47 protein-coding genes and 1 pseudogene (2 of these 48 running past the window's edge) are annotated in these 57,671 nt (G+C 66.7%); 22 read left to right on the forward strand and 26 right to left on the reverse strand.

Features of this window, described 5'->3' with window-relative positions; translation table 11 throughout:
* The 7 genes from OEJ37_RS13530 to OEJ37_RS13560 form a co-directional block, all read right to left on the reverse strand.
* Positions 1-277, reverse strand: the 5' portion of a protein-coding gene (locus OEJ37_RS13530) for a Biofilm PGA synthesis auxiliary protein PgaD (protein WP_263344537.1). The gene continues 212 nt to the left of window position 1, outside the view; 277 of the gene's 489 nt are visible here — the first part of the coding sequence; it begins with the start codon at positions 275-277; its stop codon lies off the left edge, out of view.
* A complete protein-coding gene (gene pgaC, locus OEJ37_RS13535; RefSeq protein WP_175917795.1) occupies positions 255-1,526 on the reverse strand; it encodes a poly-beta-1,6-N-acetyl-D-glucosamine synthase in 1,272 nt (423 codons plus the stop codon). Before pgaC ends, OEJ37_RS13530 begins: the two co-directional genes overlap by 23 nt.
* Positions 1,523-3,613 carry a poly-beta-1,6-N-acetyl-D-glucosamine N-deacetylase PgaB gene (gene pgaB, locus OEJ37_RS13540; RefSeq protein ID WP_175917796.1) on the reverse strand — a complete coding sequence of 697 codons (2,091 nt, stop codon included), beginning with the start codon at positions 3,611-3,613 and terminating at the stop codon, positions 1,523-1,525. The genes pgaC and pgaB overlap by 4 nt, the downstream gene beginning before the upstream one ends.
* A 15-nt stretch (positions 3,614-3,628) precedes the next feature.
* Positions 3,629-5,956, reverse strand: coding sequence for a poly-beta-1,6 N-acetyl-D-glucosamine export porin PgaA (gene pgaA / locus OEJ37_RS13545; protein ID WP_263344540.1), 2,328 nt, complete (start codon positions 5,954-5,956; stop codon positions 3,629-3,631).
* Between the two features lie 102 nt (positions 5,957-6,058).
* Complete coding sequence (locus OEJ37_RS13550) at positions 6,059-6,844, reverse strand: hypothetical protein (RefSeq protein ID WP_263344541.1); 786 nt, start codon at positions 6,842-6,844, stop codon at positions 6,059-6,061.
* 63 nt (positions 6,845-6,907) lie between these two features.
* Positions 6,908-7,318 carry a hypothetical protein gene (locus OEJ37_RS13555; protein ID WP_152864998.1) on the reverse strand — a complete coding sequence of 137 codons (411 nt, stop codon included), beginning with the start codon at positions 7,316-7,318 and terminating at the stop codon, positions 6,908-6,910.
* 720 nt (positions 7,319-8,038) lie between these two features.
* Positions 8,039-9,034 (reverse strand): LysR substrate-binding domain-containing protein, encoded by a 996-nt coding sequence (locus OEJ37_RS13560; RefSeq protein WP_174420995.1) that lies wholly within the window; start codon positions 9,032-9,034, stop codon positions 8,039-8,041.
* A 601-nt stretch (positions 9,035-9,635) separates the two neighbouring features.
* Between OEJ37_RS13560 and OEJ37_RS13565 the strand changes: the two genes are divergently transcribed.
* The 7 genes from OEJ37_RS13565 to OEJ37_RS13595 all read left to right on the forward strand — a co-directional run bounded on the left by OEJ37_RS13565 (position 9,636) and on the right by OEJ37_RS13595 (position 20,898).
* Positions 9,636-11,051, forward strand: a complete 1,416-nt coding sequence (locus OEJ37_RS13565) for a circularly permuted type 2 ATP-grasp protein (protein WP_174420994.1) — start codon at positions 9,636-9,638, stop codon at positions 11,049-11,051.
* 64 nt (positions 11,052-11,115) lie between these two features.
* Positions 11,116-12,057 carry an alpha-E domain-containing protein gene (locus OEJ37_RS13570; RefSeq protein ID WP_174420993.1) on the forward strand — a complete coding sequence of 314 codons (942 nt, stop codon included), beginning with the start codon at positions 11,116-11,118 and terminating at the stop codon, positions 12,055-12,057.
* An 8-nt stretch (positions 12,058-12,065) separates the two neighbouring features.
* Complete coding sequence (locus tag OEJ37_RS13575; protein ID WP_263344542.1) at positions 12,066-13,067, forward strand: transglutaminase family protein; 1,002 nt, start codon at positions 12,066-12,068, stop codon at positions 13,065-13,067.
* A 93-nt stretch (positions 13,068-13,160) separates the two neighbouring features.
* Positions 13,161-16,583 carry a DUF2126 domain-containing protein gene (locus tag OEJ37_RS13580; RefSeq protein ID WP_263344543.1) on the forward strand — a complete coding sequence of 1,141 codons (3,423 nt, stop codon included), beginning with the start codon at positions 13,161-13,163 and terminating at the stop codon, positions 16,581-16,583.
* 214 nt (positions 16,584-16,797) lie between these two features.
* The gene (locus OEJ37_RS13585; RefSeq protein WP_174421009.1) at positions 16,798-19,404 is read left to right on the forward strand and encodes a circularly permuted type 2 ATP-grasp protein; all 2,607 of its coding nucleotides are present in this window, start codon (positions 16,798-16,800) and stop codon (positions 19,402-19,404) included.
* On the forward strand, positions 19,398-20,441 hold the full coding sequence (locus tag OEJ37_RS13590) for a transglutaminase family protein (RefSeq protein WP_263344544.1): 1,044 nt from the start codon (positions 19,398-19,400) through the stop codon (positions 20,439-20,441). The genes OEJ37_RS13585 and OEJ37_RS13590 overlap by 7 nt, the downstream gene beginning before the upstream one ends.
* A gap of 184 nt (positions 20,442-20,625) precedes the next feature.
* Positions 20,626-20,898: a hypothetical protein gene (locus tag OEJ37_RS13595; protein WP_174420989.1), complete on the forward strand. Its 273-nt coding sequence runs from the start codon at positions 20,626-20,628 to the stop codon at positions 20,896-20,898.
* A 70-nt stretch (positions 20,899-20,968) separates the two neighbouring features.
* Here the strand turns inward: OEJ37_RS13595 and pip are convergent, their stop codons facing one another.
* A complete protein-coding gene (gene pip / locus OEJ37_RS13600; RefSeq protein WP_263344545.1) occupies positions 20,969-21,901 on the reverse strand; it encodes a prolyl aminopeptidase in 933 nt (310 codons plus the stop codon).
* A gap of 330 nt (positions 21,902-22,231) precedes the next feature.
* On the opposite strand from pip, the gene OEJ37_RS13605 reads away from it, so the two are divergent.
* On the forward strand, positions 22,232-23,383 hold the full coding sequence (locus OEJ37_RS13605) for an acyltransferase family protein (RefSeq protein WP_263344546.1): 1,152 nt from the start codon (positions 22,232-22,234) through the stop codon (positions 23,381-23,383).
* Between the two features lie 27 nt (positions 23,384-23,410).
* Here the strand turns inward: OEJ37_RS13605 and OEJ37_RS13610 are convergent, their stop codons facing one another.
* Positions 23,411-24,229, reverse strand: coding sequence for a multidrug ABC transporter ATPase (locus OEJ37_RS13610; RefSeq protein ID WP_263344638.1), 819 nt, complete (start codon positions 24,227-24,229; stop codon positions 23,411-23,413).
* Between the two features lie 490 nt (positions 24,230-24,719).
* Complete coding sequence (locus OEJ37_RS13615) at positions 24,720-25,106, reverse strand: hypothetical protein (RefSeq protein ID WP_124904063.1); 387 nt, start codon at positions 25,104-25,106, stop codon at positions 24,720-24,722.
* A 165-nt stretch (positions 25,107-25,271) separates the two neighbouring features.
* On the opposite strand from OEJ37_RS13615, the pseudogene OEJ37_RS13620 reads away from it, so the two are divergent.
* The 6 genes and pseudogenes from OEJ37_RS13620 to OEJ37_RS13645 form a co-directional block, all read left to right on the forward strand.
* Positions 25,272-25,445 (forward strand): annotated as a pseudogene (locus OEJ37_RS13620) (integrase); the annotation flags it as partial.
* A gap of 116 nt (positions 25,446-25,561) precedes the next feature.
* Positions 25,562-26,473: a hypothetical protein gene (locus tag OEJ37_RS13625; RefSeq protein ID WP_263344547.1), complete on the forward strand. Its 912-nt coding sequence runs from the start codon at positions 25,562-25,564 to the stop codon at positions 26,471-26,473.
* Positions 26,474-26,795: 322 nt separating this feature from the next.
* Positions 26,796-27,230: a lysozyme inhibitor LprI family protein gene (locus OEJ37_RS13630; RefSeq protein WP_263344548.1), complete on the forward strand. Its 435-nt coding sequence runs from the start codon at positions 26,796-26,798 to the stop codon at positions 27,228-27,230.
* 150 nt (positions 27,231-27,380) lie between these two features.
* Complete coding sequence (locus OEJ37_RS13635) at positions 27,381-27,530, forward strand: hypothetical protein (RefSeq protein ID WP_263344549.1); 150 nt, start codon at positions 27,381-27,383, stop codon at positions 27,528-27,530.
* A 370-nt stretch (positions 27,531-27,900) separates the two neighbouring features.
* Entirely contained in the window at positions 27,901-28,104 is a 204-nt protein-coding gene (locus OEJ37_RS13640) for a hypothetical protein (RefSeq protein ID WP_263344550.1), read from the forward strand.
* Between the two features lie 406 nt (positions 28,105-28,510).
* Positions 28,511-30,337 (forward strand): ATP-dependent nuclease, encoded by a 1,827-nt coding sequence (locus OEJ37_RS13645; protein ID WP_263344551.1) that lies wholly within the window; start codon positions 28,511-28,513, stop codon positions 30,335-30,337.
* Positions 30,338-30,614: 277 nt separating this feature from the next.
* Here the strand turns inward: OEJ37_RS13645 and OEJ37_RS13650 are convergent, their stop codons facing one another.
* The 8 genes from OEJ37_RS13650 to OEJ37_RS13685 are packed head-to-tail and all read right to left on the reverse strand — an operon-like array spanning position 30,615 to position 38,308.
* Entirely contained in the window at positions 30,615-31,679 is a 1,065-nt protein-coding gene (locus tag OEJ37_RS13650) for a 2-aminoethylphosphonate aminotransferase (RefSeq protein WP_263344552.1), read from the reverse strand.
* Positions 31,679-32,860 carry a phosphonopyruvate decarboxylase gene (gene aepY / locus OEJ37_RS13655; protein WP_175917810.1) on the reverse strand — a complete coding sequence of 394 codons (1,182 nt, stop codon included), beginning with the start codon at positions 32,858-32,860 and terminating at the stop codon, positions 31,679-31,681. Before aepY ends, OEJ37_RS13650 begins: the two co-directional genes overlap by 1 nt.
* Positions 32,857-34,545: a phosphoenolpyruvate mutase gene (aepX, locus tag OEJ37_RS13660; RefSeq protein ID WP_174420981.1), complete on the reverse strand. Its 1,689-nt coding sequence runs from the start codon at positions 34,543-34,545 to the stop codon at positions 32,857-32,859. The genes aepY and aepX overlap by 4 nt, the downstream gene beginning before the upstream one ends.
* A complete protein-coding gene (locus OEJ37_RS13665; protein WP_263344553.1) occupies positions 34,542-35,309 on the reverse strand; it encodes a phosphocholine cytidylyltransferase family protein in 768 nt (255 codons plus the stop codon). The genes aepX and OEJ37_RS13665 overlap by 4 nt, the downstream gene beginning before the upstream one ends.
* Before the next feature lie 36 nt (positions 35,310-35,345).
* The gene (locus OEJ37_RS13670; RefSeq protein WP_111018262.1) at positions 35,346-36,347 is read right to left on the reverse strand and encodes an HpnL family protein; all 1,002 of its coding nucleotides are present in this window, start codon (positions 36,345-36,347) and stop codon (positions 35,346-35,348) included.
* Positions 36,344-37,153: a 2OG-Fe(II) oxygenase gene (locus OEJ37_RS13675; RefSeq protein ID WP_175941864.1), complete on the reverse strand. Its 810-nt coding sequence runs from the start codon at positions 37,151-37,153 to the stop codon at positions 36,344-36,346. The genes OEJ37_RS13670 and OEJ37_RS13675 overlap by 4 nt, the downstream gene beginning before the upstream one ends.
* Positions 37,150-37,908 (reverse strand): CDP-alcohol phosphatidyltransferase family protein, encoded by a 759-nt coding sequence (locus OEJ37_RS13680; RefSeq protein WP_174420977.1) that lies wholly within the window; start codon positions 37,906-37,908, stop codon positions 37,150-37,152. The genes OEJ37_RS13675 and OEJ37_RS13680 overlap by 4 nt, the downstream gene beginning before the upstream one ends.
* A 40-nt stretch (positions 37,909-37,948) precedes the next feature.
* Positions 37,949-38,308, reverse strand: a complete 360-nt coding sequence (locus tag OEJ37_RS13685) for a hypothetical protein (protein ID WP_263344556.1) — start codon at positions 38,306-38,308, stop codon at positions 37,949-37,951.
* Positions 38,309-38,562: 254 nt separating this feature from the next.
* On the opposite strand from OEJ37_RS13685, the gene OEJ37_RS13690 reads away from it, so the two are divergent.
* Positions 38,563-40,077 carry an acetyl-CoA hydrolase/transferase family protein gene (locus OEJ37_RS13690; RefSeq protein ID WP_174420976.1) on the forward strand — a complete coding sequence of 505 codons (1,515 nt, stop codon included), beginning with the start codon at positions 38,563-38,565 and terminating at the stop codon, positions 40,075-40,077.
* A gap of 375 nt (positions 40,078-40,452) precedes the next feature.
* Positions 40,453-40,878: a helix-turn-helix domain-containing protein gene (locus tag OEJ37_RS13695; protein WP_174420975.1), complete on the forward strand. Its 426-nt coding sequence runs from the start codon at positions 40,453-40,455 to the stop codon at positions 40,876-40,878.
* A 139-nt stretch (positions 40,879-41,017) separates the two neighbouring features.
* Here the strand turns inward: OEJ37_RS13695 and OEJ37_RS13700 are convergent, their stop codons facing one another.
* On the reverse strand, positions 41,018-41,899 hold the full coding sequence (locus OEJ37_RS13700) for a helix-hairpin-helix domain-containing protein (protein WP_174420974.1): 882 nt from the start codon (positions 41,897-41,899) through the stop codon (positions 41,018-41,020).
* Between the two features lie 181 nt (positions 41,900-42,080).
* On the reverse strand, positions 42,081-43,616 hold the full coding sequence (locus OEJ37_RS13705; protein ID WP_174420973.1) for a sigma-70 family RNA polymerase sigma factor: 1,536 nt from the start codon (positions 43,614-43,616) through the stop codon (positions 42,081-42,083).
* A 297-nt stretch (positions 43,617-43,913) separates the two neighbouring features.
* Here OEJ37_RS13705 and OEJ37_RS13710 point away from each other — a divergent pair, with 297 nt between their 5' ends.
* Positions 43,914-44,336 (forward strand): hypothetical protein, encoded by a 423-nt coding sequence (locus OEJ37_RS13710; protein ID WP_263344557.1) that lies wholly within the window; start codon positions 43,914-43,916, stop codon positions 44,334-44,336.
* Positions 44,337-44,369: 33 nt separating this feature from the next.
* Positions 44,370-45,188: an SH3 domain-containing protein gene (locus OEJ37_RS13715; RefSeq protein WP_174420971.1), complete on the forward strand. Its 819-nt coding sequence runs from the start codon at positions 44,370-44,372 to the stop codon at positions 45,186-45,188.
* Between the two features lie 158 nt (positions 45,189-45,346).
* Here the strand turns inward: OEJ37_RS13715 and ilvD are convergent, their stop codons facing one another.
* The 5 genes from ilvD to OEJ37_RS13740 form a co-directional block, all read right to left on the reverse strand.
* Complete coding sequence (ilvD, locus tag OEJ37_RS13720) at positions 45,347-47,206, reverse strand: dihydroxy-acid dehydratase (RefSeq protein ID WP_175917815.1); 1,860 nt, start codon at positions 47,204-47,206, stop codon at positions 45,347-45,349.
* 287 nt (positions 47,207-47,493) lie between these two features.
* Positions 47,494-48,516, reverse strand: coding sequence for an Ldh family oxidoreductase (locus OEJ37_RS13725; protein WP_174420969.1), 1,023 nt, complete (start codon positions 48,514-48,516; stop codon positions 47,494-47,496).
* Complete coding sequence (locus OEJ37_RS13730; RefSeq protein WP_263344558.1) at positions 48,509-50,101, reverse strand: aldehyde dehydrogenase (NADP(+)); 1,593 nt, start codon at positions 50,099-50,101, stop codon at positions 48,509-48,511. The genes OEJ37_RS13725 and OEJ37_RS13730 overlap by 8 nt, the downstream gene beginning before the upstream one ends.
* Before the next feature lie 75 nt (positions 50,102-50,176).
* Positions 50,177-51,802, reverse strand: a complete 1,626-nt coding sequence (locus OEJ37_RS13735) for an APC family permease (RefSeq protein WP_175917817.1) — start codon at positions 51,800-51,802, stop codon at positions 50,177-50,179.
* Positions 51,803-52,036: 234 nt separating this feature from the next.
* Positions 52,037-52,957: a dihydrodipicolinate synthase family protein gene (locus OEJ37_RS13740; protein WP_059591384.1), complete on the reverse strand. Its 921-nt coding sequence runs from the start codon at positions 52,955-52,957 to the stop codon at positions 52,037-52,039.
* A gap of 251 nt (positions 52,958-53,208) precedes the next feature.
* Between OEJ37_RS13740 and OEJ37_RS13745 the strand changes: the two genes are divergently transcribed.
* From OEJ37_RS13745 to OEJ37_RS13760, 4 genes are read left to right on the forward strand one after another with little or no spacing between them, the layout of a single operon-like run.
* Positions 53,209-54,141 (forward strand): 4-hydroxyproline epimerase, encoded by a 933-nt coding sequence (locus tag OEJ37_RS13745; RefSeq protein ID WP_263344639.1) that lies wholly within the window; start codon positions 53,209-53,211, stop codon positions 54,139-54,141.
* Positions 54,138-55,265, forward strand: a complete 1,128-nt coding sequence (locus tag OEJ37_RS13750; protein ID WP_263344559.1) for an NAD(P)/FAD-dependent oxidoreductase — start codon at positions 54,138-54,140, stop codon at positions 55,263-55,265. The genes OEJ37_RS13745 and OEJ37_RS13750 overlap by 4 nt, the downstream gene beginning before the upstream one ends.
* Complete coding sequence (locus OEJ37_RS13755) at positions 55,262-55,495, forward strand: 2Fe-2S iron-sulfur cluster-binding protein (protein ID WP_012338331.1); 234 nt, start codon at positions 55,262-55,264, stop codon at positions 55,493-55,495. Before OEJ37_RS13750 ends, OEJ37_RS13755 begins: the two co-directional genes overlap by 4 nt.
* On the forward strand, positions 55,492-56,760 hold the full coding sequence (locus OEJ37_RS13760) for an FAD/NAD(P)-binding oxidoreductase (protein ID WP_263344560.1): 1,269 nt from the start codon (positions 55,492-55,494) through the stop codon (positions 56,758-56,760). The genes OEJ37_RS13755 and OEJ37_RS13760 overlap by 4 nt, the downstream gene beginning before the upstream one ends.
* A 43-nt stretch (positions 56,761-56,803) precedes the next feature.
* On the opposite strand, the gene OEJ37_RS13765 is transcribed toward OEJ37_RS13760, so the two are convergent.
* Positions 56,804-57,671 carry the 3' portion of a LysR family transcriptional regulator gene (locus OEJ37_RS13765; RefSeq protein WP_175941884.1) on the reverse strand. The gene runs 77 nt beyond the window's last position, so only the last 868 of its 945 coding nucleotides appear in the window; the start codon falls outside the window, past its right edge — the gene reads right to left on this strand; it ends in the stop codon at positions 56,804-56,806.

A 57,671-nucleotide genomic window follows, 5' to 3' on the forward strand; every position in this document is an offset into this window, starting at 1 on the left:
CGACGCGCCCCGCGATCAGCCATGTGACGGTCGTGCCGGCGATGGTCGCGATGCACGTCGCGTAGAACACCATCTGCTCGATCGGCATCTCGGCCTGGTTGAACGGCAGCAGGTAGCGGTACGTGTAGATGCAGATCGATGCCCACACGGCGCCCACCAGCGCGGGTCGCACGAGGCGAAACCAGACGACCAGCACGAGCCCGGCGATGCGGCCGCGCTCGACGATCATTTCGCGCGGCGTGCGCAGGGAAAGGTCAATAATCGGTGCGTTCTTCATGTTGAATGCCTCGGTCGGGGCTGACCCATACGGCCCGCTTGCCGCGGCCCCGCAATACGACGGCGGGCAGGGCGACGACGGTGGTGATCATGCTGATCAGCCAGAAGGCCACGGGATACCAGACGGTGTCCAGGAAATACATCAGGAGTTTTTCGTCGTAACGACGATCGATCATGCTGCCGATGATCAGCTGCAGGATGCAGGTGGCGACCAGCAGCATCCCGTGCCAGTGCGGCACGACCGATACGTGCCAGTCCAGCGGCAGCGGATGCACGACGTCGACGAGCGCGAGCAGCAGGATGAACGACATCGAGTAGGCCCACGCGATGCCGATCAGGTATTCGACGAACAGCGGCCACATCATCATCTGCGTCGGCCGTGCGAGCGTGCCCGCATACTTCATCAGCACCTGGATGCCGCCTTTCGCCCAGCGCAGCCGCTGCCGGTACAGCCCCTTCACCGTTTCGGGCATCAGGATCCAGCTCAGCGCGTGCGGCTCGTACACGACGCGCCAGTCGCGGCACTGCAGCTTCCAGCTGATGTCGATGTCCTCGGTCAGCATGTCCGAGCTCCAGTAGCCGACGTCGGCGAGCGCGGTCTTGCGGAACATCGTGATGACGCCCGACACCGTGAAGATGCGGCCGTACACCTGCTGCGTGCGCTTGATCAGACCGACGATCGACGAGAATTCGCCAACCTGCATGCGGCCGAGCAGCGACGTGCGCGTGCGGATGCGCGGGTTGCCGGTCACGGCGCCGACACCCGGGTCGGTCAGGAAATGCTCGAGCATCCAGCCGATCGCGTCGTGCGCAAGCAGCGAATCGCCGTCGATGCACAGCAGGTATTCCGCGTTCGATACGGCGGCCGCGGTCGTGAGCCCGACCGCCTTGCCTTCGTTGCGCGCGTGATGGATCACGAGCAGCCGCGGGATCTCCTCGGCCAGCTCGTTGAGGATCTCGCCGGTGCGATCCTTGCTGCCGTCGTTGACCGCGATGATGTCGTAGTTCGGGTACTGCATCGCGTTCAGGTGGCCGATCACGGCGCGCGCGTTCGCGGCTTCGTTGAAGCAGGGCACGACGATCGAGATCTTCGGGATGCCGCTCGACGCGATCGTCCGGGTCGACAACACGCGGCCCTCCTCGAGCAGGAAGTAGTGCACGACGCCGCCGATCATCCACAGATACGACATGAAGAACGGGTAGTAGAAGACGAAATCCTGCAGGCGCTGGATGATGCCGTGGGTCGTCATGGTGTCTTCGTCCCCTGCGGATGCTGCCTCTGCATCAGCGCGTTGATCGACGTCGGATCGAGACGCGACTTCAGCGACATCACGTCGCGCATCGTGTCGAGATCCGGCTGGTTGTTCAGGAAGTTGTCCGGGTAATAGCCGAAGTTCACCGCGCCCTTGCTGCGCAGCCGCCGCATCTGCGCGAGCAGCGCGTTGCCGGTAATGTCCTTGCGCGCACGCCAGTCGTACGACTGCAGCTCGAACACGGTGCGCGCGAGGCCGCGCTGTTTCGCACGCACGGCGTCGACGAGCCGGTCCATCCAGCGCTGCGGGTCCGGCGCCTGTTCCATGTACGGCATCGCCATCAGCGCGACGAAGTCGTAGGCGGCGAGGAAATCGTCGTAGTTCTGCGCGTACCACGCTTCGGACTCGGGCTTCAGAACCGGCAGCGCGAAGATGTTGCGCGCGGTCAGCACGTCGCCCGCATTCTGGTTCGCGAGCACGATCTGTTCGAGTTGGCGCGTCAGGTCGATCAGGTAGCGCGACTTCTGCCGCGTCCAGCGGCTCATCAGGTCCGGCGTCGCGCGGATCTTGCCGATGTCGGCCGGCAGCCCCCACTGCGAATACGTGCTCAATGCATGCCGGCCCGCATCCTCGTAATCGTCGAGCACGGCGTCGTCGCTGAACAGGATGCCGCTGAACGACGCGTACTTGCCGAGATCCTCGTAGATCTGCTCGATCATCAGCCGCGCCTGCGGGTCGAACGGGCTCAGCCGGTACACGCGCGAGCCGTTTTCGCGCGCGGGCGCGCCGCCATACGCGCTGACGGCCTCGAGCCCGCGATGCTTGTCGGCCGGCGGGCGGAACGCGAGTACCGGCATCCACGCGTACACCTGCACGTTCGAGCGCGTGTTGAGCTGCCATGCCGCGCGCGAGAACAGGTCGGCGCGCATCGGCAGGTGCCGGTTCGGGAAGTACAGCGATTCCGCGACGCCGGTGCCCTTCGGATCGGCGAACGCCTGCAGGTACACCGATTTCGGCTGCATTCGGTAGATGCGCTCGACGAGCTTGCCGAGATTCGTTTCCTGCCGCGCCGGATCGGGATCGTAGACCTGGTCGAGATCGACCTGCACGACGCGCTCGGGGATATCGACGTCGCCGCGGTTGGTCGCCGGCTCGCGCATTGATCGCTCGAACCCGCCGATGTCGACGTCGTACATCATCAGGATCCGCCGCAGCCGGTCGAGCGGCACGTCCGGCGTATTCGGGCCGGCATCGAGGCTGAACTGGATGTCCATGCCGAGCGACGTCGAGATCTTGCGCACCGGCTGGTTTTCCGCGCCGTATGGCCAGACCATCGAGCGTGCAACGATGCCGGTGCGTTCGCGTATCTGCCGCACGCATGTCTGCAGGTCGTCGTGCACGCGGGCTTCGAACTCCGCGTCGGTTTCATAGCGCTTCTCGTTTTCGAGGTACAGGTGCGAGGTGGTGGCCGGCAACTCGTTGCCCTGCGGATTCGCGACCGCGCCGTGATGGAGGTTGTGCGTGTGGCACGCGAGCTCGACCAGATCCGACCGGCCGACCTTCTGCACCTCGTCCCACGACATGAAGTAGTCGCGCGGCATCTGGATCCTGTCGCTGATCCTGATCGGCGCATCGGGCGGCGCGTCGATCCACGCGGTGACGATGCCCATCACGGCCGGATACTTGAAGCGCTCGAGCAGCGGCAGGACTTTCGTGTAGTGGCTGCGGTAGCCGTCGTCGAACGTGAGCAGCACCGCGCGCGGCGGCAGCGGCTTGCCGCCGTGCCGCGACGCCTCGATCTGCTTGACCGTGATGGTGTGATAGTTGTTGGTCTGCAGCCACGAGAAGATGGCGGTCAGCGTGCCGGTATCGACCGCGTACGGATCGACCATCGTCGACGTGGCGAACGTCGACAGCAGGTTGTCGCGCACGTCATGCAGGCAGATCACGCGGAACGTCTTGCCGTCGGCAGGATCGGACGGCGGCAGCAGGTCGATCATCCGCGCGTTCGTCACGCCCGGGAACAACGAACAGGCCGCAAACGTGCCGAGGCATCCGCACATGAAGATCCGTCTGGATTGCATTGTTCGAGCTCCTTGCTAAAACGGCAGGTTGAGCGACAGGAAGCCGGTTTCGGAACGCTCGCGCTGGCCGTCGTACGCATGGCTGCTGACCTCGACGCCGTAGGTCAGCGTGATGTCGTGCTTGAACGTCCATGCGTGCTCGAGGCGGGCGCTCCACAGCGGGCTGGTGCCGAAGCCGCGCTCGTTGTACACGCCGCCGGACGCCGACAGGCGCTGCTGCAACGACATGTCGCCCTTCTTCCACAGCGTCAACTGATGCATGACGGTCGCCGCGGCCGCATAGTCGCGGCCCGGGCTGAAGTAGGGCGCGTCCTGCCGCGTGTTGCTGTCGGTGCCGAGATTCAGCGACACGTTGACGAGCTGGTTCGCGGACGTGTACACGCGCTGCGTGCCGGTCGCGGATATTTCCTGGTGCAGGTTCGAATCGCTGTAGCGGCTTACGCCGTAGCTCAGCTTGACTTCGCGGCGGTCGTTCTGGCGATACACCACCTCGACGTTCGCGGAGCGGCCCCAGATGTGCGCGACATATGCCTTCCACGGCAACGTGTTGTCGTTGGAGTCGAGCGCGCCGCTGACCGTCCAGTAATCGTTGAGGTTGTACGTGATGGAGCCGCGGCCGCCGGTTCGCCCGTCGCTGCCGAGCGAGCGCGTGACTTCGCCCAGGATCGTCAGCGGCCCGTGCCGGTAGTCGCCGCCGACACCCGTGCGCGTGCGGCTGATGCTGCCGGCGTCGGTTTGCGCATGGCCGAAGAACGTGTGGGCAAACACGCGCCAGTTGTCGCCGAACGGTGGCGAATACACATAGCTGTCCGACGAGAAGCTGTTGTCGGCCAATGCGCTGTTGCCGTGCTCGAAGCTCAGGTCGGTCGTGAACACGGGGCTGCGGTACGCGTTGTAGTCGCGCTTGAACGTGCGCACGGCGCCGCTGTCCGGGAACGTGTTGTCGACGGTCTGGTCGACGCTTTTCGCGGTCGCGTAGTCGTCGGCCGTCAGCGCAGCGCGTCCGAGCCCGGCGAGCATTTCCACGCTGTCCGGGTGGTCGGTCAGCGACGCGCGATACATCGCGATCGCCTGGCGCGGATGCGACTGGCCCGACACGGCGTCGGCGTGCGCGGCGCGGACCTCGGCATTGAACGGCACTTCCTTCTCGAGCTTTTCCAGCGCCGCGATCCCTTCGTCCACCCGGCCCGTGTAGATCAGGTATTGCGCCTGTAGCCGGTAGTAGCGCAGGTAGTCGTCGTTTTCCGGGCCCCACGATCGCACCTGATTGGCCGGCGGCAGCGATTTGCCGATTTCGTCGAGCACCTGGCTCGCGTCCGCCGCGCGTCCCTGGTCGACGTACGACCAGAACAGTCCCTCGCGCAATTCGATCGGACGCGTGCGCGCGCCGTACTGGAAGCCGCGCGTCGCGCTGTCCGTCGGCGATGCGGTTGCCTGCTTCAGTGCGCGCTGGTACACGGCGTTGGCCTTGCCCGGTTCGCTCAGGTACAGGTATGCGTCGCCGACGGCCGCCAGCGCGTCGATCGAGATTTCGCCGTCAGGCGGAATCGTCTCGAACGTCGCGACGGCCGTCTTCATGTTGCCGCGCGCCGCGTAGGCGATCGTCCGGTCGCCGGCGAGCGCCGTCCTGACCGGCGAATACTCGGGCGTGACCGGCATTCGCTTGTCGAGGTCGTCCGCGGCGCGCAATGCGTTGTCGAGCCCGTCGAAGCGGTCGGCGCTCGTCATCGAGCGCGACTTGTCGCGTCCGCCGCGTACCTGCTGGCGAATCGACAGTTCCTCGAGCCGCGCGAGATCGACGGCGGAGAACACGTCGGGGCGCGCTTTCGCTTCCTCCAGCGCCTTGATCGCGCCGCCGCTCGACGCGAGCCCGAACACGTCGTTGCGGACGGTGGCCGGGTCGGCGGTGCGGAGGTCGGGCATCTGCGCGTTCGGGGTCTCGGCGTCGGGCATCTGGGCGTCTGGAGGTTGGGCGCCCGGCGCTTGCGTATTCGGCATCGGCGCATTCGGCATCGGCGCGCCGGGTGTCTGCGGTGTCGGCGCCTGGGCAGCGGGTGCCTGCGCATTCGGCGTCTGGGCACTCGCGGCCTGCGCGATCAGGGTCGGCACATTCGGCGGTGATGCGTCCGGCACGAGCGCGCCCGGTGTCGGTGCGCCCGGCGGCTTCAGGTCCGGCGCACCGTTGGTGCCGGCGATTTCGCCGACGCCGCCCGGTTCCGTGTCGCCTTCGGCGGAGAAGCAGGGGCCGGATGCGACGAGCAACAACACGAGCGGCGCATGCAGGAGGATCCGCCGGCTGGACGGAGCGACGGTGGTGCATTGTTGTTTACGATTGTTGGCCACGGTATGTCCTCACTTCGAAACAATCACATCGGTTGCCCCGACGATGCACGCCGCCGCTCGCCGTGCGGCCGGGCAGCGAAGGCCCGGCCATGCGGAACCGGCTCACAGACGGTTGCGGATTGCCTGCCCGAGCAGCGAGCGCGATTCGCTGTTGGTCGGGTCGATCGCGAGCGCGCGGCTCGCGTTTTGTTCCACACAGTTCCATTCGTCGATCTGCGCGCACCAGCGCGCCTTTGCCAGCGCGCGGGCGCCTTCCAGTTCCGCGTGTGTGACGCTTGCCGTCTGCATGTGCACCGTGCCGGGGCTGTACGACTGCGACTTCGGCGCGAGGTCCATGCGCTTTCTCGTGCCCGCCAGTGTCTCGGTTCGCGGTGCGCGATGCGTATCGCCGAGCCGTGCGTTGGCGCGACCGTGGGCTGGCGCGGAATGCGTATTGGCCGCGAGTTTCACGGGCGGCGCGTGCGACGGTTGCCGGTGTTTTGCGGCGGTGCGGGGCGCTGCCGGTGGCGGGGCTTCCGGTTCGGCCGCGAGCGTGACGGGCGGCACCGTCGACACCTCGGGCGTTGCCGATGCGGATGGTTCGGACGGCACCGGCGGCGCGGCTTGTGCGATCGCCGGCGCCGGCGCGGCCGATGTTCCGGACGCACCGGTTGCGCGGGATGTCGCGGCCACGATCGCGTTGCGGTATTTCCCGACGGCGGTTCCGATCACGCCGGAGATGTCGTGCGTCACGCTGGCATGGCCGACCACCGTGTCCCGCTCGGCATACGCGAAGATGCCGAAGATCGTGGCAAACGCGACGAAGCTGAGTGCCGCGCTCTTTCCAGGACCCCACGAGGGTTTCGGGTGGCTGGCGGGCGGGTCGTCCGGTCGTTCTGCACGAGTCATTCAATGCTCCTCGATTCGATACGTTGTGGGGACTGACGCAATCGGAGCGGGTTCAGGCGGCGCTCACCATCGCAACTGCGTGGTGAGTACACCCGTTTCGACGATCGCGAACTGCGTGGAGCCCTGATAGGTGCCTTCGACCCGGTAGCTCGCTTCGGGCACGCTGAACAGGCAGCGCGACCCCGATGCGTTGAATTCCACGAGCACGCGGCCGTGCCGTCTCAGGCGCACCTGGACGTTGGCAAGCGGTTGCCCGGTCCGGGCCGACGCGAACGACACGCCGAGGTTGTACGGGCGGCCGTCGGGGGGAAGCGGCGCCGTACCGTCGATTTGTGCATCGCCGCAAATATACGAAATCACGTAGCGGCCTGCGCCGGGACCGGACGCTGGCGTCTGGGCCGTGGCATTCAGGCAGAGCGCGGATACAACGACGCTCAGGAAAGGGCGAGCATGTTGTCGAAACGAGGAAGACATTGCAACCTCCCGTCCGGAATCAATGGCGGCGCATTTATTCCGGGTCTCCGAGTCAAGTTTGCCAACGTTCTTTTTGCGACACGCTATTGATACACGATGGATTTTGAATCAACAACTGCGTGTGGTTTGAATGGAACGGCGCAGAAAGATACTATTTAAATAGGATTGCCGCGGATTTGTGTGATCTGCTTGCCGCTGAGGAAAGTCGATATTGCCAGATATGAATATTGATTTCGGTAGAGATGATCGAGCACGCATTGAATCAAGTCGGAGGTATCGAAATTCGTACCGAAAAATAACGACTGATAAAAGAAATTTTTTCGTCTGTGTTCAAGGCGAGTCGATCAATTTCAGACACAGATTGCGCGATTTTAAATGGGGCGAGACGTCTTTTTTGATATTCGTTTAGTTACATGCAAATGGAAACTTTTTATTTGTTCTGTAACGGGGTATTTCTGATATTAAAATAAGAAGAGATATTCAGTCGCGACACGACTGGATTAAAAGAATCCATTTCGAATCGCAAACGTTTGCATTTTCCTCGGTATCGATTCCGGGCCCGAAAAGTGATTTTGCGGGCTGCGGCGGGGTTGCCGATTGCTGCAGGAAAGAAGGGCGCGTTCGATATGAAGCGGCGCGACGCGCAGGCATGCGAATGCCGTATTGCCCGGGATCGCTCCCGCGTTCGCGCCGTGGGCGGGCACGGCGCGAACGCGAATGTCAGCGGCTGCCGCCCGCGCTTCGCCGTGCGATGCGCATCGCCGGCGCGGCCGCGTGCTCGGCGCCGCTCGCGCCTTCGATCGCCGGGCGCGGCCGGTTCATGATGTAGGTCCACAGCTGCTCGGCCGCGAGCCCGCGCTTGCGCGCCGACCGGTACAGGCGGATTTCCAGTTCGGTGATCCAGTCCCCGGAACCGGCGCACACGAGCGTGCCCTCCGCGAGTTCCTTCGCGACGCAGCTTTCGGGCAGCCAGCCGATCCCGTGCCCGGCCACGACCATGCCCTTCAGTGCCTCGGACATGTGCGTCTCGAAGCACCGGTGCAGCGCATACGGCTCGGTCGCATTCAGCAGCAGCATCTCGACGATGTTGCCGAGAAACGCGCCTGACGAATACGCGAGCAGCGGCAGCGGCGCATCCGGCGTGCCCGGCAACTGGAACACGGGCTTGCCGCGCGCGTCGGGCGTCGATACGGGCAGGATCCGCTCGACACCGAGGGTGACGAACGGGAAGTGGTTCGGGTCGAGCACGATCGGCAACTGCGGATGGTGATAGCCGAGCAGCAGGTCGCATTCACCTTCGACGAGCTGCTGCACGCCTTCCGGCACGTTCACCGCGTTCACGCGCGCGGTCACGTGGCCGACCTCGCCGTTGAGCTGCTTGAGCCATTCGGGAAACAGCGTGAAGACGAGCGTATGCGCGACGGCGAAGCGCACGACCTGGTCGCTGGCCGCGAACTGGTCGTAGCCGTTCACGAGATTGCGCGCCGCATACATGCTGCGCAGGATGTCCGCGGCCAGGCCGCGGAACATCTGGCCGGCCGGCGTCAGCGTGATCGGGTTGATGCTCCGGTCGACCAGCTTCGCATCCATCCAGGTTTCGAGCGCGGCGATTCGTCTGCTGAATGCCGACTGCGTCAGGTGCCGGTTACGCGCGGCACGGGAAAAGCTCTTGGTATCCGCAAGGCTCAGGAAATCTTCCAGCCACTTTGCTTCCATTTCGATCTTCGCTTTTTATAGTCGGGCGCCGGGAGGGCGGCGGCGCCGCTTCGCTGCACGAACCTTCTAGCGTACCGCGCCTCATGCCGGTCGGGCCGATGTTTTTTTTCGATGGGTGTCAGTCGAAATATGCATGGGCGTTGTCGGCGGGATTACGGCTGCATAGCGTTGAGGTGCCGGACCCGGCTAACCGGTTGGTTCATCGCGTCGAACTGCCGGGGCGCCGCAGACGGTACTTCCCCAGGGCCCGGCACGCGCGGTGTGCGTGCCGGCCCGCCTTTCCATCCTTTGGTTCCGGCGGGCGATCCGGCGGCCGGCGCTTCAGGCGGGCCGCTTTTTTGTGCAGTGCAGATTGCACATTCGTGACACGCGGGAGAACTATGTTCGTTAGACGCGGCGCAGCATCGGCCGTGCGCGATCGCGGCGCATCGATGCCGCCATCGGCGTCGCGTTCCGCACCGTAATGGTGCGGTTTGCCGCGCGGGCATGCCCGGCGCGGCGCAAAAAGGGGGGTATCGCAAGGCACGGTCCTTGCAGAGTAGTCGTTACGCCGGTCCGGCATGCGCAATGCCGGGGAAAACGATCGATGGAGAAAAGATCGATGAAGCCATTCGATGAAATGCTGCAATCCGGCGACATGGTAAGGGCGCCTTACGCGCGCCTGAAGCAATGGCTCGACACGCAGAATCCCTCGAGCCTCGCCCAGAAAGCCCACGACGCGGAGGGTGTGTTCCGCAAGACGGGCATCACGTTTGCCGTTTACGGCGACGCGGAGGCCGCCGAGCGGCTGATTCCGTTCGATATCGTCCCGCGCATCATCTCGGGTTCGGAATGGAGCCGGCTGTCGCTCGGCATCGAGCAGCGCGTGATGGCGCTCAACGCGTTCCTCGACGACATCTACCACCGCCAGGAGATCGTGCGCGCGGGCATCGTGCCGAAGCACCTGATCGCGCACAACGAGGCGTTCATTCCGGAGATGATCGATTTCCGGCCGCCCGGCAACGTTTACACGCACATCATCGGCGTCGACATCGTGCGCACCGGCGAGAACGAGTTCTACGTGCTGGAGGACAACGCGCGCACGCCGTCCGGCGTGTCGTACATGCTGGAAAACCGCGAGACGATGATGCAGCTCTTCCCGGAGCTGTTCCAGCAGGTGAAGGTGCGCCCGGTCGAGACCTATCCGCAGATGCTGCGCCAGTCGCTCGCGGCCGTGTGCCCGCCGGGCGGCAACGCCGACAACCCGACCATCGCCGTGCTGACGCCCGGCATCCACAATTCCGCGTACTACGAACATTCGTTCCTCGCCGACCAGATGGGCGTGCACCTCGTCGAGGGCAGCGACCTGCAGGTGATCGACGGCCGCGTCGCGATGCGCACGACCGAAGGCTTCCAGCCGATCGACGTGCTGTACCGGCGTGTCGACGACGCATTCCTCGATCCGCTCACGTTCCGCCCCGATTCGGTGCTCGGCGTCGCGGGGATCATGGACGTGTACCGCGCGGGCAACATCACGATCGCGAACGCGCCCGGCACCGGCATCGCCGACGACAAGGCGATCTACTCGTACATGCCGGAGATCGTCGAGTTCTACACCGGCCGCAAGGCGCTGCTGGAGAACGTGCCGACCTGGCGCTGCGGCGACGCGGACAGCCTGAAATACGTGCTCGAGCATCTGGACGAACTGGTCGTGAAGGAAGTGCACGGCTCGGGCGGCTACGGGATGCTCGTCGGGCCGTGCGCGTCGAAGGCCGAGATCGAGGCGTTCGCCGCGAAGCTGCGCGCGCGGCCCGCGAACTACATCGCGCAACCGACGCTGGCGCTGTCCACGACGCCGATCCTGACCGAAGCCGGCCTCGCGCCGCGCCACGTCGACCTGCGGCCGTTCGTGCTGGTGTCGGACCGGATCCGCATCACGCCGGGCGGGCTCACGCGCGTCGCGCTGAAGGAAGGATCGCTCGTCGTCAACTCGAGCCAGGGCGGCGGCACCAAGGACACCTGGGTGCTGGCTGACTGAGCCGGACGCGACCGCGCGCGCCGGAGCCGGCGCGCGAACCGAACGAAGACGGAGTGGACACGAGATGCTTCTGGGACGTACTGCAAGCGGTCTCTACTGGATGTACCGCTATATCGAGCGCGCGGAAAACATCGCGCGCATCGTCGATGCCGGGCTGCGGATGGCGCTCACGCGCACGTCCGACGCGCCGGCCGAATGGTCGTCGGTGCTCGTCAGCTCGGGCGCCGACGAAGGCTACCGGCAGAAATACGATGCGTATGCGGCCGATACCGTGACCGACTACCTGCTGCGCGACCGCGACAACCCGTCGAGCGTGCTGTCGTGCATCGAGGCCGCGCGCTCGAACGCGCGGATGGTGCGCACGGCGCTCACGCGCGAGGCGTGGGAAAGCGTGAACGGCGCGTGGCTCGCGCTGCGCCGCGCGCTCGCGCGGCCGGTGCCGGAAAGCGAGCTGCCGGCGGTGCTTGACGAAGTGAAGCGCGAAACCGCGCTGATCCTCGGCAGCTTCTACAGCACCATGCTGCGCAACGAGATCTTCGATTTCGCGCAGATCGGCGCGTTCGTCGAGCGCGCGGACAACACCGCGCGGATCATCGACGTGAAATACCACCTGCTGCTGCCGTCGGTGTCGCACGTGGGCACGATCCTCGACAACTACCAGTGGGAGACGATCCTGCGCTGCGTGGCCGCGCACCGTTCGTACCGCTGGGTGTACGACGTGCAGTACAAGCCGATGAACATCGCCGACTACCTGATCCTGAACGGCCGCATGCCGCGTTCGCTGCGCTATTGCTACGGGCGCGTCGTGTCGAGCCTGAACCTGCTCGCGAAGGATTACGGCGTGACACACCCGTGTCACGACACGGCCACGAAGATCCTGCAGATGCTGTCCGATACCTCGGTCGAGCGGATCTTCAAGAGCGGCCTGCACGAGTTCCTGACCGACTTCATCGGCCGCAACAACAGCCTCGGGCTCGAAATCGCCCAGGCCTACAACTTCGACTGAGACTTGCCATGCGACTCGCCATCCGACACATCTCGCGTTATCAGTTCGACGATCAAGCCACCCATGCGCTGCAACGGCTGCGGCTGCGCCCGCAGTCGGGGCCCGGGCAGACGGTGCGCGCGTGGCAGGTCACGATCGACGGCGTCGAGCCGACGCTGTCGTACGCCGACGGGCTCGGCAACCGGATCGACCTCGTGCGTCACGACCGCGGCGCGAAGGCCGAGATCGTCGTCGTCGCGGCCGGCGTCGTCGAGACGCAGGACCGCGCGGGCATTCTCGGCAATCCGGAAGGTTATGCGCCGCCGTGGATCTTCGAGCGCGAGACCGCGCTCACGAAGGCCGGCGACACCGTGCGCGCGCTCGCGCAGGCGCTGCCGATCGAGCCGCGCGGCCTCGACGCGTTGCACTGGCTGATGACGGAAGTGCACGGCCGCATCGCGTACGCGCCGAACCTGGCCGCCGACGCGCCCGTCGATGCGGAAACCGCGCTGCAAAACGGCGAGGGCACGAGCCGCGATCATGCACACGCGTTCATCGCGGCCGCACGCTCGCTGAAGATTCCCGCGCGCTATATCTCGGGCTACGTGCTCGCCGACAGCGCGATGCAACGCATCGCCGACGCGAAGCAGAACGTGGGCGACGACGAAGACGAGGAAGCGCTCGCGTTGCAGAGCGGCGAGGGCATGCAGCAGGCGCTCGGCGCGTCGCATGCCGCGCAGTCGCAGTCTCAGTCGCAGACTCAGTCCCAGGGGCAGTCGCAAGCGGCGCTCGGCGCGCAGCCGCAAGCCGCCGCGCTGATGCAGCAGCCGGCCGGCCATGCGTGGGCCGAGGCCTATGTCGAAGGGCTCGGCTGGGTCGGGTTCGATCCGTTCATGAACCGTTGCCCGGACGAGCGCTACGTGCGCATCGCGGTCGGCCTCGACTATCGCGACGCGCAGCCGGTGACGGGGCTCGGCGCGACGGCCGTCGGCGTCGAGATCAGCGTCGTGCAGACGCCCGAACTCGTCTGACCCGACGCGCGCTTTCGCCGAATCCGCCATGCCGGGCCGCCGCGTCGAGAGCGACGCGGCGTGCGCGGCCGGCCCAACCCGAATCGAGCTCCCATGTCCATCCACGTCGCGCTGCATCACACCACCCGCTATCGTTACGACCGGCTCGTCAATCTCGGCCCGCAGGTCGTGCGGCTGCGGCCCGCGCCGCACTGCCGGACGCCGATCCTCGCGTATTCGATGACGGTCGAGCCCGCGCAGCATTTCGTCAACTGGCAGCAGGACCCGTTCTCGAACTATCTCGCGCGGCTCGTGTTTCCGGAGCGCACCGAATACTTCGAGATCACGATCGATCTCGTCGCCGAGATGTCGGTGTACAACCCGTTCGACTTCTTCCTGGAAGCGAGCGCGGAGCAATATCCGTTCAACTATGACGACGCGCTGAAGACCGAGCTCGCGCCGTATCTCGCATGCGATCCGCAGACGAGTGCATCGCCGCTGTTCCGCGCGTATGTCGACGGTGTCGACCGCACGCCGGCCGGCACCGTGAACTTCCTCGTCGCGCTGAACCAGCAGCTTCAGCACGACATCGGCTACCTCGTCCGGATGGAGCCGGGCGTACAGACGCCCGAACAGACGCTGAAACTCGCATCCGGCTCATGCCGCGACAGCGCGTGGCTGCTCGTGCAGCTTTGCCGCCATCTCGGCATCGCCGCGCGCTTCGTGTCGGGCTACCTGATCCAGCTCACGCCCGACGTGAAGTCGCTCGACGGCCCGAGCGGCACGTCGGTCGACTTCACCGACCTGCATGCGTGGTGCGAGGTCTACCTGCCGGGCGCCGGCTGGATCGGCTTCGATCCGACGTCGGGCCTGCTCGCCGGCGAAGGGCATATCCCGCTCGCGTGCACGCCGCAGCCGACGAGCGCCGCGCCGGTCGAGGGGCTGATCGACGAGTGCGAGGTGTCGTTCGAGCACGAGATGGCGGTGACGCGCGTGTACGAATCGCCGCGCGTGACGAAGCCGTATACGGAGTCGCAATGGGAGGCCGTGCGCACGCTCGGCACGCAGGTCGACGGCGCGCTGGCGGCCGGCGACGTGCGGCTCACGCAGGGCGGCGAGCCGACCTTCGTGTCGATCGACGATCGCGACGGCGCCGAGTGGAACACCGATGCGCTCGGCCCGACCAAGCGCGGTTATGCGACCGAGCTCGTGCAGCGGCTGCGCGCCGAATACGGCGACGGCGGCTTCCTGCATTTCGGGCAGGGCAAGTGGTATCCGGGCGAGCAACTGCCGCGCTGGGCGCTGTCGATCTTCTGGCGCGCGGACGGCCAGCCTGTGTGGCACGATCCGTCGCTGTTCGCCGACGAGCGCGAGCCGTCCGCATACACGACTGACGACGCGAAGCGCTTCATCGACGCGCTGGCCGCGCGCTTGAACCTGACCGGCGAATTCATCCTGCCCGGCTACGAGGACGTCTGGTACTACCTGTGGCGCGAGCGCCGGCTGCCGGTCAACGTCGATCCGTTCGACTCGCGCCTCGACGACGCGCTCGAACGCGCGCGGCTGCGCAAGGTGTTCGAGCAGCAGCTCGACAGCGTGGTCGGCTACGTGCTGCCGGTCAAGCGTACGGACGAGGACGACGCGCCGGGCCTCGACGGGCCTCGCTGGCAGACGGGCCCGTGGTTCTTCCGCGACGAGCGGATGTACCTCGTGCCCGGCGATTCGCCGATGGGCTATCGGTTGCCGCTCGATTCGCTGCCGTGGGCCGCCCGCGCCGACCATCCGTACCTGGTCGAGCGCGATCCGTTCGCGCCGCGCGCCGCGCTGCCGGAAGCCGCCGCCATCCGCGCGCGTTATACCGGCCCGGCCGACGCGCCGCGCTACCTGTCCGGCGTGCATCGCGAAGCGTTCGCGCAGACCGTGATGCAGTGGCGCAACGACGACGCGGCCAGCGGGCGGCATGCCGCGCAAGCGCACGACCCGCAGCGCCGGCCCGAGCGCTTCGAATCGGCCGCATGGATCACGCGCACCGCGCTGTGCGTCGAGGTGCGCAACGGAATCCTGTACCTGTTCATGCCGCCGCTCGCCGCGCTCGAGGATTATCTCGACCTGCTCGGCGCGATCGAGCTGACCGCGCACGCGCTCGGCGTGAAGCTCGTGCTCGAAGGCTATCCGCCCCCGCGCGACGCACGGCTGAAGCTGCTGCAGGTGACGCCCGATCCCGGCGTGATCGAGGTGAACATCCATCCGGCCGCGAGCTTCGACGAGCTCGTCGATCACACCGAATTCCTGTACGACGCCGCATGGCAGTCGCGGCTGTGCAGCGAGAAGTTCATGGTCGACGGCCGCCACGTCGGCACGGGCGGCGGCAACCACTTCGTGCTCGGCGGCGCGACGCCGGCCGACAGCCCGTTCCTGCGCCGCCCGGACCTGCTCGCGAGCCTGATCGCGTACTGGCACAACCATCCGTCGCTGTCGTACCTGTTCTCCGGGCTGTTCATCGGGCCGACGAGCCAGGCGCCGCGCGTCGACGAGGCGCGCAACGACCAGCTCTACGAACTCGACATCGCATTCGCGGAGATCCAGCGCAACAAGCTGCTGTACGGGCAGGACATGCCGCCGTGGCTCGTCGACCGCGTGCTGCGCAACCTGCTGATCGACGTCACGGGCAACACGCACCGCAGCGAGTTCTGCATCGACAAGCTGTATTCGCCCGATTCGTCGACCGGCCGGCTCGGGCTGCTCGAACTGCGCGCGTTCGAGATGCCGCCGCATGCGCGGATGAGCATCGTGCAGCAATTGCTGCTGCGCGCACTGGTCGCGCGTTTCTGGGCCGCGCCGTACACGACGCCGCTCACGCGCTGGGGCACCGCGCTGCACGACCGCTTCATGCTGCCCGCCTTCCTTCAGATGGATTTCGACGACGTGCTGGCCGAACTGCGCGACGCCGGTTTCGCGTTCGATCCGGCATGGTTCGCGCCGCACTTCGAATTCCGCTTCCCGCTGTTCGGCCAGATCGCGGTGAACGGGATGCAGCTGTCGCTGCGCGGCGCGCTGGAGCCGTGGCACGTGATGGGCGAGGAGGGCGCGCCCGGCGGCACGGTGCGCTACGTGGATTCGTCGGTCGAACGGCTCGAAGTGCGCGTGACGGGGCTCAACGACAACCGGCATGTCGTGACGGTCAACGGCCGTGCGCTGCCGCTGCAGCCGACCGGCACCGTCGGCGAATACGTTGCGGGCGTGCGCTACAAGGCGTGGGCGCCGCCGTCGGCGCTGCATCCGACCATCGGCGTGCATGCACCGCTCACGTTCGACATCGTCGATACGTGGCTGCAGCGCTCGCTCGGCGGCTGCCGCTATCACGTCGCGCATCCGGGCGGGCGCAACTACGCGACGTTCCCCGTCAATGCGTACGAGGCCGAGAGCCGCCGGCTCGCGCGCTTCGTCGAGATGGGGCACACGCCGGGGCGGATGGGCGTGTCGGCTGCCGCGCCGAGCCGCGAATTCCCGTTCACGCTCGACCTGCGGCGGCCGTGACGGGCCGATGAAGGGGCGGACGACGATGCGCGGTTCGCGACCTCCCGGCGCGCCGGCCGATCGCGGCCCTGCCGGAATGCTAGGATGCGGGCAGATTGCGGCCGCGCGCCGCGGCCCGCCGCCCGTGCGGCGGCGTGCATGCGCGCCCGCGCCCTGACGACGAAACGACACCGTGCAGCCCATTCACTCCGACCATCTCGCCGACCCGGACGCGATGCCCACGCTATTCGATACCGGCGCGCAGCCGGACGCCGCGGAACTGGCCGCCGCGCTCGCGGCGCCGGCGGCCGCTGGCCGTTACGACGAACTGCGCGGCAGCGCGGCCGGCCTGAACGCGCCTGCGCTCGCGCCCGCATGGCGCAGTTTCTTCACATCGATCGGCAGCGACGGCGTGGCCGACCTCGATCGCCGCGCCGATGCGCTGCACCGGCGCATGCGCGAGAACGGCCTGTTCTACCAGCTGCACGAGCAGCGTGCCGGCGACGGCGCGGCCGGCCCGTGGTCGCTCGACCTGCTGCCGCTGATCGTCACGCCGGAGGACTGGGTCGCGATCGAACGCGGCGTGCTGCAGCGCGTGCGGCTGCTCAACGCGACGATGGCCGACCTGTACGGGCCGCAGACGATCCTGCAGCGCGGGCTGCTGCCGCCCGCGCTCGTGACCGGCCATCCGGGCTACCTGCGTGCGATGCGCGGCGCGCGCGTGCCGGGCGACACGTGGCTGCACGTCGTCGCGTTCGATCTCGCGCGCGGCCCGGACGGGCAGTGGCGGATCGTTGCGCAGCACACGCAGGGCGCGGCCGGTCTCGGCTACCTGCTCGAAAACCGGCTGATCGTGTCGCGGCTCTTTCCGCGCGGGTTTCGCGGGCTGCGCGTGCAGCGGCTCGCGTCCGCATACCGCGCGCTGCTGCAGAGCATGCAGGCGCTCAGCCCGGCCCGCAAGAATTCGCGGATCGTGCTGCTGACGCCGGGGCCGCACAGCGCGACGTATTTCGAGCATGCGTATCTCGCGCGTTACCTCGGCCTCACGCTCGTCGAGGGCGGCGACCTGACCGCGCGCGACAACCGCGTGTTCCTGAAGACGCTGCGCGGGCTCGAACCCGTGCACGGCATCCTGCGGCGCGTCGACGATGCGTGGCTCGATCCGCTCGAACTGAGGCCCGATTCGATGCTCGGCGTGCCGGGGCTGTTGCAGGCCGTGCGCGCGGGCAACGTGCTGCTCGCGAACGCGCCGGGCTCGGGCTTCCTCGAATCGCCGGCCATGCTCGGCTTCATGCCGCGTCTCGCGGAAGGCTTGCTCGGCGAAACGCTGACGCTGCCGGCCGTGCATTCGTGGTGGTGCGGCGAGGCCGCCGCGTGCGACGACGCGCTGCCGCAACTGGCACGCGGCATCGTGAAGGCGTCGTATCCGGCCGACGTGCAGGCCGGCGGCCCGTTCGACCCGGTGATCGGCGCGCGGCTCACGCAGGCGCAGCTTGCCGACTGGCGTGCGCGGATACTCGCGCGGCCCGAACACTACACGGTGCAGGCCGACCTGCCGCTGTCGCAGGCGCCGACCTGGCCGGGGCACGGCACGTCCGACGGCAACGGCGGCGCGCGCATCGTGCCGAAGCCGCTGCTGCTGCGCGTGTTCGCGCTCGCCGACGGCGCGCAGCGCTGGCGGCTCCTGCCGGGCGGGCTGTCGCGGGTCGGCACGCGCGACACGCTGTTCAACGCGCCGATGCCGCGCGGCGGCAGCACCGTCGATACGTGGGTGATGACCGAAGGCATCGTCGATTCGACGACGCTGCTGCAGACGCACCTCGGCCCCGACGATCTCGTCGAGCGGCCGCGCGCGATCGCGAGCCGCGCGGCCGAGAACCTGTTCTGGCTCGGCCGCTACACCGAGCGCGCCACCAACCTGATGCGCCTCGCACGCGCCGCGCTCGAACGGCTGCGCGGCGAGGACGACGTCGACAGTCCCGCGCATCTGGAGCTGCTCGACACGCTGTGCCGCGACACGGGCCTGATCGCGGCCGATACGCCGAACGCCGTCGATGCGCCGCGCGCGTTCCAGCACGCGCTCGCGACGTCGTTGACGCGCGGCGCGGATCGCACATCGGGAATCGCGTCGTGCCTGTTCGGGATGCGCGGCGCCGCCGCCGCGATCCGCGAACGGCTGTCGAGCGATCAGTGGCGGCTGATCGACGACGCGACACAACTGTTCGCGGACAGCGCCGACCATCCGGAAGCCGACGAGCAGATCGGCAACGAGGCGCTGCAACTGCTGGAACGCCTCGGCCTGCTGCTCGGCGCGATCACGGGCGCGCAGACTGACCACATGACGCGCGACGACGGCTGGCGGCTGCTGTCGATCGGCCGGCAGATCGACCGGCTGGACTTCCTGTGCAGCGTGCTGAAGTTTGCGTTCGACGAAGGCGCCGTGTACCGGCAGGACGGCTTCGAGCTCGTGCTGGAGCTGTTCGACAGCACGATCACGTTCCGTTCGCGGTTCCAGCGCGGCTTCGACGTCGCGCCGCTGCTGTCGCTCGTCGTGCTCGATACCGACAACCCGCGCTCGCTCGGCTGGGTCGTGCAGGCGCTGCGCGGCCGGTTGGCGAAGGTCGAGCGCAGCGAAGGCTATGCACTGTCCGAGCTGGCCGAGACGATTCCGAACGTGCCCGCGTGGTCGCTGCACGAGCTGTGCGAAACCGTCGACGGCGGCCGGCACGACAAGCTGCTCGATCTGCTCGACGCGACGGTCAAGGCGGTCTGGGAGCTGTCGAACCGGATCGGCGAGCGTTATTTCAGCCACGTGCGCGAGGCGGGCAGGACGCTATGGTGACGACGAAAGGCACGACGAAAACGCCGCCCGGTTCCGGCAACGGACGACAGGCAGCGGCACCGGCCGCGCCGGCCGCACCCACCGCCATTGCGCACGGCCGATTGCTGCGCGTCACGCACGATACCGAATACCGTTACGCGGCGCGCGTCGAATCGGCACAGCACCAGGCGCGTTTGCAACCGCTCGCGACGCCGCGCCAGCAGGTGCTGTCGTTCTCGCTCGACATCCAGCCCGCGCCGGAATCGATCTGCACGGAGATCGATGCGTTCGGCAATGCGCGTGCATCGTTCGCGCTGAACCAGCCGCACGACGCGCTGCTCGTGCGCAGCCGCAGCACGGTGCGTGTGACGCCGCCCGTGTGGTCGCTCGGTGCGCGCGGCGAGCCGCCGCCCGCGATCGCGCATCCCGACGGAAAGCACGCGACTGCATGGGAAGCCGTGCGCGACCGCTTGCGGTTCCGCGCGGGGCAGCGTTACGACACGGCGAGCGAATTCGTGTTTGCGTCGCCGCACGTCGCGTGCGATCCCGAACTCGCCGCGTATGCGGCCGCGAGTTTCACGCCGCAGCGGCCGCTCGTGCAGGCCGCATGGGACCTGATGCGGCGCGTGCACGCCGATTTTGCGTACACGCCGAACAGCACCGACATCACGACGTCGGCACTCGATGCGCTGCGATTGCGCAAGGGCGTCTGCCAGGATTTCGCGCACGTGATGATCGGCGCGTTGCGCTCGCTCGGGCTGGCCGCGCGTTACGTGAGCGGTTATCTGCTCACGCAGCCGCCGCCCGGGCAGCCGCGGCTGATCGGCGCCGACGCGTCGCATGCGTGGGTCGACGTGTACGACCCGGCGTGGCCCGAGGACAACGGCTGGCTGCAGCTCGATCCGACCAACGACCGCGCGCCGGGCGACGACTACGTGATGCTGTCGATCGGCCGCGACTATGCGGACGTGACGCCGCTGCGCGGCGTGATTCGCGGCGGCGGCGCGGATCAGGAGCTGAAGGTCGGCGTGACGGTCGAGCCGCTCGACACGCCGTGATGTCGTGCGATGCCACCCGCCCGGGCGATTCGCCGTTTAAGTCTTCGTTAATTCTGCACGCCTAGCATGGTCGTGCCGGCGAACGGATCGAGCCTCGGTCCGGCGCCGGCGGCACGCGCGGGTGCGTCGACGTCACGGCGCCGCGCCGTCGCGCATCGCCATTCCCCAGCAACGGCGACAGATCATGATCAAGAACTTCGACTACACGCTTGGCAGCGAGACGATTGCGCTTTGCGCGAGCTTCGGCGCGGGGCCGGCGTTGCGGCGCGTGCTCGTGAGCCGCGCGGATTCGATGGAGACGCTGGTGGTGCTCGATGCGCGCGGCCTGTCGGGCTTGCTGAAGGTGGCGACCGAAGCACCGGAAGGGCTGCTCGACGATGCGATCCGCAAGGTCGGCGACGAACAGCTCGTCGAGCGGGCGATCAGCGGCAGGACGATCGTCGAAACCGCGCTTTGATCGGGCGGCGCGGTGCGTGTCGGCATGGTTGGCCGCACGCGCCGCGTTGCTTTGCGTTGTGTTGCGTCGATTACGCAGCGAACCGGTCCGTCGCCGCGAGCAGCGCTTCCAGGATCCCCGGCTCGTTGTACGCGTGCCCGGCGCCGGGCACGATCTCGAACGTCGCGTCCGGCCACGCCTTCGACAAATCCCATGCGGTGCGTGCGGGCGTTGCGATGTCGTAGCGGCCTTGCACGATCACGCCCGGAATGCCGGCGAGGCGATGCGCGTCGCGCAACAACTGGCCTTCTTCGACGAAGCCCTTGTTGACGAAGTAATGGTTTTCGATCCGCGCGAACGCGAGCGCGTAGTGGCCATCTGCAAAGTGCTCGGCGAGCGCCGGATCGGGCAGCAGCGTGATCGTGCGGCCTTCCCAGATGCTCCATGCGCGCGCGGCTTCGAGCTTCGCGGCTTCGTCTTCGCCCGTCAGCCGGCGATGGTAGGCGGCCATCAGGTCGCCGCGCTCGGCCTGCGGAATCGGTGCAAGGAACGCTTCCCACAGGTCGGGGAACAGCCACGACGCGCCTTCCTGGTAGTACCACAGCAATTCCGCGCGACGCATCGTGAAGATGCCGCGCACGATCAGCGCGCTCACGCGTTCGGGGTGCGTTTCCGCGTACGCGAGCGACAGCGCGCTGCCCCACGATCCGCCGAATACCAGCCATTGCTCTGCGCCGACCATCTCGCGCAGGCGTTCGATGTCGGCGACCAGATGCCACGTCGTGTTGTTCTCGAGGCTCGCATGCGGCGTCGAGCGCCCGCAGCCGCGCTGGTCGAACAGCAGGATGTCGTAGCGCTCCGGGTCGAACAGGCGGCGATGGTCGGGGCTGCAGCCCGCGCCGGGGCCGCCGTGCAGGAACACGGCGGGCTTGCCGGCCGGGTTGCCGCAGCGTTCCCAGTAAATGAGATGGCCGTCGCCGGTGTCGAGGTGGCCGTGGGCGTAGGGTTCGATCGGTGGGTACACAGACAGGCTCCGGGTAAGGGTCGACAGGAGGCGGACGAGGCGCGGGCCGGTGTGCGGGCGGGGCACGGTGCTGTGGATATTGCGGCGCCGCAAAAAACTCGTTGCGTGGGCATCGGACCGGCCGCCGCCGGACAAGGCTTGTCATTATGCCCATTCGCCGCCGCGGACGTCGGCTCGCCAGGGTGTGCGCCGTCGCCGGTGTTCGCCCCGGGATTTTTGAAGCAATTTCATTCCGATATTTTTCATACAAAATGCCGGCGGCATATCGGCGCGCCGACCGGGGCGCCTGCCTATCTCCTGCTTCTTTACCGTGCCAACGGGAACCAGCCGATGAACCATCGCGTCACGCAGTTGACCGGGTTGCGCGCCGTCGCGGTGTCGATGGTCGTCGTCGGCCATGCCGAGCATGTGCTGCCGGGTGGCTACACGGGCTGGTACGCGCCGTTGCGGCTGATCGCCGACGGCCGGCTCGGCGTGCTGATCTTCTTCGTCCTCAGCGGTTTCCTGATCACCAACGTGCTGCGCGCCGAGTTCGCGCGCACGGGCGGCATCGCGCTGACGTCGTTCTACGTGCGCCGCGCGCTGCGGATCTGGCCGGCCTGTTATGTCTATCTCGCCGCGGTTGCGATCGTGGCCTTCGCCGGCTGGTTCGACGTCGATCGCCGGCAGTGGCTGTATGCCGCGCTGCACCTGTGGAATTACTCGGCGTGGTTCGGGCTGACCGGCGACAACGCGCTGCATCCGGACGGCGCGTGGTATCTCGGCCATTTCTGGTCGCTCGCGCTCGAGGAGCAGTTCTACTGGTTCTGGCCGCTGCTGTTCGTGTACGGCGTCCGCCGCGGCGGCACGCGCTGGCTTGCCGCGCTGATCCTGACCGTGCCGCTGGTGCGCGCCGTCACGTATTTCGTTGCGCCGGCGCTGCGCGGGCAGCTCGGGATGATGCTCCACACGGGCGTCGATCCGATCCTGATCGGCTGCTATGCGTCGCTCAACCGCGAACGGCTCGAAGCGTGGATCCGTTCGTGGCGCGGCGAGACTCGGATCGTGACGGCGATTGTCTTCATCGTGCTGCTCGGCATGCCGCTCGCCGAACATCGGCTCGGCGGCTTCTGGAATGCGACGTACGGCGTGACGCTCGAAGCCGCGCTGATCGCGATCGTGATCGTCGTGCTGAATTTCCGTGGCGAGTTCTGGTGCGCGCGCTGGCTGCGCGCGCGGCCGGTCGTGTTCATCGGCACGATCTCGTTCAGCCTTTATCTGTGGCAGCAGCCGTTCGCGAACCCGGACCTGCCGGTCGCGCATGTGTTTCCGCTCGGCATCGTGTGGGCGCTGCTGGCCGCGACGGCTAGTTATTTCCTCGTCGAGAAGCCGTTCCTGAGGTTGAAGGATCGGTATACGGCGCGCGAGGCGCGGCGCGTGCGTGATGACGCGTTGCTGAGGCCGGTGGCGACCGACGCGATCGGGCCGAAGGTGGTGGAGTAGGTGGTCTCGGTCCGGCCCGCCGCTGCGTTACTTGAAGCGCTTCATTGCCCCAGGCGAATACCAGAAGTTCCGGAACATATCGATCCCGTACGACTTGCCGTCGTAGTGGACGATCGTGCGCGCGGTGCGCTTGCCCGTCTCCGCGTAATCGCGGTCCTTGCGCTGCGTCCTGGTGATGTGCGCTGTGATCGACAGATCGGCGAAGCCGTGGCTCGACGTCTTCTCGACTGCGATCGTCATGCGGGCATCTTCGCTGCTCGCGTCACCGACGCCCGGGCCGCAAGCTTCGCCTTGGATGCTGACCCATCCGTAGAGGTTGGTGCCGAACACTGGACGGATGCGGTTGCCGTCGCGCACCCATAGCGTCAGTTCCTCGCTCGCGTCGGCATCGGGGCAACTCGGGCCGCGCGCGGCGCTTGTGAATACGACCCCGAACGCGCGCACATCCGGCGATAACCGGTAGGGTGCCGTGTCGATACGATAGCTGTTCTCGCCGATTTCCGTCGCTGCATCTTCCTGAACCATCGACCGCTCGGCCGCCACGACCTTGCCGCCCTCGACGAGCGCAACGACCTGCAGCTTGCTGCTTTCGTCCGGGTTCTTGCTTTTCGGAAGCGAATCGAACGCGGCGGCCGCGATCGTCGTGCCCGGCTCGTTCGGCATGACCTTGCACGCCGACGCGACGACGAGCCGGTCCGCGTCGCGCGTGGCGATGCGTGCGCTCGCGATGCCGGCCCAGCGGGCGACGGCTGTGACGGTATCGTCACCGCAAGGCTGGCGGTCGGCGGCGTGAGCGGTGGGAGCGGCGGCGAGCGCCAGCAAAGGAACGAAGCGATGGATTTTCATGGTCTCGATGGGAAAACGGGTTCTTCGCAGATTTCCTGGGAGCGCGGGGTAGGGAGTCGGTTTTCGGCCAGGAAGAGACACTCGCTACAAGTACGGAGATGGTTGACAATGCTTCGTTCAAGAGTTCGATTGCCACGCGTTCGCACATGACGACCGAATCACTAATCTAGGCCGCCCCGAAATGAGACACTCCCTCGGATATCTGCATGAGATTTGGCTATGCCCCAACGGGCACGGACAATCGCTTCCAGCATGCATTCCATATGGACCAGATGGCGACGCAGCACGTGCGCTTAATGAACCTGGAAGTGAATGGGTCTGGACATTCTGGACGCGTTCACATGCAGAGACTATGGCTGTCTACTATGAATTTGTAGGCTACGGAGAATATAGCGTGCAGGCCGATCTTGATCGGCAACCCTATTCACCCGCTGCGTACGAGCGCCAGTCGGCCTACTTGCTTCGAGACGGCTCGCTGAGGGCCTCAAGCTCAGAGGTCCGGCGCTGACCGCCAGTGAACAAATGGCGGATACGATGTTCCGCCAAGGAAGGCCAGAAATACTTCCACGACCTGATCGGCCGTGAACCATTCATCTGAGCGCATCGGAAGGTTGCCCGCTCGGAAGACCAGGATCGTGCCGTCAGGGCGTACCGGCGAAGGTTTGTTATGGAAGGCTCTCCATCGTTGCGCGCCGAATTCAAAGCGCTCGATCATACAGCTGGCGCCACCGCCGGCTACTTGCACGTAATTGCCTGCATCGTCAGTCAATGACGCATAGGATGACTTGCCGTAGCTTCGCAGCGACTTAAGCGCACGTGTAACCTGTATCGGAGTCGGCACGGTGTTTACCGGTCTGCCCTCGATTTCGAGTTTCATAGTTGATCTATCTCGATCCGTCTCAATCAGATGCGAATCATACCAACGCGGAAACCCAACAACGAATGGCCGCTATCGGTGCATTCGGAAGACCTCTTCGGGTCGGATAGCGCCCGCCGGAAGAGGCGCACACTCAATCTTCCCTTCGCTTGTAAGGAGATTGTCATGAAATCCGAGAATGTCGTTGTTGTCCACCGTGTGCCGTGGAACAAGGGCAAGCTGACCCGGCAGAAGCCGCCGTTAGAGCTCCGGGAAATCTGGGCGATCCGGACGAGACTTCAGATGGCGTCGAACGTTCGTCAACTCTCCGCTGACGGCCTGCGCGAAGGAAGCCGCGTCGCGCTCGGGCGGCTGGTGGATGCGTTCGAACTTGCGACAAAATGCATCGCCGCCTGGAACGCCTTTGTGATAACCAATGTGTGACGGCGAAGGCCGCAGTGACGGAGGAGAGGTCATTGGAAGGAAACATTCCCATTGTGCGAGACGAGGCCACGGTCGATCGCATCCTCCGCGCGTATTGCCATCTCTTTCCAGAGATCACGCCCGAGTTAAACTCCTATTGGAACTTCGCGCGGACACCGCGCCATGGCTTGCTGCCCTTCCTGACGAGCAACTTCCTCGAAGCGCATTACGGTCAGTACCTGTCGCTGCACCGACATATCGAAGGCATGCGACAGGACCTCTCGCTTCAAGAGAGGGCGGCCGAGTTGATGGATGCTTCGCGGCGCGCAGGCGTGGGGCTCTCGATTGGTCTGTCGCCTTGGACCGATGATGCGCTTCTGGACACGTGGGACGCGTCAAAGCGCGAGGCCGTTATTGTCTTAGGACACGACTGGTATCCGATCGTCTCACTCAAAAAGGACGGGAGGCTACACGATCCGGATTCGCCGCTTTGGCGATACGGCAGCCTGCATGAAGCTCCGCCGAGATATCGAGTCGGTATCCCGCCTGCGGTCCTTAGCAAGACGCCAGTGGTACTGTTCCTCAACCTTGTGCCGGATTTCCGACCGGTCGGGGCCAAAACCACGGGCACCCTTAGGGGCTACGACGACTGGCTGTGCGGTTTCGACGCAGTGCTGCGTTCCGTCTGCCGTGTTTACGAGAGGGTCTCGATCGTATCTTGGGGGGCTAACACATGGAACGCTGTTAAGCCCAAGCTCGACGCGCGGTTCAAGCGCCAAAGCATCATGTGCCACGCCAAGGAAGCGATGGGTGTGCCTTCGCGCTACATGGCGGCCGATCGGTCGATCCCTTTTCTGGCGCTCCCGCACCCGTCCTTCCGGTCCAACTGGAATCAAAACGCCCTCTCGCACGCGGCTGCTGGCTTTCAGGCGCTGGGCTTGGTCGACGCATCCCCGAGAGCGTGAGCGCCAACCGTTGTGCCCGTCATGCTGCGGAATGCTGAGTCGGCAACGCATGCACCTTGAGACGGAAGTGCATAACGTGAGCGAGTCAAATCGCGTCGATACATCCCGTGCGGTGAATCGGAGGTCGCGACTGTCTAGATGCGGCCATTTTCAGTCACTCGACATGGCCGTGTAGTTCGTTGACAATCGGCTTTTCCGAAGTTGGTCGCGCTTGTTAAAAGCAAGTCAACGGTATGTGCTTCAGTCGGCGCTGTCGACAGCGATCGACACCAGAATTACTCCGATCACCATACGGATGAGAAAAACAGGAACGGGAGCAAGAATGCATATCGGCGCATCGGCGTCCAGCCCCCATCGCGTAGCGTTCGGCGTCGCCATGGCGCTGACATTGTCGTGGTTCACCGCTGCGCAAGCGCAGAGTTGCGCACCTGATAGCGTGGCGCCCGAGTGCTTGCTGCAGCGTAGTCAAGATGAATTTCAGCAAGCAGACGACGAATTGAACCGCACTTACCAAAAGGTTTTGAAGTCGATGTCTCGGCCACGTGACGAGTACGTCAACTATCCGGTACTCAAGGTGAAATTTGTCGAGGCTCAGCGGCAATGGGTCCGTTTTCTCGGTAACGAGTGTACCGCTTGGTATCTGATAAACGAGGCAGGTGCAGATCGCAATCTTGATCTACTGACTTGCGAAATCGACAGAACACGTGATCGTACGCGTGAATTAAACGCGTGGCTTAAGCAAGTGAGTCATGATTAGCGCAGCGCTAGATGAAGACAGCGCTACCAAGGTTGACGGATATTGTAGAGAGGCTGATTCACTCAGCGAACAAAAAGCACCGACCGCGACGATCTGAAGGCTATGCAACTGCCGTCGCCGTCTCGTTGATTGGATAGGGTCGTTAATTCGATGAGTTTTTTGCAAAATCGAGAACTTGTGGATGCCCTGACCTCGCTGCCGGAGCGGCAGCTGGTCGAAGTGATCGCTTTGGCGTTGGAGGCACGCGAGGCCAAAGGGGGATGTCCGGAATGGCAGTCCGGCCAAACTCGTGCTCGCTGAGGCTCACCGATTGAATGAGACGTCCGCCGTGCCATCACCTTGGACGCTTCTTGTGCTCGCGCGGCCTCAATCTTCCGACGAATTTGTCGACGAGGAGTGCGGGCCAAGCCAAGAGGGGACTTGCTGCGGACTGACGCTCGTCAGCTACGCCAAACGCATCGTTTGTCCTGTTTGTGGTCGACCGGCTAGCGCAACCTAAGTGAGCCGCCAAGTGTTGGCTTTGGGCGTTTAGGTCGCAATTCGTATGCCGACAAAAGGGGCAGCTACTCGGCCGGGCGTATCGGGTAGCTTCCGGCCAGGAGCGGACCTTCGATCTTAAAGAGTTGCCGACGTATCATGCGACAGATTTGGACAACCAGGATGACTTGAGATGACCCAATACAGTACCCACGAAGAATTCGCTCAGTCAGTACGTCGACAGGTCGTCTCAACAGCGCAGGCGATGCTCGACGGGCAGTTGAGCTTTCTGATCGGTTCGCGACGACTAGCTGGCTTGCGCCATGAGGCCAATGCGGCTGCCGACGACACAGACTTCTTGGTTTTCGTTGCTATCGATTCAGCAACCGATGCGTAACCACTTGGTGCGGTCCGAGAGCATTGGGAGCAAAATGCCCTTGCCAAACTTGAGCCGGAAATCAAAGAAGCTGAACTGTGGGCATCTACGGTAGGAACCGATGCATGCAAGTCGTTGATTGCACGATTTGGTCAGTAGAGACCAACGTGAAGGTCCGCAACGTGTCGGCAGCGGTCAGTCGCTTTTGACCGCTGCCTGCCGATTCCGGTCACTTACTCTCGGGTGTTCCCGGACATTCAAATGATGGTTCTGTTTTCGATACGTGACAGTGGCTGCCCTTCGCTTTTAGTCCTATGATATAAATTAATCGAATCCCGCAGTCCGGCGTCAGACCCTTAGTGAATAGGACGTCCAGCCTATCCACAGCGCGTCCTCAAGCTTCAATGTTTGCTTGTGAGGGATTGTCATGAAACTGCACTCGTTGAAGATTGACGGTTATAAGCGTGTTCAATCGGTGAAACTGCTTTTTGGCGACGCGACTTTCCTCATCGGGCCCAACAATGCTGGCAAGAGCACTGTCCTAAAAGCCATTGAGTGGCTGCTATCAGCCAAGAAGGCAATTCCCAGCTCTGAGTACTTTTCGGTTGTTGACGGCGAGACGGGGGAAACAAAGCCCATTGTGGATACTATAACATTGGAAGCTGAGTTCCGAAATCTTCCCTTGGAAGCGAAACAGTGGAGGGGATTTAAAGGGCGTATTTTCTCTTACCCAACGGACGACGAATCAGATACTGGCCTATCGGTGACCTATCGAAAGACCTTTTCACTTGGAAAAGATGTTGTCATCGAATTTAGGTCAAAGGATCGTGAAATTAAGCCAGAATTTTCCGACTACAAGACAGGGCAAGATCTCATTGACAAAGGGGTGCCGTCGGCGGAGGTCAAAGAGCTATTTGCCGATCTCGGAGCAAAGATCGGCTCAAGCAAAGGCGCACTTGAAAAGCTGGAGCAGCTCGACGCAATTTGGGATACCAAAGATTCGGAAACTTGGTTTCAAAATCCTGGAGGTATTCCAGGCGTGGTCCTGAAGATGCTGCCACGATTCCTCCTCATACCTGCCGATACGTCCGTGGCTGAGATTGAGGGCGCTTCATCAGGCGTACTCGGAAAGACTCTTAATGAGCTGTTTGAGGATGTTCGGAATGCGTCTGAAAATTACAACAAGGCGCAGGAGTATTTGGATAAGCTGGCTCTTGAGCTCGATCCAGGGGATAGTGGCTCGGAATTCGGAAAAATGATTATTGAGCTAAATTCGGTGCTTAGCGGTGTATTTCCCGAATCACAACTCCATGCCACTGCAAAGCTGAACGACCCGAATACCGCCCTCAGGCCGACATTCAATGTCGAGATGTCTAGTAACGTCAGGACTCCGGTTGCTCACCAGGGTTCCGGAATGATTCGGGCTGCTGCATTTGGCATGCTTCGATTTAGGCAAAGGTGGCTTTCTCGAAGAGAGGATGATCACGCTCGATCACTTATCGTTTGTTTTGAGGAGCCGGAAATCTATCTTCATCCAAGTGCCGCCAATCAAATGCGCGACACTATTTATGAGTTGAGTGGGAAGGAATCACAGATTGTTGCTACCACGCACTCCCCATTCATCATTGATTTGTCGAGAAAGCCAAGACAGATATTGAATAGCCTGAGATTTGACGAGTCAGGAATAACGTCTTCACCGTTCAATGTGACGGATGCCTTTCTTGCTCTTGAAGAAGATGCAAGACAGCATGTAAAAATGCTTCTGCGCGTTGACGATCATGTCGCCAGAGTGTTCTTTACAAGGAACGTTCTCATTGTTGAGGGGGATACAGAAGAGATAGTTATCAAAGAGACTCTTAAGCGCCTGCCGAAAGATCGTTATCTTAAAATTATATCTAATTTTGAAATAATCAAAGCAAGAGGAAAGGCATCAATTATTGGGCTTGTTAAGTACCTTGTTGCCATGGGTATTTCTCCCATTGTTGTTCATGATCGCGACAATGGCATAGTTGGGGCTGAGATATTTAACCAGCCAATTGCTGACGCACTTTCTGGCAAGGGTAAAGTCGTCCAGATGCATGAGAACATTGAAGGGGAAATAGGGTACACAGCACCGTCCTCAGAAAAGCCTTTTAGGGCATACCAGGAAACGCAGAAGTGGGGCAATGATTGGGACGGAGTCCCAGAAGCATGGCGGGCAAAGATGGTCGAAATATTTGGAGAATACGTCGAAAACCTTGGCTCAAATCTCTAGGCTCAAGCTGCGCCGATTGTTGTTACCCATATAGGTGCGCTTGCGCCTGTAGATGGAGGCGGCACCTGAAGCAGCGCGCTTAGTTTCGCAGATTGACCCCACACCACGCATCGGGTGTCCTTCTGCTTGGGCCAACGTCTCTTTACTAGTCGAGAGCCGCCCGCAAAACGCCGCTGGATCAGCAGGCCGCTTCGGGTCGACAAACGCCACCCACAGAAATCCGCGAAAAACAAAAAAGGCCCTCACGGGCCTTAGGTCGACGAGAAAAGTCAGCCGCTTACCGCGTCAACTCGGTAAACCCCTCCAGCAACCGCTCGACATCAGCCGCTGCGATCGCGCCCATCGTCGAGATCCGGAACAGTTCCTTCGACAACCCGCCTTGCCCGGCATAGATCACGAAGCCGCGCGCCTTCAACCCGTCGTGCAGCGTCTCGTACGTGACGCCCTGCGGCAGCCGGTACGCGCGCAGCACGACCGACGACGCGCCTTCCGGCAGCACCAACGGCATCCCGCGCGCGGCGAGGCCGACCTGCACCTGATCGGCGAGCGCCTTGTAATGCGCATGGCGCGCACGCCAGCCGCCGGCTTCGTCGAATTCGCGCAGCGCCTCGACGAGCGCGTAGTACGCGTGCACGGACGGCGTGAACGGCGTGTTGCGCTGGTCCTGCAGCTTCGCGAGACGGCCGAGGTCGAGGTAGTACGTGCGGCTCGCGGCCTTCGCGAGCGCGCTGCGGCGCAGGATCACGAACGCCGCGCCCGGCACGCCGTGCAGGCACTTGTTCGCGGTCGCCGCGACCGCGTCGATGTCGCCGCCGGCGAAGTCGATCGCTTCCGCGCCGAAGCTGCTGACGCCGTCGACGAGCAGCTTCACGCCGCGCGAACGGCATACGTCGGCGATCGCGCCGAGATCGTTCAGGCGGCCCGTCGTCGTTTCGTGATGGATCACCGCGACGTGCGAGTAGCCACCCGCGTCGAGGCGCGCGGCGATCTGTGCGAGGTCGGGCGCCTGCATCCATTCATGCTTCAGCACGTCGTGCGCGATCCCGTACTGCGTCGCGATCTGCGTGATCCGCTCGCCGTACACGCCGTTCTCGATCACGAGCAGCTTGCCGTCCCGCGGCACGAGCGCCGCGATCATGCTTTCGACGGCTGCCGTGCCCGAGCCCGTCATCAACACGGCCGCCCATTCGGCCGGATCGAGTTCGTATGCGGCGACGAGGCGCGCCCGCGCCTCATCCTGCAGATCGAAAAATTCGCTTTCGCGGTGGCACAGGTCGGGTTGCAGCAGGCTGCGGCGTACGCGTTCGGTCAGCGTTACCGGGCCGGGGTTCAGCAGCAGCATCAAAGGGCTCCTTCAGCGTGGGCTTCGGCCTGCGCGGCGCCGATGTGCCGCATCAGACGAGTCTTGACTTCCACCGGCGTGACGGTCGGGCGGGGCAGGCCGTCGGGCACGCCGGTGCGGATCGCGAGACGAACGAACCGCACCCCATCGCCCGGCGCAGCCAGCGTTGCATCGAGCACGTCGAGCGTGTCGCCTTCGACCGCCGACGCATAGCCGCATGCGGCCGCGACGCCCGCGAACGACACATGCTGCGACACGGTTGCCTGGCCGCCCGTCGATTCGTGCGCGCCGTTGTCGAGCAGCACATGCGTGAGGTTGGCCGGGCCGTAGGTGCCGAGCGTCGCGAACACGCCCATGCGCATCAGCGCGGCGCCGTCGCCGTCGACGGCCACCACGCGCAGGTCGGGGCGCGCGAGCGCGAGGCCGAGCGCGAGCGGCGTCACGCAGCCCATCGAGCCGACCATGTACAGCTGGTTCGGGCGATCGTCGATCGCGTAGAGTTCGCGGCCGCAGAAACCGGTCGACGCGAGCACGACGGTCGAGTCGACCGGCGTGTGCGCGATCACGTGCTGCAGCGCGTCGTGACGGGTCGGCCATGCATCGGCCGACGCGGCGCGCGATGACGACTGCGCGGCGACATGCGCGCGCGGCTGCGCCGCCGGGTTCGCCTTCAGTTCATACGGCGCGACGCTGCCTTTCTGCATCACGAGCGCGTACGGGCGGCCGGTCGCGTCCATGTGCGCGATCGCGCGGTCGAGTGCCGGGCCGACCTGTTCGGGGTCGGTCGGGAACGTCTCCCACGGGATCTCCATCGTGTCGAGCATCGCGGGCGTGATCGGGCCCATCAGCGCGTGCTGCGGCTCGTCGGCGACGCCCGGCTGGCCGCGCCACGTGACGATCAGCAGTTGCGGCAGGCGGAACGTCCAGGTCAGCGACGTCAGCGGGCTCACCGCGTTGCCGAGCCCCGAGTTCTGCATCATCGCGATCCCGCGCTTGCCGCCGAGCGTCGCGCCCGCGATCAGCGCGACCGCGTCGCCTTCGTTCGCGGCCGACACGTAGTGCAGCGTCGGGTCCTGCAGCACGTAGTTGATGAACGGCGTCAGGTACGAGCAGGGCACGCCCGCGTACCAGTCGAAGCCGCGTTCGCGCGCGGCCTCGACGAACTGGGCCGCTTCGATCATTGCGCGCCCCCGTTGCCGGCGCCCGGTTCGGACAGCGGCGTCTGGCCGTGCGCGAAGTCGCCCGCGCGGCGGAAGTCTTCGAGATCGTTGACGCCGCGCCAGTGGCCGTGCACGTACTGCACCTCGATCTTCTCGCCGGCGGCGATCAGTTCGTTGAGCAGCGACGGGATGTCGAGCGTGTCGAAATCGGCGCGCGCCTGCAGTGTCGCGAGCATCGCCTTCAGGCGGTCGACACCGGCGCCGCGCACGTTCAGCAGGCCGATCCAGCGGCCGTGCGGCGTGCCTGCGGCGACGTCGCTCGATACACGTTGCAGATACGTCTTCTGGCCGAACAGGCCGCGATCGTCCGCAGCCGAGCAGAGCGCGAAGTCGCGCACGCTCTGGTTGGTCGGCTCCGTCAGCGACGAATCGACGACGACGCTGAATTCGGCCTCGCTCTCCGCGAGGTCGCGCAGGATGTAGCTGCGGAACAGCAGGTCGCCGTACGAGATCACGGTGTCACCGGTCAGGCGTTCCGCCGCGCATGCGAGCGACGCGAGCTCGCCCGTCTGCGCATGGCGTTCGTTGACGACGAGCTTGATGCCCGACGTGTCGATCGCGTCGGCGCGATAGCCGCCGACCACGGTGATGTCGTTCACGCCTTGCTTCTTGAAGCCGTCGACGAGCCAGCGCAGCAGCGGCTTGCCGGCGACCGGCAGCATGACCTTGGGTTTGTCTTCGGTGACGGCTTCGAGCCCCTTGCCGCGGCTTGCGGCGAGCACGACCGCCGCGTTCGACGCGCGCGACGACGACGACAGGTAGATACGCTCGGCCGCCGAATATTCGTCGGCGTCCTGCAGGCGGAAGATCTCGTTGACCGACGCGACGCGGTCCTCGACGTTGATCAGCGTTTCGTTCTCGTGAATCTCGCGCGCGACGGCCTGCATCGCGGAAGCCGATGCGCGGATCAGGTGGTTCGCCCAGATCACGGTGCTGATGCCGGCCTGGCGGAACACGTCGGTCGGCGTGCTGTAGTACTTGGTCGGCACGATCACGAGCGGCGCCTTGCCGCTCCATTCGCGCGCGAACTGCAGAATCTCGTCCGGGCGCGACAGCTTGCTGTGGATCAGGATCGCGTCGGCGCCGGCCTCCGCATACGCGTTCGCGCGGCGCAGCGCCTCGTCCATCCCCCAGCCCGCGATCAGCGCCTCGACGCGCGCGACGATCGAGAAGTCGGGATCGGTCTGCGAATCCTTGCCGGCCTTGATCTTGCCGCAGAACTCGTCGATCTCGGCGAGCGGCTGGCGCTCGCCGTCGATGAAGCTGTTCGTCTTCGGGAACTGCTTGTCCTCGATGCAGACGCCGGCGATGCCGCGCTGCTCCAGCTTCCTCACGAGGCGGCGCACGTTGTTGAAGTTGCCGTAGCCGGTGTCGCCGTCGAGCAGGATCGGCAGGTCGCTCGCGTCGGCCATGAATTCGAGCACGTCGACGACCTGCGTCCAGCTGGCCTCGTTGTTGTCGCGTACGCCGAACTGCGCGGAGATCGCGAGGCCCGATGCCCAGATCCCCTTGAAGCCGGCCTCGCGGACGATCCGCGCGGACAGGCCGTTGTGCGCTTCCATCAGGAATTCGAGGTCGCTGCTGACGAGCATGCGGCGCAGGCGTGCGCTGCGCGATTCGGTGAAATTGGGTTCGCGTGCGTTCATCGTGCGGCTCCTGCGGTGGTGCGTTGAATCAGGGGGAGGATTTCTTGGGTGGCGCGTGCGACGTCGTTCGGGAAGTCGATCTCGATCCACGGCGAGCCGGTGACGTCGGCGACGTCGAACGAATGGCCGCCTTCGAGCAGCAGGTCGCGCACGGCTTCCTCGTGCGGCATGTTCGCGCGGCCGCTGTCGACGTAGCCCGCGACGATCGTCGCGAGGCGGCGCGCGGTGCCTTCGGTGAAGCGGAAGAAGCCGACCGATTCGCCGATCGTGTCGTAGTCGAGGTCGACCGCGAGCTGTTTGCGCAGCTCGACCGGAACGCCGTTCTTCACGCACAGCTTGACGGGTTCGTCGCCGGCCTCGAAGTCGCGATCGATCAGCAGGCGATCGACCGCCTTGTCGGGATCGGCCACCAGCGCATGCAGGATGTTCTCGTCATACAGCACGTCGGCGTCCATCAGCAGCACGTCGCCGCCGCGCGTCATCGCATCGGTGACGGTATGCACGGTCAGCACGCTGCCGAGGTCGTAGCGCTCGTTCAGCACGATCTCGGCCTCGCGGCCGAGGCGCTTCAATTCCTGTTCGACCTTCTCGGACTGGAAGCCGAGCCCGAGCACGATCTCGTCGACGCCCGCGGCGTCGAGCACGCGCAGATGGCGCTCGAGCAGCGAAACGCCGTCGAAGCGCAGCAGGCACTTCGGGAATTGCTCCTCGGGCGGTTGTTGCAGGCGCAAGCCGAGGCCTGCCGCAAGAATGATGGCTCGCATGGGTTCTCCAACCAAAAAGCCGGCGGATCTGAACGATCAGTCGGCGAGCGGCTGCGGCGCACGGCGCCGCTGCCAGTTTCTTTCACTGAAATGCAGATAGAGCAGGCCGGGCAGGCCGAGCGCGAGCTCGCGCGCGCGCTTCGCGAGCGACAGCGCGAGCGCCGCGTCGGGCGGCAGGCCGACCAGTGGCGCGAGCAGCAGGTAACCGCCTTCCTGCGCGCCGAGCGAGCCCGGGATCGCGAAGGCCGCGCCGCGGATCGCCTGGCCGACGCTTTCGAGCAGCAGCGCGTCGAGCCAGCTCACCGGGTGCCCGAGGAAGTGCAGCGCGAGCCACACTTCCGCGGTGCCGACGATCCAGCCGACCAGGCTCAATGCGAAGGTCTTCGCGACCCTCGCACGATCGCGGTACAGCGCACCGACCGCGTCGTCGATCGCGTCGGCGCGGGTCGCGAGCGACGACCAGTCGCGCGGGCCGAGCAGCTTCGACGCGAGGCGCAGGCCGCGGCCGAACAGCCCGCGCCGCTGCGCCACGTAGAACAGCGCGGCGAGCGCGCCGAGCACGCCGGTGGCGATCAGCGCGGGGGTGCGCAGGTGCGCGACCGACTCGTGCGTTGCATAGAGGCTGAACGCGGCGATGCCGATCAGCGCGAACGCCATCTGCGCGAGCGCCTGCATCGTCGTGCCGACGGTAACGGCGGCGGCCGCGTCGGCCATCCGCGTGCCGCGCTGCGCGAGGTGGCGCACCATCAGCACGGGGCCGCCGATCTGCCCGGCGGGCAGCAGGCTGTTCACCGATTCGCCGACCCAGCGTGCGCGCAGCGCGTTGCCGAGCTCGGCGCCCGGCTGGCCGCGGCGGAACATCACGGAGATCGCGATCGCGTCGATCACGAGCGGCACGACGTGGAACGCCGCGACGAGCGCGAGGCCCCAGCCGGCCGCGAGGAACGTGGACGCGACCGCGCCGACGCCCTGCCATGCAAGGAGTGCGATGAAGAGTGCCGTCCCGAGGGACAGCAGGATCAGGCCGGCGCGTGTCATGACCCGGTCGTGCGTCGCGTGGCCAGTTGCTTGAACACCTGGCGGAAGCCGAAATACGCGATCGCGTCCTTCATGTTCGAGATGAAGCGCTTCCACGGCCGCATGCCGGGGTTCGTCACGTATTCGAAAGTCAGCGACACGCGCATCTCGTCCTGGCCGAGCGGCGTGATGCGGTGGCGCAGCTTGTCGCCGTCGAACAGCACGATGCCGCCGTCGGCGATCTGCACGGAGCCCGGTTCGTCGGGCACGTCCGGGTTGCGCGTGTGCAGCTCGTAGTCGAGCCGGCACGACGATTCGTCGATCACGCCGATCAGCAGCGTGTAGCGGCGGCCGTCGTAGTACGACGTGTCGTAGTGCCAGCCGATGTGGTCGCCGGGCTTCGTGTAGTAATACAGCGCGTACGCGTGCGGATCGTCGTCCGGCGACAGCATCAGCTTGTCGCCCGTGACCTTCTCGAGAAAGCCGATCAGCGCCTTCGACCGATACAGCTCGGCGATGTACGGCGCCTGCTCGTCGATCGTATGGCGGCTCACGCTGCCGCCCTGCTTGTGGCCGGGCAGGTAATTGCGGTTCAGGCCGGCCTGCATCGCGCGGGCGGCCGCCGCGAGCTTCGCGTGCGCGTCGGCCGGCAGGAACGCGTCGAGGTACAGGAACGACCCCTGGCGCGTGTAGTCGTCGCGCAGGCGGTCGAGGTCGAGATGGCCGACGCAGTCGGCCACGGTGCGATCGGGGGCGGACGCGGCCGCGCGCGCAGGCGCGGGGCGTGCCGGGCTCAGCACGGAGTCGTCGCGCGTGCTCGGAGTCATTTGGAAGCCTGGATTTCGGTTGGGTTTTGAGCGCCCCCGGACCTGTCGCTGCGCGCCAGGCCCCCCGAAGGGGACAAGAAAACTTGGGGCGACCCGGCGTTTTCTTGCGGGAGGTTGCCGCGCCGGACGATGCGCCACCAGTCGATCACGACCCACGCGGCGAACAGCGGGGCGCCGATCGACGCCGCGAGCACGAACGGCTCGACGCCGTCGACGAGCGTCACGATCGGCAGCAGGTACAGCACGTCTTCGGTCTCGAAGCCGCCGGCGAATGCCTGCTTGGTGCCGGCCTTGCCGGCGATCGATTCGATCCGCATGCGCAGGAAGAAGATCAGCGCGACGGCCGCGCCGGCCACCGCGCCGAGCAGCACCGGCGACGCGGCCATCTGGCCGCCCTGGGCGACGATGCCGAGGCCCATGCTGACGAACAGCGCGATCGTCACGAGCGCATCGGCCGCGAGGTCGTAGAAATGACCGATCTTGCTGGACTTGCCGCTGATGCGCGCGAGCTCGCCGTCGGTATGGTCGACGAAGTTCGACAGCACGATCAGGAACGCGCCCGCGTTGCTCCAGCCGAAACCGCCGTGCGCGAGGCACCAGGCGCCGGCGAGGCCGATCAGCAGACGAAGCGTAGTGAGGTGATTCGGGGTGACCGGCGTATCGACAAGCGGTCGGACAAGCGAGCGCGCGAGCCGCGCATCCCAGGTGCGTGGCAGGGGGGGCTCGGAGCGTGTGGCGGTTTTTCTTTGGTCCATCGGCGAAATATATACGGAATTGTAATTTGTTGCTTTTTATTCAATCAATGTCCTGACATACGAGAGTGTTACCGCGTCCTGCGGGTCGCGGCCGGTCGAAAACCGGGCGTGCGAAAGGGCGCGCAAACGCGGCGGCCGAGCCCATGTTCCAGTGTGGTTCGCGTCGCGCGGCTGTCAAGGCCGGACGGGCCTCGAAGGCCGGCGGGGCGGCGCTTTTCGCGCATGCCGGCGGATGGCGCGCGGCGCGTGCGACCTTGACATGGGTCAGGCTCGGAAAGGGTGCATCGGGCGACAATTGGCCGCGCTGCACGCGTATCGGCAATTGCCGATCGATGCGCAGCAAATTGCAATCGAAATCCGGCAATTGATTCGCGAGGGTTGTCGATCGGCGACCGGTCATTCGTCCCGATGCTTTCGCGCACCTTTCGCGTGCATCCGGTTCATTTTGGATCGTCTGTCACAGAACGGTCGTTCGATACCTGGCAAATCCGGCAAGGATCTTTTGCATCCGGCGGACATTTCGCGGCGGTCGCCTCTGCGATACTCCGACCGTGCCTGTGGTGCCGGCCGCTCCTTGCGGCCCCAAGGGCTTCATGTCGCTCAGGAGACACCCCCCGCGACGTCAACGACAGACCAAAGCGTCAGAAACCAGCCATGTCTTCATCACGCATCCTCGCTCCCGCCCTGCGTTCGCTCGTCCGCACCGCCGACGAAGCCGCCGCGCTGATCCGTCCCGGCATGACCGTCGCCATGAGCGGCTTCACCGGCTCGGGCTATCCGAAGGCCGTGCCGGCCGCGCTTGCCGCCCACATCGACGCGGCGCACGCGCGCGGCGAGGACTTCCGGATCAACGTGCTGACGGGCGCATCCACCGCGCCGGAACTCGACGGCGCGCTCGCCCGCACCAACGGCATCTCGATGCGGCTGCCGTACCAGTCCGACCCGACGCTGCGCGACAAGATCAACAGCGGCGAAGTCGATTACCAGGACGTCCACCTGAGCCACGTCGCGCAATACGCATGGTTCGGGCTGTATGGCGATCTCGACGTCGCGATCGTCGAAGTCGCGGGCATCCGCGAGGACGGGCTGCTGATTCCGTCCGCATCGATCGGCAACAACAAGACGTGGCTCGAACGCGCGACGCACGTGATCCTGGAAGTGAACGCGCGCCAGCCGCTCGGCCTCGACGGGATGCACGACATCTATTACGGCACCGCGCTGCCGCCGCATCGCAAGCCGATTCCGCTGACGAAGAGCGACGACCGGATCGGCGAGCCGTACCTGCGCTGTCCGGCCGACAAGATCGTCGCGATCGTCGAGACCGACGCGCCCGATCGCAGCAATGCGTTCTCCGCGCCGGACGAGACGTCGAAGCAGATCGCGCTGCAACTGATCGACTTCCTGCGCCACGAAGTGAAGCGCGGCCGCCTGCCCGAAAACCTGCTGCCGCTGCAGTCGGGCGTCGGCAACATCACGAACGCGGTGCTCGCGGAACTCAGCTCGGCCGGCTTCTCGAACCTGACCGCGTACACCGAAGTGATCCAGGACGCCATGCTCGACCTGCTCGACGACGGCACGCTGAGCTTCGCGTCGGCCACCGCGCTGTCGCTGAGCCCGGCCGCCGTGCAGCGCTTCGCCGACGAGATCGCGACGTTCCGCGAGAAGATCGTGCTGCGCCCGCAGGAGATCAGCAACCATCCGGAACTCGTGCGCCGCCTCGGCTGCATCGCGATGAACGGGATGATCGAGGCCGACATCTACGGCAACGTGAACTCGACGCACGTGATGGGCACGAAGATCCAGAACGGCATCGGCGGTTCGGGCGACTTCGCGCGCAACGGCTATCTGTCGTGCTTCATGTCGGCGAGTACCGCGAAGGGCGGTGCGATCTCGCGGATCGTGCCGATGGCGAGCCACGTCGACCACACCGAGCACGATGTCGCGGTGGTCGTCACCGAGCAGGGCCTCGCGGACCTGCGCGGCCTGTCGCCGAAGCAGCGCGCGCGCAAGGTCATCGCGACCTGCGCTCACCCCGATTACCGGCCGATGCTCGAGGACTACTTCGAGCGCGCGTCGCGCGAAAGCTTCGGCAAGCACACGCCGCACCTGCTCGCCGAAGCGCTGTCGTGGCACGAGCGCTTCGTGCGCACGGGGACGATGAAGGCCTGACGCGGTGCGAAGCGGGCGCGCCGGATGGCTGGATTGAAAACAACGGGAACGTCGGGAGACATGGCACAGGCACGGCGCGTCGCGGGTTTCGGCGACGGCCGGCTGAGCAGGACCCACCCGGCATGGCGCCCGCAAACCGCGTGCTCAACCGGCCAGCGCCGCGAGCGTGAACGCCGCCAGATAGAGCCCCCGCGCTGATCGGCGGCAGGTCGAGCAGGACGTCGGACGGGCTCATCGTGCACGTCCGCGGCGAACGGCGACGGTTGCGCGACGCAGCGGAATACGAGTCGGTTTCAGCGGTTTCATGGCGGCCCACGCTTGTCTTTACGGAGTCGGGCGTCTATCTTGCAACTTCAAGTTCACTTGAGGTCAGGCATGAGCCGTCTGGACATAGCGGAAGTCGCGCGACGCACGGGATTGCCTGCGTCGACGCTGCGCTACTACGAGGAAAAGGGGCTGATCGTCCCGACCGGCCGGCACGGGCTGCGGCGGCAATACGACGAGTCAGTGCTGGAGCGCCTGGCGCTGATCGCGCTCGGCCGCGAGGCCGGTTTTTCGCTCGACGACATCCTCGCGATGGTCGGTGCGGACGGCCGGCCCGCGATCGATCGCGCGAAGCTCGACGGCAAGGCCGACGAACTCGACCGCACGATCCGCCGTCTCGGCGCCGTGCGCGATGCGCTGCGGCATGCGGCCGTGTGTCCGGCGCAGAACCATCTCGAATGCCCGTCGTTCCAGAAGCTGCTGCGCATCGCCGCGCATCGTCATCCGGCGCGCCGCGCGAAGGCGGACGGCGCATAAGCGGCCGGCCCGCGCGATGCGCATGTATCGGCGGGCGGGCATTCCGATTGTCGTTCACGCGCGCTCGTCCGTGCGTGCCGCGAGATCGCGTCCGTGCGCGACGCGGCGTTCGCCGTCAGCGAAGCATCCGACGCATGACTCATCCCGCGTAATACACGCGGCACTCCATCTCCCGCCCGCGCACGATGCGCTTGCCGACGAGCGAGCCGAACGTTTCGGTGAAAACGGTGCGCTGGTGTTCGCACTGCACCGCATCGTAGAAGTAGAGCGAAACCCAGTCCATCGTGTGACCGGATTCCGGCGTGCGCGCGGCGGCGTGCTGGCACAGCGCCGTGAAATGCCAGCCGCCTTTCGTCATGTGCATCACGGGCGGCGGCACGTAGCAGTCGGCGTTCAGGCGCCGATGCACGAGCATCGGCAGCACGCCGGCGGCGGCCTTGTGGCGGTACTGGCGATCGATGTAGAGCAGCAGCTCGACGGGCGGCTCCGTGCCGGGGCCGACGTCCTGCATGTGACCCTGCCAGCGCCGGCGGCGGCTCAGCACGTCGTCGAGCGCGGTGCGGATGCCGACCGCACGCCGCGGGCCGACGCCCGCGATCGTTTCGAGCTGGCCGTTGCGGGCCGCGCGTTCGAGCTCCTCGAGCGTGTCGATGTGCAGCGCGTCGTGAATGCGCAGCGCGAGCGCGTGGCCGATGCCCGGCACGGCCTCGAATGCGGAGATGCGTTCGGTATCGCCGCGCAGCCGGTCGAGCTGGCGCCAGCGCCCCGTCACCAGCAGTTCGGCGATCGCCTGCGCGACGCCCTTGCCGATGTCGGGCAGCGCGCCCAGCGCATTGACGCCACCGGCTTCGAACAAGGTGCGGATGTTGCGGTCGAGTGCATCGACCGCATCGGCCGACGCGCGGTAGGCGGCGACCCGGTAAGGATTCGCGCCCTGGTCGGCGAGCCACTGCGCGGCCTCGCGCAGGCGTGCCGCGATGTGCCGGTTTTCCTCGTACGTTTGGCTGGCGGTCGACTGCATGGAGAGGGACCCGGGGAAGCACAAACGGAATGGACGCGGCGAGCGATGCGCCGGTCGGCTTTTGACCATTGTCGCGACGCGCGGCCAAGACGACTTGACGTACGTCAATGGCAAACGTAGCACAGGCGCGACGCGCACGGTCGTGCCGCATGTCGGCACGACCGTGCGTCGCGCGACGCGATTACGCGTCGAGAAACGACTGCGCGTTCTCGGCTTCGGCAGCCGTGCGCAGCGCGGCGAGCGCACGCTTCTCGATCTGCCGCACGCGTTCGCGCGACATGCCCGCGTCCTGCGCGATCGCGTCGTAGGTATCGGGCTCGGTGCCGCCGAGGCCGAACCGCCGGCGCAGCACGTCGGCCTCGGCAGGCGTGACCGACCGCAGCAGCGACGTCACGCATTCGCGCATGCGCGTGTCGGCCAGTTGCTCGAACGGGCTGGCCGACGTCTGGTCCTCGATCAGGTCCACGAGGCCGGTGTCCGCGTCGGGCAGCGGCGTGTCGAGCGACAGGGGCTCGGCGGGCAGCGCGAGCACCGCGCGCAGCTTGTCCTCGTCGAACCCGGTTTCCGCCGCGAGTTCGGCAGGCGTCGCCTGGCGGCCCGTGCGCTGGCGAAAGCGTAGCGCATGCCGCCGTACACGCTGGTACTGGTCGCCGACGTGCACGGGCACGCGGATCGTGCGCGAGCGATCCGCGACCGCGCGCGCGACTGCCTGGCGGATCCACCAGGTCGCATAGGTCGAGAACTTGAATCCGCGCCGGTACTCGAATTTCTCGATCGCGCGCATCAGGCCGACACAGCCGTCCTGCACCAGATCGGGCAGGTCGATGCCGCGGTTCATGTACTTGCGCGCGATCGACAGCACGAGCCGCAGGTTCGCTTCGAGCATCGCGCGCGTCGCGTCGCGCACTTTCTGCTGGCCGTCGGTCAGCGCCGCCGCGAGGGCACGCCGGGCGACCGTGTCGAAGCAGGCGGCTTCGCCCGCGGCGGTGTCATGCGGGGCTGCAGCGAGCGCACGCACGACGCGGCTTGCGTCGTCGACGGCCGGCGCGACCCACGCGATCGAGCCGAGCAGCGCGGCCATGCGGTTGCGCGCGTCGCGGTATTCGTCCGAACGACAGCCATGCGCAAGCAATGCGCCGCGCAGCGCCGACACGGCGGCCTGCAGCGCGTCGTAGCTGGCGGGCACGGGGGTGTCGCCGTCGTCGTCATCGGACGATCCGGTTGCGCCGGCGGCGCCCGTTGCACGGTGACGCGCAAGCAGCGCGTCGACCGCCGCCGGACAGCCGGCGAGCGCGTGCAGTATCTGGTGGCGGCCCGTCTCGATCTCGCGGGCGAGCACGATTTCGCCTTCGCGCGTGAGCAGCGGCACCGCCTGCATGCGTCGCATGTAGAGCGCGAGCGGATCGGTCGACGCGCTCGTGCCGCGTGCGAGGTCGCCGAGCACGGCCCGGCCTTCGTCGAGCGTGTCGCGATCGACATCGACAGGCGCCGTGCCGGCGAACGGCGCAGGCGCGGCCGGCTCGTCGAGCACGGCGATGCCGATGTCGGCGAGCGCGGCGCGCACGACGTCGAGCGCGTCGGGGCTGTCGCTTTCGGGCGGCAGCGCGTCGACGAGGTCGGCGTGGGTCAGATAACCCTGTTCGCCGGCGAGCGCCAGCAACTGGATGATCGGATCGAGCGGCGTGTCCGCCCGGTGAGTGGGGCGTGGCGTAGTCATGTCGATGGCGGCGTGAGCCGCGCTCCTGTCGGGGGCGGACCGAAGTCCGCCGGTTTCCGGCCGCCGGGTGTCCGCGAACGCTCGTCCGCGCCGGTCAGCCTGACATCGTTCAAGTTGAGGGCATCTGCGCCAACTTCAATGCGGGCGCGGCAGACAGGCAGCATGGGGCATGCCCGCACGACCGTCCGGTGCAGGAAACAAAAAGTAACCGATCATACCCGCGGAAATCTGCAGGGGACGTAAGCTAGAGTCAGGCGCGCGCCCGGCGGCGGCGCGCGGAATCTGCCGGAGCACGAGATGAACCCGATTTCCGCCGCGAGGCCCGCCGTCATCGCGCTGGCCGCGCTGACGCTCGGCGGCTGCTACTACACGAGCCCGTACGGCTATGCGCCTTATTACGCGCCGGTGCCCGCCACGGTAACACAGCGCGAGATCCCGGTTGCGCCGGCCGCGCCCGGTTCGGCCCTTTCGCCGGCGCCCGACACGCCGGCCGACGTCGTTGCGCCGGTGCCGGTGTACGTCGCGCCGGCCTATGTGCCGCCGCCGTATCCGTACTACTACCCGGCGTACTACCCGGGCTGGTACGGGCCGCCCGTCTCGATCGGCTTCTGGGGCCGTTGGGGCGGCGGATACTGGGGCGGGCGCGGCGGGCACTGGCATCGTCCGTGGGGCGGCGGGCATTGGGGTGGCGGCCACCGGGGCGGCGGCCATCGGCACTGACGGACGCGCGGCGGGGCCGCGCGGGAGAGCATCATGAGGAACACGATTGTCCGAAGTCTGTGCGTCGTCCTGCTTGGCTTCGCGGCCGCGCCGGGCGTCGCCGATGCGCAGAGCAGCGCTTACACGAACTCGCCGGCCGAGTTGTACGCCGGGCCGGCGCCCGATTATCCGGTGGTCGCGCAGATCCCGCCCGACACGGCGCTGGACGTATTCGGCTGCCTGAGCGACTACTCGTGGTGCGACGTCGCGCTGCCGGGCGTGCGCGGCTGGATCGATGCGCAGTTGCTCGAGTATCCGTACCAGGGCAACTACGTGCCGTTGCTCGAATACGGCGCGATCATCGGTGTCCCGGTGACCGGATTCGCGATCGGCGCGTACTGGGATCGTTATTACCGGCACCGTCCGTGGTACCACGACCGCGATCGCTGGGAGCATCGCGCGGAACCGCGGCTCGGCCCCGGCGGGTTCCCGCCGGGACAGGGCCGTCCGCAGCCGGGCGGGCCGAGGCAGGTCGCACCGGGCGGCCCGCCGCAGGGGCAGCATGATGCGCGGCCGTCGGCCACGCGCGGCGGCTGGAACGGCGCGAACCGCACGCCGCCGCCGGCACCTGCGCCCGCACCGATGCCGGGCGCAGCGGGCAATGCTCGTCCGGCAAGCCCGCCGCCGGCCGTATCGCGTCCGTCACCCGCACCGGGCGGTGAAGCCCGGACGATGCCGCCGCCGGTGCGTCAGGGAGGAGGCGGAGGAGGTGGTGGTGGCGGCGGTTATGCGCGGCCGCAAGGCGGTGGAAACGGCGGCGGTAGCCACGGCGGTGGTGGAAGCGGCGGTGGACCCGACGAATTCCGTCACTGACAGCGCCGGCGTCAGCCCCGCGGTTTCTCCGCGCGCAGGACGAAAAAAAACCGCTCCGGAGAGCGGCTTCTGGATCGGGCGAGCGGGCGGTTGCGTGGCCCGCGGCCGGATCGGCTACGCGTTGCCGGCTGGCTACCCGTCGTCGGTAGGCCGCCCCGTCAGTCGTCGAGCAGCGACACGTCGCGCACCGCGCCCTTGTCGGCCGACATGACCAGCTTCGCGTATGCCTTCAGCGCCGCGGACACCTTGCGCGGACGCGGCTGCGCCGGCTTCCAGCCCTTCGCGTTCTGCTCTTCGCGGCGGCGCGCCAGTTCCTCGTCCGACACCAGCACGTCGATCGTGCGGTTCGGGATGTCGATGCGAATCCTGTCGCCGTCGCGCACGAGGCCGATCGCGCCGCCCGCTGCCGCTTCCGGCGAGCAGTGACCGATCGACAGGCCCGACGTGCCGCCCGAGAAGCGTCCGTCCGTCAGCAGCGCGCATGCCTTGCCGAGCCCCTTCGACTTGATGTAGCTGGTCGGGTAGAGCATTTCCTGCATGCCGGGGCCGCCCTTCGGGCCTTCGTAGCGCACGATCACCACGTCGCCGGCCTTGACCTTGTCGTTCAGGATGTTCTCGACCGCTTCGTCCTGCGATTCGGTCACGTGAGCCGAGCCTTCGAACACGTGGATGCTTTCGTCGACGCCGGCCGTCTTCACCACGCAGCCGTCGAGCGCGATGTTGCCCGTCAGCACCGCGAGGCCGCCTTCCTTCGAGAACGCATGCTCGTACGAGCGGATGCAGCCTTCGGCGCGGTCGAGGTCGAGGCTCGGCCAGCGCGTGTTCTGGCTGAACGCGACCTGCGTCGGGATGCCGGCCGGGCCGGCGAGGTAGAACGTGCGGACCGCGTCGTCCTGCGTGCGGACGATGTCCCACTGGTCGAGCGCGTCCTTCAGCGTCGGGGCGTGCACGGTCGGCACGTCGGTGTGCAGCTTGCCGGCGCGCTCGAGCTCGCCGAGGATCGCCATGATGCCGCCTGCGCGGTGCACGTCCTCGATGTGGTACTTGTTCGTGTTCGGCGCGACCTTGCACAGCTGCGGCACGGTGCGCGACAGGCGGTCGATGTCCTTCATCGTGAAGTCGATGCCGGCTTCCTGCGCGATCGCCAGCAGGTGCAGGATCGTATTGGTCGAACCGCCCATCGCGATGTCGAGCGTCATCGCGTTCTCGAACGCCTTGAAGCCGACCGAGCGCGGCAGCAGGCGCGCGTCGTCCTGCTCGTAGTGCTGGCGCGTCAGTTCGACGATGCGGCGGCCGGCGCGCTTGAACAGTTGCTCGCGATCGGCGTGCGTCGCGACCACCGTGCCGTTGCCGGGCAGCGACAGGCCGAGCGCTTCGGTCAGGCAGTTCATCGAGTTTGCGGTGAACATGCCTGAGCACGAGCCGCAGGTCGGGCAGGCCGAGCGTTCGACTTCGGCGACGTCGGCGTCCGAATACGACTGGTCGGCCGCGATCACCATCGCGTCGACGAGGTCGAGCTTCTTCAGTTCGACGGTCTTGGTGACCGGGTTCGCGAGGCGCGTCTTGCCGGCTTCCATCGGGCCGCCCGACACGAAGATCACCGGAATGTTCAGGCGCATCGCGGCCATCAGCATCCCCGGCGTGATCTTGTCGCAGTTCGAGATGCACACCATCGCATCCGCGCAGTGCGCGTTCACCATGTATTCGACCGAGTCGGCGATGATGTCGCGGCTCGGCAGCGAATACAGCATGCCGTCGTGGCCCATCGCGATGCCGTCGTCCACCGCGATCGTGTTGAATTCCTTCGCGACGCCGCCGGCGGCCTCGATCTCGCGCGCGACGAGCTGGCCGAGATCCTTCAGGTGCACGTGCCCGGGCACGAACTGGGTGAACGAGTTGACGACCGCGATGATCGGCTTCGAGAAATCGTCGTCTTTCATGCCGGTGGCGCGCCACAGCGAGCGCGCACCTGCCATGTTGCGGCCGGCGGTGGAGGTTTTGGAACGGTAAGTGGGCATTGTGGTTGCTGAAGAAATATCGCGGAAAAGGGTGGAGGCACGGGAATGAAGGCCTCTCTCGCGCCCGTGCGAACAACCTCTTGAGCTGCGCCCTGGGCAAACCGCGCGATTATCCCACAGCCGACGGGGGCGTGGCGCCCGCGGGGCCGGCAACCGGCGCGGGTGGCGTGCGGCGTGCGCGGCGCGGAACGCGCGGGCGGCTGCGGCACGCCCGCACGGCCGGTTCGGGAGGCGACCGGATCGTGCTTTTATCGACGATCCATCCGCGCCGCTTCCCCGTTCCGGCGTCAGTCGAGCAGCGTCAGGATCTCGTCGTAAAGCGCCTGCGGAATCCGCACGCCGTTCGCGATGCTGCGCGCGCGGGCGTCGAAGCGCCGTTGCGACGGCAGCCGCGCGCCTTGCGCGACGATCGACCCGAACATCCGCTCGCCGCGCGCGAGGCCCGCGTCGAGATCGTCGCCGAGGAACACCTTCGGATCGAACGCGATCACGAGCTCGCCGTGGCACGGCGTCGCGCCGACGCCTTCGTCGAAATCCATCGATTCCCGGCTCGTCATGTCGCCGATCAGCGCGCCGCCGAGCAATTCGACCATCGCCGCGAGCGCCGAGCCCTTGTGGCCGCCGAACGTGCGCATCGCACCCTGCAGCGCGGCCTTCGGATCGGTGGTCGGCTGGCCGTCGGCGTCGATCGCCCAGTGCGGCGGAATCGCCTTGCCTTGCTTCGCGTGCAGCTCGATGTCGCCGCGCGCGATCGCGCTCGTCGCGAAATCGAACACGAACGGCTCGCCACCCGGGCGCGGCCATGCGAACGCGATCGGGTTCGTGCCGAACACGGGCTCGCGGCCGCCTTCCGGCGCGACCCAGCTGTGGCTCGGGTTCATCGCGATGCCGACCAGCCCCTCGGCCGCGATCGCCTCGACCTCGGGCCACAGCGCGGAGAAGTGGTAGCAGTGGTTGATCGCCATCGCGGCGATCCCGTGCTGCTTCGCCATCTCGACGAGCACGGGCAGGCCGGTTTCGAAGCTCAGCAGCGAGAAGCCGCGATGCGCGTCGACCGCGACGATCGACGACGACAGCCGGCGCAGCGTCGGCACCGCTTGCGGATCGACCTTGCCCTTGCGCAGCGAACGCACGCAGACGAGCAGCCGATACACGCCGTGCGAGTGACATTCGTCGCGCTGGCCCTGCGTGATGACATTGGCGATCGCCCGCGCATGTGCATCGGACATCCCGTTGTGTGTCAGCACGCGCAGCGCGAGCGCATGGACTTCATCGAGCGACAGGACGACTTCGGCGGTTTGCTCAGACATGGTTCACCTCGCGCGGCGCGGGCACGCCGTCGATGCGCTGCGGCACGTTCAGCGGATTGCCGTTGCGGATCGCTTCCGGCAACAGCGCGTCCGGCAGGTCCTGGTACGACACGGGGCGCAGGAAGCGCTCGATCGCGCGTGCGCCGACGGACGTCGTGCGCGTGTCGGACGTCGCCGGGAACGGGCCGCCGTGCACCATCGCATGGCCGACCTCGACGCCGGTGCCGAAGCCGTTGACGAGAATGCGGCCGGCCTTGCGCTCGAGCGTCGGGCGCAGCGCGGCGAACAGCGGCGCGTCGCCGTCGGCGAGATGCGCGGCGATCGTCAACTGGCCTTCGAGCGACTTCAGCACGCGATGCAGCGTATCGGCATCCGGGCAGCGCACGATCAGCGAAGCGGGGCCAAACACTTCTTCGCGCAACTCGGGGCGCGAGATGAACGCGTCGGCCGACGTCGCGAACAGCGCCGCGCGGGCCTGGTAGCGACTGCCTTCGACGCCTTCCGCGAGCAATTCGACCGCGTCGTGCCCACGCAGCGCCGCGACGCCTTGCGCATAACTTGCGTGGATGTGCGGCGTCAGCATCGTCTGCGCGGCCGCCGCGCGCACGGCATCGGCCGCCGCGGCTTCGAACGTGCGCAACGCGGGGCCGTCGACCGCGAGCACGAGGCCCGGGTTCGTGCAGAACTGGCCGGCGCCGAGCGTGAGCGATGCGACGAACTGCGGCGCGATGGTGTCGTGACGCGCGTCGAGCGCGGCGGGAAACAGCAGCACCGGATTGATCGAGCTCATTTCCGCGTAGACGGGAATCGGCTCGGGGCGCGCGGCCGCGATGTGCATCAGCGCGACGCCGCCGCGGCGCGAGCCGGTGAAGCCGACTGCCTTGATGCGCGGATCGGCGACGAGCGCCTGGCCGATCTCGCGCGACGCGTCGAACAGCAGCGAGAACACGCCGGCCGGCATTCCGCATTCGCGCGCGGCCTGCTGGATCGCGCGGCCGACGAGTTCCGACGTGCCCGGATGCGCGGAATGCGCCTTGACGATCACCGGGCAGCCGGCCGCGAGCGCCGAGGCTGTATCGCCGCCGGCGACCGAGAACGCGAGCGGGAAATTCGACGCGCCGAACACGGCGACGGGCCCGACCGCGACGTTGCGCAGGCGCAGGTCGACGCGCGGCAGCGGCTTGCGCTTGGGGCGCGCCGGATCGATTCGCGCATCCAGAAAACCGCCGTCGCGCACGAGCGACGCGAACAGCGCGAGCTGGCCGACCGTGCGGCCGCGTTCGCCTTCGACGCGGGCGCGCGGCAGGCCCGTTTCGGCGACGCAGCGCTCGATCAGGTCGTCGCCGAGCGCCATGACGTGGCGGCCGATCGCGTCGAGAAACGCGGCGCGCGCGTCGAGCGTCGTTTCGCGATACGTGTCGAACGCGTCGTCGGCGAGCGCGCAGGCCGTCTCCAGGTCGTGCAGGCTCGCGCCGCCGAAAGCGGGTTCGAGTTGCTCGCCGGTCGCGGCGGCGATCGCGTGGAGGGTGCCGTTCTGTCCGGCGACGGCGGACTGGCCGATCAGGAGCTGACCTGTGAGTTGCATGGTTTTCCTCGAAAAAAACAGGGGCCGGGTGTGGTGCACCCGGCCGGAGCGATGGTGAGAAAGGGAACGGGTGCGTCAGTCCTCGTCGTCGTCGAGCTGCAGCTTGTCGGATCGGACGCCGGTATTCGCACCCCAGTAGTAGATGACGAGCGCGACGGCCGCGACGACGACCGTGTCGTACGGATGCGCGAGCCGGCCCGTGCCGCCGAAGCCGCCGAGGTACGACAGCACGATCATCGCCGCATAAAACGCGATCAGCCACGCGGACGAGCGCACCTGTTCGGCGAGGCTCAGGTGCGCGGTCGGCACCCAGCGGCGGCACGCGAGATAGATGACGAACATCGCGATCTGCAGGCCGAGCAGCCAGGACACCGTGCTCCAGCCCGACCAGTAGACGATCAGCGCGGCGATCACGAACGACGCGGGGCCGGTGATGCCGAACGCGCTCGCGCGGAACGGCCGCGGCAGGTCGGGTGCGGTGCGGCGCAGCGCGGCGACCGATACCGGCGCGACCGCGTAGCTCAGCACCAGTGCGGCCGACACGATGTTGATCAGCGCTTCCCACGACGGGAACGGCATCGTCCAGAAGATCGCGAGGCCGAACGTGAGCCACAGGCCCGCGCGCGGGATGCCCGACGCTTCGTCGACGCGCGTGAACACCTTGAAGAACGTGCCCGTCTTCGCCCAGCCGTAGACCACGCGCGGCGTCGCGTTCATGTAGATGTTGCCGCAGCCGCTCGGCGAGATCATCGCGTCGGCGACGACCATCACCGCGAGCCAGCCGACGCCGAGCGCGAGCGCGATGTCGCGGTACGGCAGCGTGAACGCCTTGCTGATGTCGTGCCAGCCGCCGGCGAGCATGGCGGTCGGGATGCTGCCGATGAACGCGAGCTGCAGCAGCACGTAGATCAGCGTCGACAGCAGGATCGACAGGATCAGCGCGATCGGGATCGTGCGCTGCGGATTGCGCACCTCGCTCGCGACCGACACGATCGGTGTGAGCCCGAGGTACGCGAAGATGATGCCGCCCGCGGACACGGCCATCTCGATGCCCGGCATGCCGAACGGCGCGAAGCCGTGCACGGTCAGGTTCGCGGGCTTGAAGAACGTGAACAGCACGCCGATCACCGCGAGCGGCACGATGAACTTGAAGATGCTGATGATGTTGTTCGCCTTCGCGAACGTCTTCACGCTCGAATAGTTCAGGTAAAAGAAGAAGCAGAGGAGTGCTGCCTGCACGAGCCAGCCGATCGTCGTCGGGTCGCTCGATCCTTCGACGGTGAGGCCCGGAAACCACGCGGCCGCGTACTGGCGCGCGGCGACGACTTCGATCGCGATCAGGCTCGAGAACGCGATCAGCGTGATGAAGCCCATCAGGTAGCCGAGCAGCGGGCCGTGCGAGAACACCGGATAGCGAACCACGCCGCCCGCGCGCGGCAGCGCGGCGCCGAGTTCGCAGTAGACGATGCCGAGCAGCAGCACCGCGAAGCCGCCGAGCAGCCACGAGAAGATGCCGGCCGGGCCCGCGATCGTCGACACGTGACTCGCGGCGAACAGCCACCCCGAACCGAAAATGGCGCCGAGACCGATGAACGTGAGATCGGTCAGCGACAACTGTTTCTTGAACTTGCCGTGACCCGCGTCGGGGTGCACGGCACGGGAAAGCGGGACCGACGGGTGAGCGTTGCCTTGGCCTGGCATGGGCTTGTCTCCTGGGGGGAATTTCGGTGCAGGCGTCGCGTGCGCCGCGCTCCGACGGAGCTGCGGTGCGGGCCTGCCGGCCGGCGTCGCCCGGTTCGAACGACCGGGGCGGGCCGCGGGCCGTTCACGAGCGGCGCACGCTGGCGCCGGGGCGAACGGGCCCGCAGGCCATGCCGGACCGGAGACGGCGGCGCGCAGGGGGGAAGGCCCGCGCGCCGCCGCAGGGGAAGTCGATCAGAGACCGACGTCGGGCAGCGCCGGGCGCGTTTCGAGCGCCTTCGCGACGATTGCCTTCACTTCCGCGAGCGTGTCGCCCTGCAGCGCGAGGCGCGGCGGGCGCGTGACTGCGCTGCCGCGGCCGACCAGTTCTTCGCACAGCTTGATGCACTGCACGAGGTCGGGGCGCGCGTCGAGGTGCAGCAGCGGCATGAACCAGCGGTACAGCGCGAGGGCTTCGTCGAAGCGCTTTTGCTTCGCGAGGCGGAACAGCGTCTCGCCTTCCTTCGGGAACGCATTCGACATGCCCGACACCCAGCCTTCGGCACCGACCGCGATGCTCTCGACCACGACGTCGTCGAGGCCGGCGAACAGCACGAAGCGATCGCCGACCGCATTGCGCAGGTCGATGAAGCGGCGCGTGTCGCCCGACGAATCCTTGAAGCAGACGATGTTCTCGCAGTCCTGCAGCGCGATCAGCACATCGGGCGTCACGTCGTTCTTGTAGATCGGCGGGTTGTTGTAGACCATCACCGGCAGGTCGGTGCTCGTCGCGACCGCGCGGAAGTGCGCGGCGGTTTCGTGCGGCTTCGCCGAGTAGACCAGCGCGGGCATCACCATCACGCCGTCGACGCCGACGCGCTGCGCTTCGCGCACCGTGTTGCGCGCGAATTCGGTCGTGAATTCGGCGATGCCGGCGATCACCGGAATCTTGCCGCCGGCCGCGTCGCGCGCGGCCTCGATCACCTGCAGCTTCTCGCTCGTCGACAACGACGTGTTTTCGCCGACCGTGCCGCAGACCACGAGGCCCGACACGCCGTCGTTCACCAGGTTCTTCACCACGCGGTGGGTGGCGTCGATGTCGAGGGAAAAGTCCGGCTTGAACTGGGTGCTGACGGCCGGGAAAACCCCGGTCCACTGAATGGCTTTGCGGCTCACTGAAATCTCCTACGTTCGTATCGGTCGGCCGACAGGTGTGTCGGTGTGGCAACCAGTATCGCCGCGCAAATGCCCATCACGCTTGAGTCGTATCGCGGAGCAAAATGACGAAATCGGCACAGCGGCCGCCCGATGCGCGAAGGGCGCCTCGCACTATGCCGATTTCGTCGTCGTCCTTATCGAAAAGCCACAAGCGGATGGACGCGCGACGGAGGAAGCTATGCTCCTTTCCCCACTTCGGACGGCTCATGATGAAGCGCATCCAGATCATCGATTCGCACACGGGCGGCGAACCCACTCGGCTCGTCGTGTCCGGTTTCCCTTCGCTCGGCAGCGGCACGATGGCCGAGCGGCGCGACGTGCTCGCGCGCGAGCACGATTGTTATCGCACCGCGTGCATCCTCGAGCCGCGCGGCAGCGACGTGCTGGTCGGCGCGCTGCTGTGCGAACCGGTATCGCCCGACGCGGCGGCCGGCGTGATCTTTTTCAACAATAGCGGCTATCTCGGCATGTGCGGGCACGGCACGATCGGCGTCGTGCGCACGCTGCATCACATGGGGCGCATCCGGCCCGGCATTCATCTGATCGAAACGCCCGTCGGCACCGTCGAGGCGACGCTGCACGACGATCTGTCGGTCAGCGTGCGCAACGTGCCCGCGTATCGCCACGCGAAGGGCGTCGCGATCGACGTGCCGGGTTACGGCCCCGTGAACGGCGACATCGCATGGGGCGGCAACTGGTTCTTCCTGATCAGCGATCACGGGCAGCGCGTCGCCGGCGACAACGTCGCGGCGCTCACCGCGTATGCGTCGGCCGTGCGCGAAGGGCTCGAACGCGCGGGCATCACCGGCGCGAACGGCGGCGAGATCGACCATATCGAGCTGTTCGCCGACGATCCCGAGCACGACAGCCGCAGCTTCGTGCTGTGCCCCGGCCTCGCATACGACCGTTCGCCGTGCGGCACCGGCACGAGCGCGAAGCTCGCGTGCCTCGCGGCCGACGGCAAGCTCGCGCCGGGTGCCGTGTGGCGGCAGGCGAGCGTGATCGGCAGCGTGTTCCAGGCCAGCTATGAGCAGGCCGACGGCGGCATCGTGCCGACGATTCGCGGCAGCGCGCACCTGAGCGCGGAAGCGACGCTGCTGATCGAGGAAGACGATCCGTTCGGCTGGGGCATCGCGCCGTGAGCGACGCAAGTACCGACGTCGTCGTGATCGGCGCCGGCATCGTCGGCGCGGCGTGCGCGCACGAACTCGCGCAGCGCGGGCTGCGCGTGCTCGTCGTCGACGACGCGAGCGGCGGTGCGACCGCCGCGGGGATGGGCCACCTCGTCGCGATGGACGACAACGCGGCCGAGCTCGCGTTGAGCCATTACTCGATCGAACTGTGGCGCGCGTTGAGCGGCGAGATGCCGGAAGGCTGTGCGTACCGCAACTGCGGCACGTTGTGGCTCGCGGCCGATGCGCACGAAATGGATCTCGCGCGCGCGAAGCAGGCGACGCTTGCCGCGCACGGCGTGGCCGGCGAGCTGATCGACGCGGCGACGCTCGCGCAGCTGGAGCCGATGCTGCGCGCGGGGCTTGGCGGCGCGCTGAAGATTCCCGGCGACGCGATCCTCTATGCGCCCGTCACCGCGAACTGGCTGCTGCAGCGCGCCCCGCGCATCACGTTGCGCCGCGACCGGGCCGTTGCGGTCGACGGACCAAGCGTGATGCTCGCGAGCGGCGACACATTGCGCGCGGAACGCGTGGTCGTCGCGAACGGTGTCGCGGCACGCACGCTGCTGCCCGAACTGCCGCTGCGCCCGAAAAAGGGCCACCTGCTGATCACCGACCGCTATCCGGGCCAGGTGTCGCACCAGCTCGTCGAGCTTGGTTATGCGGCGAGCGCGCATGCGAGCGACGGCACGTCGGTCGCGTTCAACGTGCAGCCGCGGCCGACCGGCCAGCTGCTGATCGGCTCGTCGCGCCAGTTCGATACCGAGGACGCGCGCGTCGAGCCGCCCGTGCTCGCGCGGATGCTGCGCCGCGCGGTCGGCTACCTGCCGGATCTGGCCGACCTGAACGGAATCCGCTCATGGACCGGGTTCCGTTCCGCGAGCCCCGACGGCCTGCCGCTGCTCGGCGAGCACCCGGCGCGGCCGGGCGTGTGGCTCGCGGTCGGGCACGAAGGGCTCGGCGTGACGACCGCGCCGGGCAGCGCGCGGCTCGTCGCCGCGCAGATGGCCGGCGAACGGCCGCCCATCGATATCGAACCGTATTTGCCGGGACGCTTCCTGACCGCGTCCCCCATCGCCGGAGCGCTGACATGATCATTCATCTGGACGGCCGCGCGCTGACGGTGGCCGACGGCGCGACCGTCGCGGCCGCCGTCGCGGCGAGCGGCGACGACACGACGCGCGTGTCGTGCACGGGTGCGGCGCGTGCGCCGTTTTGTGGAATGGGCATTTGCCAGGAGTGTCGGATGACGATCGACGGCCGTCGCCGGCTGGCTTGCCAGACGCTGTGTCGCGATGGAATGCAGGTGGAGCGGACGAGATGAAACAGCAACGACTGAGCGTCGATGTCGCGATCGTCGGTGCGGGCCCGGCCGGGCTGTCGGCCGCGCGGGCCGCCGCGCAAAGCGGTGCAACGGTTGCGATCGTCGACGACAACCCGCGTGCGGGCGGGCAGATCTGGCGGCAAAGCGCAGCGGCCACGCCGGTTTCGGCTGCTGCCGAACGCCTTGCCGTACTGCGGCAGCCAAACGTCACGCACCTTGCTGCGACGCGCATCGTCGCCGAAACGCAACCGGGCACGCTGCTGCTCGAGGACGACGAACGCGGGCTGCTGCTCGAGTTCCGGACGCTGATTCTCTGCTGCGGTGCACGCGAGCTGCTGCTGCCGTTCCCGGGCTGGACGCTGCCGGGCGTCACCGGCGCGGGCGGCTTGCAGGCGCTGATTAAATACGGCCTCGACGTGCGCGGGCAGCGCACGGTGATCGCGGGCAGCGGGCCGCTGCTGCTGGCGAGCGCGGCGACGGCCCGTCAGGCCGGCGCGCGTGTGTCGCACGTGCTCGAACAGGCCGCATGGAGCGACGTGGCCGGCTTCGGCGCGGGGCTGTGGCGCTGGCCGTCGAAGCTCGCGCAGGCCGCGAAGCTCGTCACGGCCGCCTATCGGCCCGACGCGCACGTCGTCGAGGCGTTCGGCGACAAGCGGCTCGAACGCGTGCGGATCCGCCAACGCGATCGCGAGTTCGACGTCGACTGCGACCGGCTCGCGTGCGGCTTCGGCCTCGTGCCGAACACCGTGCTGCCGAGCCATCTCGGCTGCCGGATCGAGAACGGCGCGGTGGCGGTCGACGCGCATCAGCGTACGAGCCGCGACGGGTACTTCGCGGCCGGCGAGTGCACGGGCGTCGGCGGCAGCGAGCTGGCGATGGTCGAAGGCGAAATCGCCGGTTATGCGGCGACCGGGCAGATGGCGCCGTTGGCCGCGCTCGTCGCGCGGCGCGCGCACTGGCAGGCTTTTGCCGATGCCGTACGCGAGCGTTTCGCGATCCGCGAGCCGATCCGCCGGCTTGCGCGGCCCGACACGCTGCTGTGCCGCTGCGAGGATGTGCGCTTCGATGCGGTCGCGCAGGAGCCGGGCTGGACGGCCGCGAAGCTGCAGTCGCGTTGCGGGATGGGCGCGTGCCAGGGCCGCGTGTGCGGCGCGGCCGCGCAGGCGCTGTTCGGCTGGACGCCGCCGGTGCCGCGTACGCCGCTCGTGCCCGCGCGGGTCGGCACGCTGATGCTCGACGGCACGGCGTCCTGCGACGGCGCGTGAAGCGTCGCAGCGAAGCGGTCCGGTCAATGCCGGGCCGCGCCATTCACTCCACCTTCACTTTCTCCCATCCGCCCACCTGGGGCGCCGCGCAGGCACGCAGGCACTCGATCGTCGCGGCCACGGCCGCGCGATTCGCGCTGTCGGGGTGCCAGTACATCGACACCGCGCCCTGGCCCTCGAGCTCCATCGGCAGGATGCGAATCGCGTTCAGTTGCGCGAAGCGCCGCGCGGCGCGGTGCGACGCGACGCCGAGCAGGTCGGTGTTGTTCAGCAGCGTGAGGTTGAGGATCGACGAATTCGATTCGACGCAGTGCGGTGGCCGCACGCGGCCGGCGGCCGTCAGCGCGGTCTCCAGCGCGTTGTGCACGGGCGTGCCTGACGGCCACACGATCCACGAATAGGCGAGCACGTCGTCCCAGCCGACCGACGCCGCACCGGCAAGCGCGTGGCCGGGCCGCGCGACGAACACGACCGGATCGACATACAGCGCTTCGGCGTGCAGATGCGGATCGACGGATGTCGAACCCGAGCGACCCACGACGATGTCCAGTTCGCTGCGCGCGAGTTGCGGCATCAACTGGTTCATCGTGCTTTCGGTGAGCCGCACCTGCGCGCGCGGCATCCGTTTCAGCAATTGCGACACGGCGAGCGGCACAGTGTCGGCCGCCGCGACCCCCGACGTGCCGATCGTCACGAGGCCGCTGCCGCCTTCGCGCAGCGCGGCCATGTCGTCGCGCGCGACGTCGAGTTGTGCGTCGACGCGGCGCGCGTGCTCGATCAGCGCTTCGCCGTAAGGCGTCGGCCGCAGGCCGCGCGCATGCCGCTCGAACAGCGGCAGCCCGACGTCCTCCTCCAGTTCCTTCAGCCATTTCGACAGCGCGGGCTGCGTGGTCGCGAGCGCCACCGCTGAC

The organism is Burkholderia sp. BKH01 (assembly GCF_025685725.1).
Taxonomy (GTDB): Bacteria; Pseudomonadota; Gammaproteobacteria; order Burkholderiales; family Burkholderiaceae; genus Burkholderia; species Burkholderia pyrrocinia_C.

Bases quoted from the DNA above. Each gene is read 5' to 3' on its own strand.
- OEJ37_RS13755 (WP_012338331.1), top strand. From the start codon at position 55,262: ATGATCATTCATCTGGACGGCCGCGCGCTGACGGTGGCCGACGGCGCG.
- ilvD (WP_175917815.1), bottom strand. From the start codon at position 47,206: ATGCCCACTTACCGTTCCAAAACCTCCACCGCCGGCCGCAACATGGCA.
- OEJ37_RS13685 (WP_263344556.1), bottom strand. From the start codon at position 38,308: ATGACCGGTCGCCGATCGACAACCCTCGCGAATCAATTGCCGGATTTC.
- OEJ37_RS13615 (WP_124904063.1), bottom strand. From the start codon at position 25,106: ATGAAACTCGAAATCGAGGGCAGACCGGTAAACACCGTGCCGACTCCG.
- OEJ37_RS13570 (WP_174420993.1), top strand. From the start codon at position 11,116: ATGCTTCTGGGACGTACTGCAAGCGGTCTCTACTGGATGTACCGCTAT.
- OEJ37_RS13705 (WP_174420973.1), bottom strand. From the start codon at position 43,616: ATGACTACGCCACGCCCCACTCACCGGGCGGACACGCCGCTCGATCCG.
- OEJ37_RS13695 (WP_174420975.1), top strand. From the start codon at position 40,453: ATGAGCCGTCTGGACATAGCGGAAGTCGCGCGACGCACGGGATTGCCT.
- OEJ37_RS13595 (WP_174420989.1), top strand. From the start codon at position 20,626: ATGATCAAGAACTTCGACTACACGCTTGGCAGCGAGACGATTGCGCTT.
- OEJ37_RS13645 (WP_263344551.1), top strand. From the start codon at position 28,511: ATGAAACTGCACTCGTTGAAGATTGACGGTTATAAGCGTGTTCAATCG.
- OEJ37_RS13580 (WP_263344543.1), top strand. From the start codon at position 13,161: ATGTCCATCCACGTCGCGCTGCATCACACCACCCGCTATCGTTACGAC.
- OEJ37_RS13735 (WP_175917817.1), bottom strand. From the start codon at position 51,802: ATGCCAGGCCAAGGCAACGCTCACCCGTCGGTCCCGCTTTCCCGTGCC.
- OEJ37_RS13550 (WP_263344541.1), bottom strand. From the start codon at position 6,844: ATGACTCGTGCAGAACGACCGGACGACCCGCCCGCCAGCCACCCGAAA.
- aepX (WP_174420981.1), bottom strand. From the start codon at position 34,545: ATGAACGCACGCGAACCCAATTTCACCGAATCGCGCAGCGCACGCCTG.
- OEJ37_RS13555 (WP_152864998.1), bottom strand. From the start codon at position 7,318: ATGTCTTCCTCGTTTCGACAACATGCTCGCCCTTTCCTGAGCGTCGTT.
- OEJ37_RS13680 (WP_174420977.1), bottom strand. From the start codon at position 37,908: ATGGACCAAAGAAAAACCGCCACACGCTCCGAGCCCCCCCTGCCACGC.
- OEJ37_RS13760 (WP_263344560.1), top strand. From the start codon at position 55,492: ATGAAACAGCAACGACTGAGCGTCGATGTCGCGATCGTCGGTGCGGGC.
- OEJ37_RS13585 (WP_174421009.1), top strand. From the start codon at position 16,798: ATGCCCACGCTATTCGATACCGGCGCGCAGCCGGACGCCGCGGAACTG.
- OEJ37_RS13635 (WP_263344549.1), top strand. From the start codon at position 27,381: ATGAGTTTTTTGCAAAATCGAGAACTTGTGGATGCCCTGACCTCGCTG.
- pgaB (WP_175917796.1), bottom strand. From the start codon at position 3,613: ATGCAATCCAGACGGATCTTCATGTGCGGATGCCTCGGCACGTTTGCG.
- OEJ37_RS13675 (WP_175941864.1), bottom strand. From the start codon at position 37,153: ATGACTCCGAGCACGCGCGACGACTCCGTGCTGAGCCCGGCACGCCCC.
- OEJ37_RS13700 (WP_174420974.1), bottom strand. From the start codon at position 41,899: ATGCAGTCGACCGCCAGCCAAACGTACGAGGAAAACCGGCACATCGCG.
- OEJ37_RS13565 (WP_174420994.1), top strand. From the start codon at position 9,636: ATGAAGCCATTCGATGAAATGCTGCAATCCGGCGACATGGTAAGGGCG.
- OEJ37_RS13590 (WP_263344544.1), top strand. From the start codon at position 19,398: ATGGTGACGACGAAAGGCACGACGAAAACGCCGCCCGGTTCCGGCAAC.
- OEJ37_RS13725 (WP_174420969.1), bottom strand. From the start codon at position 48,516: ATGTCTGAGCAAACCGCCGAAGTCGTCCTGTCGCTCGATGAAGTCCAT.
- OEJ37_RS13670 (WP_111018262.1), bottom strand. From the start codon at position 36,347: ATGACACGCGCCGGCCTGATCCTGCTGTCCCTCGGGACGGCACTCTTC.
- OEJ37_RS13610 (WP_263344638.1), bottom strand. From the start codon at position 24,229: ATGAAAATCCATCGCTTCGTTCCTTTGCTGGCGCTCGCCGCCGCTCCC.
- OEJ37_RS13665 (WP_263344553.1), bottom strand. From the start codon at position 35,309: ATGCGAGCCATCATTCTTGCGGCAGGCCTCGGCTTGCGCCTGCAACAA.
- OEJ37_RS13575 (WP_263344542.1), top strand. From the start codon at position 12,066: ATGCGACTCGCCATCCGACACATCTCGCGTTATCAGTTCGACGATCAA.
- OEJ37_RS13730 (WP_263344558.1), bottom strand. From the start codon at position 50,101: ATGCAACTCACAGGTCAGCTCCTGATCGGCCAGTCCGCCGTCGCCGGA.
- OEJ37_RS13560 (WP_174420995.1), bottom strand. From the start codon at position 9,034: ATGGAAGCAAAGTGGCTGGAAGATTTCCTGAGCCTTGCGGATACCAAG.
- aepY (WP_175917810.1), bottom strand. From the start codon at position 32,860: ATGATCGAAGCGGCCCAGTTCGTCGAGGCCGCGCGCGAACGCGGCTTC.
- OEJ37_RS13690 (WP_174420976.1), top strand. From the start codon at position 38,563: ATGTCTTCATCACGCATCCTCGCTCCCGCCCTGCGTTCGCTCGTCCGC.
- OEJ37_RS13710 (WP_263344557.1), top strand. From the start codon at position 43,914: ATGAACCCGATTTCCGCCGCGAGGCCCGCCGTCATCGCGCTGGCCGCG.
- OEJ37_RS13715 (WP_174420971.1), top strand. From the start codon at position 44,370: ATGAGGAACACGATTGTCCGAAGTCTGTGCGTCGTCCTGCTTGGCTTC.
- OEJ37_RS13745 (WP_263344639.1), top strand. From the start codon at position 53,209: ATGAAGCGCATCCAGATCATCGATTCGCACACGGGCGGCGAACCCACT.
- OEJ37_RS13605 (WP_263344546.1), top strand. From the start codon at position 22,232: ATGAACCATCGCGTCACGCAGTTGACCGGGTTGCGCGCCGTCGCGGTG.
- OEJ37_RS13650 (WP_263344552.1), bottom strand. From the start codon at position 31,679: ATGCTGCTGCTGAACCCCGGCCCGGTAACGCTGACCGAACGCGTACGC.
- OEJ37_RS13640 (WP_263344550.1), top strand. From the start codon at position 27,901: ATGACCCAATACAGTACCCACGAAGAATTCGCTCAGTCAGTACGTCGA.
- pgaC (WP_175917795.1), bottom strand. From the start codon at position 1,526: ATGACGACCCACGGCATCATCCAGCGCCTGCAGGATTTCGTCTTCTAC.
- OEJ37_RS13630 (WP_263344548.1), top strand. From the start codon at position 26,796: ATGCATATCGGCGCATCGGCGTCCAGCCCCCATCGCGTAGCGTTCGGC.